We start from the raw sequence: 56102 nt of genomic DNA, 5'->3' as shown, positions 1-56102 counted from the left end.
GCTTGATGCCGTCGGCGGTCAGCCGATCTCCGACGGTCTGGCCCGCGAGTGTCTCGTCGGAGCCGAAATACTCCAGGGCGCCCAGCTTCTTGTAGGCGTCGATGCCGGAGTTGAAGGCGACAACGGGGATTCCTGCCGCGGTGGCAGCCTTCACGGACCCGGCGAGAGGGTCCGGTGTGGCCAGGGTCGTGGCAATGCCGTCCACTTTGGAATCGACGGCAGTCTGAATGAGCTGCGCCTGCTTGTCGGCGGCGGGATCCGCTGAGTAGACCAGCTTGACGCACTCGTTCTTCGCTGCGGTTTCCGCTCCGGCACGGATCTTGTCCCAGAACGTGTCGCCCGGAGCCTCATGCGTGACCATGGAAATGGTGTAAGTGGTGCCCTTGCACGAACTGCCCGAACTGGACGCCGTGCTTTGAGCTCCGCCCGAACTGCAGGCAGAAAGCATCAGGGCCAGCGCGGCCGCAGATGCTCCGACGATCGCGAGTCGACGTGGGGAGGTGAGGTGCATGACTGTTCCTTTACTGAAGGGGGATGCAAACCGGATCCGGTTCGCGTGTATGGCGCCTTCAGTGGATAGTTTTCGGACCGAAATCCGCTAATCCCTCGAGTTGGCGTCATTGCCTGTGTGCGCTTAGGGTGACCGAAATTCATGAACCTGTCAATAGAATGTCCGGACATACTTTGACCATGATCGTGATGCTGGTATCAGGGAGCGGCGGAGCCCTCGTATGCAATGCGCTCGGTCTTGCCGCTGGCCAGCGATGCCGTTGCCGCCTCCGCTATGGCTTGCGCGTTGAGGCCATCGCGAAGGGATGCTGGGGACGGCCCGCCGGCGGCGAGGGCGTCGACAAATGCCGAAAGGGCTGCTGCGTACGTCGGCTGCACGCGTTCGAACCACCCCTTGTGGAGGGGGGAAGTAGTAATGCCCGCGTTCGAATAGAGGGCTACGTTGGCCGCGGGTTGTCGTCGGGATTCGATGAGACCGTCGGCCCCCATCACTTCGATGCGTTCGTCATAACCGTAACCGGTGCGGCGGACGCTGTCGATCTGGACGATGCCGCCTGACGGAAGCCGCAAGACGGCGACGGATGTGTCGACGTCGCCGAACTCGGCGATGGTCGGGTCGACCAGGGCGGAACCGGTCACACTGACAGTGACGGGGTCTTCCCCGGTGATCCACCGGCACAGGTCGAAGAAATGGACCGTCTGGTCACGCAGTTGCCCGCCGGAGACACGCAGGTATTCCACCGGGGGAAGAGTTGGACCGCGGGAGCTCATTTGCACCAGCTCGACCGGCCCGACCCCTCCGGCGTCGACGACGCGTTTCAGCTCCACATGGTCTCGGTCAAAACGGCGATTGAAATCCACCATCGCAAAGACGCCGGAGGCTTCGACGTGCTCGACGACCCTTTCGGCTTCGTGGAGGGTGGGCGCAATCGGTTTCTCGCACACCACGGCAAGGCCGGCATCCGCTGCAGCGCGGAGGTGTTCCGCGTGGGTGTCTGTGGAAGACGCGATGAACACGGCGTCGACGGCGGTGGCATCGAAGACGTCGGCCGGATTCGTGGTGGCCTTACCGCCGAACCGGTCGGCCAGGGCTGCTGCCCGGGTCAGGTCGATGTCATAGACGAAGACGAGATCGACGTCCGGGTGCGCGGCGAGGTTTTCGGCATGGACTGCACCGATGAAGCCGGCGCCGAGGAGAGCGAAACGTTGCATGGTGTCGCGTCCTCTCAGCCGACCAGGGTGGCGAGCAGGGTCCGCATGGCCGTGGCAACTGCGACCGGATCTTGTTCGTTCGCGCGGGTGGAGAACATCTCGGATACCCACCACCCGTCGTAGCCAGTGGATTTGATGGCATCGACCCACTGCTGGAGCGGGATCGCACCCCCACCGATCACGACGTCCCGGTGGACGCTCTGATCCGGTACGTCTGTGTCTCGGTCGAGGTCGAGGCCATCGGATATGTGCACCGCCTTGATCAAATCCTTCGGCAGCGCGCGAACTTCGTCGAGGGTGTCTCCGGTGGTCCAGAAATGCCAGGTGTCGAGGGCGATTCCGACGTTGTCCCGTCCGGCTTCCTCGATGAGTGCAAGAGCGTGCCGGCACCGGTTCAAGCGCGCCCATGCCAGCGGCTCCAGATAGAGGCCTAAGCCGAACCCGGCCGCGATGTCGGCGGCATCACGAACATTCGCCGCGGTGACTCGGATCGCCTCGGCCTCGTCCAGCCCCAAGGTGGCCCGGTAGCGGGAGTCATCAGCGCGAAGCCTTCCGGCCCGGAAATCCTTCACGACGTTCCAGTCGACCGGGCCCGTGCACAGCTGCACGATCGGGGCCCCGACCGCGACGGCGACCTCGCACATGCGCACCACCTCGTCGAGGAATGCTTTCCGGGCGTCGCCTTGCCGATCGATGTCTAACACCGCCCCGAGGCCCGTGACCTCGACCCCGTCGAGGAGCGGGGGAATGGTCTGTACGTCATAACCGGCATCGAGGTAGCGGTACAGCTTGGGGCTCTGCAACTCGATCCCGGCAAACCCGCCCGCCTTCGCGTGCTGGATGTCTGTGACCAGATTGCCGAAAAAGGTCGTGGTGACGTTCATCGAGATTTTGGGTGCACGCGTCGTCATCGGCAGGTATCCACTTCTTCGTGTGATTGACAAGGCCACCTTGGACCGGTCCAGGCCTGCTGTCAAGTGATCGACGCACCCTTAGTGTGATGGGGTGACAGATGACCACACGTCGCCCGTCTCGGGTCGAGCGCCCACGATCCGCGATGTCGCCCGCGCTGCCGGGGTATCGAAATCGTTGGTGTCGCTCGTTCTTCGCAGTGAACCCGGGGTGAGCCCGGTAAACCGCTCGACAGTTCTCCGTGCGATCGAGGATCTCCACTACGAACCGAATCGAGTCGCCGGCGCCCTGGCGGGCAACGGCACGGGCGCCGTCGGCATCCTCCTGAACGATCTTCGCAACCCCTGGTTCGTCGACCTCCTCGACGGCATCAGCAAGCAATTCGAGCCGGCGGGCATCGCACCCCTGCTCGTGGACTCAGAGACCAACCGGCGTGTGGGCCGCTCCTCGGTGCGCATCCTCACCCGGCAGCGAGTCGATGGGATCATCGCCGTCGGTACCTCCGCCGAGAGCGCCGACCTCACCCACCTTCCCCGAAAGACCCCGGTCGTTCTGGCCGGTACCTACAACCCCGACACCATCGGGGCGGACACCGTCACCAACGACGACGTCGCCGGCGCTCGGCAGGCCACACAGCATCTGCTCGACCTCGGACACACCCGAATCGCTTTTCTCGGCGGACCAGAACACGTCGGGGTCCTCCGGCAGCGGGGGTATCGAGACGCCATGACTGACGCCGGCCTCGCCGACAACATCCTGGTCGACCACGCCGGTGCGACCGAGGCAGAGGGCCGGTCGTCGGGGTATCGGGTGCTCCGTGCGAATCAGCGGCCGACTGGCATCGTCGCATTCAACGACCTCGTCGCGGTGGGCACCCTCGCGGCCGCCCACGACCTCGGCCTCTCGACACCCTCAGACATCTCCGTCGTCGGCTACGACGACACGTTCATTGCCGGCATCGGGAGGGTCGGACTGACGTCTGTACAAAACGGGACCTTCGACATCGGCACCCAGGCGGCCACGTTCCTCCTCGAACGAATTCGCGGTTTCTCCGGTCCGGCCCGCAGCCACATCGTCCCGTCCACCCTGGTGATTCGACGAACTACCGGACCCCGTCCGCCCTCGTCTGGACGATGAGATGGAGTTTGGCGCCCCGCTGAACGAGCCCCACTAGGCCGAGGCGCCCCCGGCGCGAGCCGGGCCGCTGCTGCGTCGCACGACCAGCGACGGGGCGTCTCGGTGCGCCACCGTCGGCCGGGTCGGATCCTCGATTCGGGCAGTGATCGAGTCGAGCGCCTCGCTCGCGAGCCTCACCGGATCGTGGCGGACGGTCGTGAGCTGCACAAAGGGCAGCCGGGCCACCGAGCTGTCGTCGAAGCCGACGACGGAGATGTCGGCGGGAACGGCGACACCGCGACTCACCAGCGTCAGGAGCACCCCCGAGGCACATCGGTCGTTCGCCGCAAGAACCGCGGTCGGCAGCTCGGATCGCGTCAGCAGCACCTCGGCGGCGTGCGACCCGGCCTCCTCGGTATAGGCGCTCTCGACGACGTCGGGCAGCAACCCCGACCGCCGCATCGCCGCCTCGTACGCCTCGACGCGCGCGCGGGCGTTCGGCCCGCTGCCTCCGGTGGCGTGGGCGATGGCGGTGTGGCCGAGGCTGACGAGATGGTCGACGAGCAGAGCAATCCCGGCCTCGTCGTCGACTCGAACGTCGTCGACAGGGCCTTTCGATCGGGGTCCGCCGAGCTGAACGATCGGGATGCGCTCGGGGAGGTCGGAGACAGACGAGGATCCGCCATCCGCCGCGAGAACGATGAGTCCTTCGATGCGCTGTCCCATCAGCTGGGGTACGACCAGCCGCTCGGGCCGGGCGGCCGTCAGCGGACCGAGCACGAGCGAGTACCCCCGTTCTGCCGCCTCCGTGAGAAGCGCTTCGACGAGATCGACTTCGAACGGCTCATGCATCGTGAAGACGACGCCGAGCTGAAAACTGCGGCGCCCGCGGAGAGTCCGTGCCGAGGTGTCGGGGTAGTAGCCGAGCTCGGATGCCGCCTCGCGAACCCTCTGCCGGGTCGTCGGGCTTGCTCCGGGGAGGTCGCGGAGAACGAGGGACACGAGCTGTCGCGACACCCCGACCCGGTCTGCGACGTCTTTCATCGTCGCGCGGCCCGCAGCCGTCTCGACCGAGGGTGGGCCGATGGGGTCGAGGGGGGAAGGCACGCTTCATGCTCCCATGCGTCTCGTGCTGGGCGGTCGTCGGCCCGGGAAGGTGGACATATTCGCGCGGGTACTGGCGCGGGTGCTAGCACGTGCTAGTTTGTGTTCGTCTTGCCGCCGTGCGCGGCCCACGAAGAAGTGCAGGAGGCACACTCATGTCTGACACCACCACCGGCCGGCCCGTCGGGCTCGGGCACGTCCGGCTCGGGCCGGTCCGGCTTGGGCTCATCGGCTCCGGCTGGATCGGCGCGTTCCACGCCCAGAGCATCGCTCTCAGGGTGCCCGGAGCCGAGCTCGTCGCCGTTGCCGACCCGGTTCCCGGGGCTGCGGAGCGAGTCGCCGAGCCGCTCGGAGTGACCCAGACCTATCTCGACGCCGCCGACCTGATCGCGAATCCCGACATCGACGGGGTCGTCATCTCGTCGCCGGCCTTCACCCATACGGGCCTCGTTGTAGCTGCCGCCGAAGCGGGCAAGGCCATCTTCGTCGAGAAGCCCATGGCCCTCACCCTCGACGACGCCGACCGGGCGATCGCCGCGGCCGCTGCGGCCGGAGTCCCCTTACAAGTGGGCTTCAACCGGCGATTCTCCACCGATTTCGCCGCCGCCAACCGAGTGGTGGCAGCCGGGAAGGTGGGCACGCCGCAGCTGCTGCGCTCTCTCACCCGTGACCCCGGGCTCGCGAACCCCGGCGCGATCAAGCCGTGGACCATCTTCAACGAGACGCTCATCCACGACTTCGACACGCTCAACTGGTTCAACGCCGGAGCGACCCCCGTCGAGGTCGTCGCACTGGCCGATGCTCTGGTCGCGCCCGACTTCAAAGATGGCGGCCTGCTCGACACGGCCGTGGTCACGATCCGCTACGACAACGGCGCTCTCGCGGTGGCCGAAGCGAACTTCCAGGCCTCCTACGGCTACGACGTGCGTGGTGAAGTCTTCGGATCGGAAGGAATGGTGACCGCGGGTGATGTGCGCGCGACGACCATGCGCTTCTTCGATTCGGAGGGGGAGCAGTCTGAGACCACCCGGCTCAACATCGACCTGTTCCACCAGGCCTACACCGACGAGCTCGTCTCCTTCGTCGAGGCCGTCCGCACCGGCGTCGTCGTCGGAGCGACCGGCGACGATGCCCGCGCAGCGCTCGTGCTGGCACTCGCCGCCCGCGCCTCGATCGAGACCGGTGCAGTCGTGCGTCTCGCAGCCGACGGTGCTGTCGCATGAGCGGCCCTGAGACGCCGACTCTCGCCGCGTGTGCCGAGATGCTCTTTCTCGAGCTCCCCGTCGTCGAGCGCGTTTCCCGTCTCGCCGAGGCCGGGTTTCAGGTCGAGATCTGGGACTGGACCACGAAAGACCTGCCTGCGCTGGCAGCAACGAGTGCGGTCTTCTCCTCCATGACGGGCTACATCACCGGCAACCTCACCGACGAGGCCGGGCAGGGCGAGCTTCTCGCGACGGCGGAGCGCTCGCTCGAGGCCGCCGAGATCATCGACTCGCCCCGTCTCAATCTGCACGGCACCGGGCTCGACCCTCAGGGGCTCCCCGTCGCCCCCCGTTCGTCGGTCACCGGCCGCGACTGGCTGGCCGCGGCTCGCACGCTGGAGTCGGTGGCCCGCCTCGGCGAGCGTCACGGACGGGTCTTCACGCTCGAGAACCTCAACACCGCGGTCGACCATCCGGGCGTCCCGTTCGCCCGCGCGGCCGACACGATCGCCCTCGTCGAAGCCGTCGACAGCCCCCACCTGCGCCTCAACCTCGACCTCCATCACGCGCAGATCGGCGAGGGAAACCTCATCGAGCTCATCGAGCGCGCGCTGCCCTTGGTCGGCGAGATCCAGATCGCCGATGTGCCGGGCCGATACGAGCCCGGCACCGGTGAGGTCAACTACTCCGGCATCGCTCGTGCGCTGCGGCGGCTCGGCTACGGCGGCGTGGTGGCGCTGGAGGGGTGGGCGCGCGCTGACACCGATGCGGCGCTGGCAGCGTTCCGGTCGGCGTTTGCGGTCGAGGCGTCGGGCGTCCGCTAGCGGTGTCTCGGCTCGGGGCTCGGGGCCCAGGCCCTAGGCCCCAGGCCCCGGGTCTGGGGCCTCGGGCCTCGGGCCTCGGGCTTCGGGCGGTGAGTGTCCAGCATCTGCTGGTGTTCGGCCCCGAACATCAGCAGATCGCGGACAGTCACCTCGGGCGGCGGTCACGATCGAGGAGAACCCGCGTGCGGGGCCGAGCCCGGGCCGATCGGCGGGGGTGGCGCCGCAAAACTTCTGGAAAATGACCACGCCGGCGCCGGCGCCGGCGCCGGCGCCGGATCCTGCGCCCCGCCGCCCCGCTTGCCAACTTGAGAGCGATCGGGGTGGCGCGCCGGGCCAATCGGCGCCGGAGAGCGCGTTTCGCTCTCAAATTGACGAGCAAAAGCGCAAACAGAGGCCCGAGCTCAGCCCGCTCAGCCCAGCGACACCACCCGCACGTCGACCACGGCCGGCGGCAACCCGCTCGCGGCGGCGGCGGTGCGAGCGGCAGCAGCCACCGCCCGGGCAACAGCGGGGCCGACCTGCCCGGGCGCGAGGGCGACGTCGAACTCGATGCGGGTGGCCTCGTCGGTCACGTGCACGTCGATGGGCGACACCGAGCCGTCGGAGCCCGAGCCCGAGACGACCGCGACGCCCTCGCGCACGATGCGCGACAGCTGGCCGATGCCGGGTCGGGCGTAGACGCCAGCGACCCCGGGCGTTGCCTTGGCAAGGGCGAGTATCTCGTCGGCGAGACTGCGAGACACGTCGAGGCTCATTGCGAGGCCTCGCTTTCGAGCAGGTGCACGTCGCCGATCACGATGTCGACGGTCTCGACCACCAGCTCTTGCGCGGTGAGCCGATCGGCCACCGCCTGCCGCACCTCGTCGGCCATGGCGGGCACGAACTCGCCGCGGAGAGCGCTGATCGTGACCTCGATGTGGAGTGGCGCGCCCAACTCGGTGACCGAACCATCGATCGAGCACGAGATGACGACGGCTCCGGGCACTGAGTCGCCGGCCTCGCGGATGAGGCCTCGCACTGCGCCCTCGGTCACGTGGAGGGTCTCGAACGCGTCGCTCGCGAGCAAAGGGATGTCTCGCCCGGAGCGGGCCTCGCGGCGCACGCGGTCCATCACCCCGGAGAACCAGCTCGGGTCGGGCTCCGGCTCGGCTGCGGCCTCGTCGGAGATGAGGCGCCCCGAGAGCGAGCGGAGCCGCTGCAGCACGGCCAGTTGCCCGGCGTTCTCGGGGACGTCTTCGATCTCGGGGTCGTAGGGGAACCGGCCCGAATCCAGGTAGTCGGATAGCCGCTCGAGCGTCACGGTCTGCTCGCTCATCGCCACGCCTCCATCTCTCGGGTCAGGGTTTCTCGGGCGCGGGCGAGCTGACCGCGGGCTGCTGTGGTGGTGATGCCGAGGTGCTCGGCGATCTCGCCGTACGACTCACCGCCGACTTCGCGCAGGATCCAGCTCTGCCTCTGCAGACGCGGAAGTCGATCGAGCGCCGCGCGCAGGCCGGCCATGGCGTCGCCGGTGACGGCGAGACGCGCAGGATCCGCGGACTCGCTCACCGGCAACCGGTTCGAGACCGCCTCGTCGTCGATGTCATCCACCGGCTTCCGCGCGCGCATCAGATCGAAGGCCTTGCGCGACACGATGCGCATCATCCAGCCGCGCACCGCGTCGGGGGTGGTCAGCGTCGGCAGCTCGCGCCAGATGGCGATCGACGCCTCTTGGACGGCATCGGAGGCGTCGGCCCGCGAACCGGTGAGGCGGACTGCATAGGCGGTCATAAGCGAGAGATGGCGGCGGAGGAGCACCTCGAAGGCTCGTGAATCGCCATCGGCGGCCCGGCGAGCGAGAAGCCCGTCGGAGGCACCGTCGAGGCCGGCACCGGCCTGGGGGGCGAGCTGCTGCTCGGGCGGGTGCGGGGCCTCAGGAGATGCGGCGACCTTCACCCGTTCAGCAAACACCATGCCGACGACAAACGGGGGCCCCGAAAACTTTTTCAACGAATTCCGTGACGTTTCTGGAGCGGGTACCGTCTCACTTCTGAGCGGCGATTTCGTCGCCCCCTCACGCATCGAAGGAGCATCACATGGCCGACACCAAGCCCACCGTTCCCACCTCGACTTCGACCACCCCGACCTCGACCAGCCGCGTCGACAAGGTCGCGACGCCGGTCACCACCACGTCGAGCGCCGTCACCGCTTCCGCCGCGACCGGTAAGACCGTCATCGCCGACAGCGTGATCTCGAAGGTCGCCGGCATCGCCGCCCGCGAGGTTCCCGGCGTGTACGCCCTCGGTGGCGGTGCCGCTCGTGCGTTCGGCGCGATCCGCGACGTGATCGGCTCGACCGACCTGTCGCAGGGTGTGCGTGTCGAGGTCGGCGAGACCCAAGTCGCCGCCGACGTCACCATCGTCGTCGAGTACCCGGTGCCGATGAACTCCGTCGCCGAGCAGGTCCGTGTCGCGGTCGCCCAGGCGATCACCGAGCTCGTCGGCATGGAGGTCGCCGAGATCAACGTCGCCATCAACGACGTGCACATCCCCGGTGACGACGACGACAACGACGACCAGCCCGCCGAGAGCCGCGTCTCGTGACCGCCACCACCACCGGTATCGCGATCGGCGCCGTGCTCGGCGTCGTCGCGGTGGCGTTCGGCTTCTGGGCCTTCCTTCTCGTCGCCGTGTTCATCGCTGTCGGCGCCCTCGTCGGCCGGATCGCCTCCGGCAAGCTCGACGCCTCGAGTCTTCTCGACGTGTTGCGCGGACGGCGCTCGTCCTGATGGGTCCCCACACCGCCGCGACCGGCGACGCAGCCGGCGCGGCCTCCAGCGAGTGGTCGTCGGATCCTGATTCCCCGACGGCCACTCTCAGCCGTGACGTGCCGGGTGCGAGCCCGGTCATCCCCGGCCACGTGAGCATCGCCCCGCGCGCTCTTCAGCGCGTGGGCAGCGCCATCGTCGCCGAAGCGTTGCGTGTCTCGCACCACGACGTGCGGGTCGACGCGCACGACGACGAGGGCCGGCTGGCCCTCCGCGTCGCGACCCCGCTGACGATCCCACGGCTCGACGCTGCGACCGAGGCTCCCGTCGGCGGAGTGATCGGCACCGTGCGTTCGCTCCAAGAGACCGTCACCCGTCGCATCAACGAGATCGCCGGTCGCGCCGTGTCGCGTGTCGACGTGACAATCACCGGTAGCCAGCTCGAAAAGAAAGAGGAGCTGCGATGACCACCGCACCCACCAAGGATCCCTCGGCGGGCTCCCAGTCGAAGCCGACGTCTGCCGTGGCGCGCGTTCCTTCGGGGGTGACCCGGCGGATCCTGCGTCGCGAGACTCACTCGTCGCGCTCCGGGGCCACCGTCGTGATGCTGATCGTGCTGATCCTCGTGGTCGGGTACGTCGGCGTCGAGGCCGTATACGCGGCGCTCGGCCAACCGCCGCTGCTGTTCTCGCCCGTCGACGCCGTAGCCACTCTGCTGTCGGCCGCGACCGCGCAGCCCGCGCTCGTCATCGCGGCCGGTATCGCCGCGGCCATCCTCGGCCTCGTGCTCGCCGTGATCGGGCTCACCCCGGGTCGTCGCGGTCGCCACACGATCGACGACGACCGCGTCGCCGTCGTCGTCGACGACCAGGTGATTGCCGCTTCTCTCGCCCGCAACGCACGGATCGCCGGCGGTCTCGCTCCCGGCCAGGTCACCGCGTGGGTCGCTCGCTCGAGCGCCCGCATCACGATCACCCCGGCGTCGGGCTCCACCGCCGACACCGATGCCGTGCTGCGCGCCGCCAACGACGAGCTCGGTCGCATCGCGTACCGCCCGCCGGTGACCGCCGAAGCGCGCGTCACTCCGAACGGAAGGCTCGGCGCATGACCACCACGAATCGCTTTGCGAACCGCCTCTTCTTGATCGTGCTCGGCGTCATCTCGCTCGCCGTCGGCCTCTTCGTCGCTGCGACGGCGCTGCCCGCAGCACCGCTCCTGCGCGACTGGCTGACCACCGCCCGCGACGCCCAGTCGACGGCCCTCTCGAACACCCGGGCCGGCGGCAACGAGCCGTTCGACGGCAGCTACCTGCCGTGGCTGCTCGCCGTGCTCTGCCTGCTGATCGTCATCATCGCTCTGGTGGCCGTCGTGACCCGCGGCCGCGGACGCACCGACCGGGTGGTCGACCTCGACGAGAACGCCGGACGCGTGATCGTTTCGTCGAGCTTCGCCGAGACCGCCCTGGTCGACGCGCTGTCCTCTCGCCGTGACGTGGCTTCGGTCTCGGTGGTCGCGTACGAATTGAAGGGTGCGCCCGCGCTCAAGGTCCGTCTGCGACTCACCGCCGGATCAGCTCCGACCGATGCCGTCCAAGCGGCCTCCGGCGCGGTGCGCGGCCTCGACCGCGTGCTCGGCGGAGAAGCGGAGATCCCGGTGCTGGTCGAAGTTGTCGGTGCGTCGCCGGTGCGGCCCGGGGCTGACTCGCGCGTTCGCTGACGCGCCTGCCCTCGGCTAAACGCCCCAGATCGGCACAGACCCGCAAAGTCGGCCTAAACATTCGCCCTGGGGCAGGTGTTTAGGCCGATCTTGCGGGTCTGAGCCGTCTCCGCGGGTCTGCGCCGAGCGGTCGGACGCCAGCTCGGCCCCGCTACACCTTCAGCAGCAGCTTGCCGATGTGCCCGCCGGCGTCCATCCTCCGATGGGCGTCGGCGGCTTCGTCGAGAGGGAACACCTCGTCGATGATCGGCTTCACCATGCTGCGCTCGACCAGCGGCCACACATCGCGGCGCACTCCGGCCACGATCTCGGCCTTCTCCTCGATCGGCCGGGCGCGCAGGGTGGTCGCCCAGATGCGTCCGCGCTTCTGCATGAGCGCCCCCAGCTGGAACGATGACGCCTCGCCGCTCTGGTTGGCGATCACCATGATCCGGCCGTTCATCGCGAGCGCGTCGATGTTGCGCGCCAGGTAGTCGCCGCCGACGAGGTCGAGGATCACGTCGACGCCACGGCCGTCCGTGAGCTGCTTCGCCGCTTCGACGAAGTCGGTCGTGCGGTAGTTGACTCCCGCGGCGCCGAGGTCGTTCATGAAGGTGATCTTGGCGTCGGATCCTGCGGTTGCGATCGTCTTCGACCCCAGCGCCGTCGCGAGCTGGATCGCGAATGTGCCGATGCCGCTGGTTCCGCCGTGCACGAGAAGCGTCTCGCCCGGCTGCAGGCCCGCGTGCCAGAACACGTTCGACCAGACGGTCGCGGCGACCTCGGGGAGGCCGGCGGCTTCGACGAGGTCGACTCCGGCGGGGACGGGAAGCACGAGACGCGCATCGACCGCGACGAGTTCGGCGTAGCCGCCGCCCGCGAGGAGAGCGCAGACCTGGTCGCCGACCTGCCACTCGGGGGTGCCGGTGCCGGTGCCGGTTCCGGTTCCGTCGCCATCGCCGGAGTCGCTGGCGCTGGCCGTCTCGATCGCCGGGCCGATGGCCTCGATCGTGCCCGAGACCTCGAGCCCGGGCCACTCGGGGGCTCCGGGAGGCGGCGGGTAGTTGCCCTGGCGCTGGCCGACGTCGGCACGGTTGATGCCGGCGGCCGCGACGCGGATGAGGAGTTCGCCGGGGCCGGCCACGGGGTCGGGGGCGGTTGCGGGAACGAGGGCCTCGGGCCCTCCCGGCTGAGAAATCAGGACTAAGCGCATCCCCCGATCCTGCACCCTGGGGTTTCCGGTGGGCTGGACGCTTATGGCCTGAGTTGCCGACGCGACGCGACGCGACGCGACGCGGGGTGGGGGCGGGGTCGAGGGGAGAGCGGTGTCGGGGCTGGAGCGGGGTCGGGCCGGATCCTTGTGGCCTGAGTTGTCGACGCAGGCTGCGGCGGGCCCCGGTTCAGTAGGCTGACCGCGTGCTGCTCTCCGACCGCGACATCAAGGCCGAACTCGAACTCGGACGAATCGGGCTCGACCCCCACGACCCCAGCCTCATTCAGCCGTCGAGCATCGATGTGCGCCTCGACCGCTTCTTCCGGCTGTTCGACAACCACAAATACCCATTCATCGACCCCGCCGTCGATCAGCCCGAGCTGACGCACCTCGTCGAGTCGAAGCCCGACGAGCCGTTCATCCTGCACCCGGGCGAGTTCGTGCTCGGCTCGACCTACGAGCGGGTCAGCCTGCCCGACGACATCGCGGCGCGCCTCGAGGGCAAGTCGTCGCTCGGTCGGCTCGGCCTGCTGACGCACTCGACCGCCGGGTTTATCGACCCCGGATTCTCGGGCCACGTCACCCTCGAGCTCTCGAACGTCGCGACGCTGCCGATCAAGCTGTGGCCGGGCATGAAGATCGGGCAGCTCTGCTACTTCCGGCTGTCGTCGCCGGCCGAGAACCCCTACGGCTCATCGGTCTACGGGTCGCGCTACCAGGGGCAGCGGGGCCCGACGGCGTCGCGGTCGTTCCAGAACTTCAGCGCGACCGACACCGGCGCCGAGCCGTCGTCCGCTCGCGGCTAGCTGCTACCTCTGTTTTGCTGCTGCCCTGCCGAATTTGAAGGAGAAACTCGCGATCCGGCAAAAGTGAGGCCGATCGGTGCGGCGTGTCGCGAGGATCTCCTTCAAATTTGCAAAGGCAGCGCCGGGGCCCAGGATCCGGCGCCCCGCCTGCAAATTCGAGAGCGAAACGCGCGACCCGACGCAGATCGGCCCGGCCCGCAGCCGCGATCACTCTCAAATGTGCAAGGGAAGCGGGCTGTGCCCGATTGGCGGCGACAGGCGCGCATTCGTCCAGTCGGAGCGGCGGCGGCGCCCGGATCCTGGACGTTCTGCACTCGACTGGAACGGGAGCGGCCCGGCATTCATACTCGTGTCGTGACCGTCCAGCCCGCACTCGCTCCCAGCCTCGATTCCCGCCGATTCGTGATGGAGTCGTCGACCAACAGCCCTGTCGACCCCGATTCGCCTTCGCGCTTCCGCTACTTCGAGAAAGACGGCGTGATCTGGGGCGACTACGACGGCGACACCGTCACTTTTGGACGTTTTGTCGGCACGCGGGTCGGCGACGACCTATCCGTCTCGTTCGTGCATGTCCTCGTCGAAGACGGCTCTGTCGTCGCGGGCACGGGCGGCAGTGAGGTCGTGACGGGGCCGGACGGCGTACGCCTCGTGGAGCGCTTCGAGATCGACGGCGTCGACCACGTGAGCGTGTGCGTCGAGGAGTCGGCACCGCACGAGAGCTAGAAGAACGGGCGACGCCGACAGCCTCAGCGAACCGAGTCGCGCCCGTTCCCCGCGGTCGTGAACCGTGTCATGCCGAGCCGGTTCGACGAGCCGGAGCGGTCGGGAATGTCGGTCGGCAGTAGGTACGACTTGCTCACCACCTCGTCGAGGATGACCACGCTCACCACCGATTTCACCTCGGGCCGCGCGGCCACGACACCGGTCACGAAGTCGTGAACCCCGCCGATATCCAGGGATCGCACGAGAAGCATGGCGTCGTGCTCGCCGGTCGTGATGCAGCAGTACTCGACGTCGGGCATCTGCAGAATGCCCTCGCGGAACCGGTGCCAGCTCTGCGGGTGCACCGTCACGAACACGAGTGCGCACACGTCGAGGCCGACCATGCCCGGGTCGATCTGGGCGGTGAAGCCGGTGATCACGCCGGTCGCGGTCATCCGCTCGACGCGGTTGTAGACGCTGGCTCTCGACACGTTGACGGTCTCGGCGAGTGAGGCCATCGAGATGCGTCCGTTCTCGCGGAGCACCCCGAGGATCCGAAGATCCACCTCATCGAGACCGGTCGCCCTTTGTCCAGGGGCCGGGCGGTTGTCTTGCTCGGTGTTCGACACTTGGTACTCCCATCGGGGGGTGAGTCGCAATTTATCCACAGATCGGGGCCTGAGGTGAAGACGTGCTCGGAATCGTGCCACAGTTTCTCCACACCGTCCAAGGTGACCCCCCTTTCCCCCCAGGAGGAACACGTGGCTTTTTCCACGCGAAACAGCTCCACTACCACGAAGCACACGGCGAAGCGAGTCGCGATCGGTGCAGCAGCCATCGCCCTCACCCTCGTCGTCGCCGGCTGCTCGTCCGGCAAGGCCTCGAGCACCGACGGCGCGTCGAAGACGCTGACCATCGACAAGGCGTTCGACCTCAAGACCGCCGACCCGGGCCGCATGTACGAGCCGACCGGCCAGCTGGTCGACAAGGCCCTCTACGAGACCCTCCTCACCTTCAAGGGCGGCGACGTCTCGAAGGTCGTCGACGGCGTTGCAAGCCTCGACGAGTCGTCCGATGCGAAGACGTTCACCCTGACCCTGAACGGCACGCACACCTTCTCCGACGGCACCGAGATGACGGCCGACGACGTCGTGTTCTCGCTCCAGCGCGTCATCGGCCTCAAGGGCAACCCGTCGTTCCTCCTGGCCGGCGTCACCGTTACGAAGAAAGACGCGAAGACCGTCGTCTTGACCACGAAGACCGCCACCCCGGCGCTCCCGTCGATCCTCGCCAACCCGGCGCTCGGCATCCTCAACTCCAAGGTCGTCAAGGCCAATGGCGGAGCGACCGACTCGAGCGACACCGCCGAGAAATACCTCAACGCCCACTCCGCCGGCTCCGGCCCGTACGTGCTCGACTCGCTGAACCTGTCGTCGAAGGTCGTTCTGACGGCCAACAAGAAGTACGACGGCGAGCAGCCCGGATACGGCCGCGTCGTGATCCAGAACGTTGAGGGCGCCACCCAGAAGATCAACGTGCAGGGTGGCAGTGCCGACGTGGCCCTCGATCTGTCGGGTACGCAGGCGGCGGGGCTCGGATCCTCGGTCGACGTCACCAGCGACCCGTCGGCCAATGTGATCTTCCTGCTGCTCAACCAGAGCTCCAAGGTGTCGAAGATCACCAGCAACCCCGACTTCGTCAAGGCCGTCAAAGAGGCCATCGACTTCGACGACCTCGTGTCGATCGCCGGCACCGGCACCGCTCAGGCGGCCGGCGTCGTGCCGAGCATGTTCCTCGGTGCTCTCGGTGAGGGCGATGCCCTCAAGCAAGACCTGGCCGCGTCGAAGTCCGACCTCGCCAAGAGCGGGTACAACGGCGAGAAGATCACGCTGAACTTCCCCAGCGACATCACGCTCAACGGCATCGAGTTCCCGACGATCGCTCAGCGCCTGCAATCGCAGCTCAAGACCGCTGGCATCACGGTCGACCTCGCTCCGGCTCCGGTCGCGACCGAGCTCGACGCCTACCGCAACGGCACCGAGACCGTCGGCCTCTGGTACTGGGGCCCCGACTACCCCGACCCCAGCGACTACCTCGTCTTCACCCCGGGCAACGTCGTCGGTCTGCGTGCCGGCTGGGCCGCGGGTGCCGACCCGGCGATCTCGAAGCTCGCCGATGCGGCAGCGGTCGGCGGCTCGAACGACGAGCGTCAGACGCAGTTCGAAGACCTGCAGAAGGCGCTCAACGACGACGGCCCGTTCATCCCGCTGCTGCAGCCGGGCAACAACATCGCGGCCGCGTCCGACGTCACCGGCGTCGTCTACAACGCCGTATGGACCATTGATATCGCGGCCCTCCGCAGCAAGTAGTCGACTGTGACAACCAGCACCGCCACCCGACCCCCGCGCGCACGCTCCGTGTCGCGCGGGGGTCACCCCTTCGCCCGGTACGCCCTGCGTCGCGTGATCACCTCGCTGCTGCTGGTGGTCGGCGTCACTCTGGTGACGTTCATCCTGACGAACCTCGTGCCGGGTGACCCGGTCGCGGCGGCGCTCGGCCAGCGGGCCGCAGAAGACCCCGCGATCGTCGCTCAGTTCCAGTCGGAGTACGGCCTCGACAAGCCGCTCGTGGTGCAGTACTTCACCTACCTCGGCAACCTCCTGCACGGCGACCTCGGCACGTCGACCACCACGCACAACGCGGTGACGTCCGACCTCTCCTCGGCACTTCCCGCGACGCTCGAGATCGCGATCGGCGCCATTGTGCTCAGCGTGATCATCGGCGTCGTGCTCGGCACGGTCGCGGCCTACCGCCGCGGCAAGGCGTCCGACCACGTGCTCCGCGTCGTCTCGCTCGCGGGCCTCAGCGTGCCGACCTTTTGGCTGGCGCTCGTGCTCTATTACGTCTTTTACTTCAAGCTGCACATCGCTCCGGGCTCGGGTCGGCTGAGCAGCGACTTCAACGCTCCGCCGACGATCACCGGCCTCTACACGGTCGACGCTCTGCTCGCCGGTCAGCTCGACACGTTCCTCGACGCGGCCGCGCACCTCTTCTTGCCTGTGCTCGTGCTGACGCTGTACACGGTCGGCCTGCTCACCCGGTTCGTCCGCACGGCCGTGCTCGAGATCCTCGATCAGGATTACGTCCGGGCCGCCCGTGCCAAGGGCCTTCCGACCCGCACAGTGATCTGGAGCTACGTGCTCCGTGGCGCGAGCATCCCCATCCTCACCGTCGTCGGCCTCGCCTTCGGCAGCCTGCTGAGCGGCACCGTGCTGGTGGAGTCGATCTTCGCCTGGCCAGGCATCGGCAGCTACGCGTACCAGGCCGCGTCGCACCTCGACCTTCCCGGCGTCATGGGCGTCGGCCTCCTGATCGGAGTGATGTACCTGCTGGTGAACCTCATCGTCGACCTTCTCTACGGAGTCATCGACCCGCGCGTCAGGCTGGCGTCGTGAGCCGGCCGACGCTCGACCGGGCGTCCTCGAAAGCCGCCGCGTCAGATCCCGCGCTCGACCTTCCCGGCCGCTGGCGTCGCCCGCGACTGCGGCTCGGCCGCTGGTCGGCCCCGCTCGGCATCGCCGGCGCGCTGGTGGCTCTGCTGTGGATCGTCATCGCGATCCTCGCCCCGGTGATCCAGCCGCACGATCCCCTCGCGCAAGACCTGCCGATCCTCCAGGCGCCCGGCCAGGGCACGTTCCTCGGCACCGACGCGCTCGGTCGCGACGTGTTCTCGCGGCTGCTGTCGGGTGCTCGCGTCACGATCCCGCTGGCATTGCTGCTGGTCGTGATGAGCGTGCTGATCGGCGCGATCCTCGGGGCGGTCGCCGGTTTCTTTGGCCGCTGGGTCGACGAGCTGATCATGCGCGTCACCGACCTCGTGATGGCGTTCCCGACGGTGATCCTCGCGATGGTGATCGCGGCAGCCCTCGGCGCCTCGCTGCTCAACGCAGTGCTCGCGGCGCTGATCGTGTCGTGGCCGTCGTACGCGCGGCTGACCCGCGGCCTCGTGCTCGGGCTCCGCACCTCGAACTACGTCGTGTCGGGGCAACTGCTCGGCTTCAGCCCGCTGCGGTCGCTCTGGCGCGACATCGCCCCGAACATCGTCGGGCCGATCCTGGTGCTCGCGAGTCTCGACATCGGCACGGCCATCCTGCTGCTGTCCGGTCTGTCGTTCCTCGGGCTCGGGGCCAAGCCGCCGACTCCCGAGTGGGGCTCGATGGTCTCCGACGCCGTCCAGAACTTCGACTCGTGGTGGCTCGGCGTGTTCCCGGGCCTGGCGATCCTCACGATCGTGGTTGCGTTCAACTTCGTCGGCGACGCCCTTCGTGACGCCCTCGACCCGAAGTCGCGCACGCTGCGCGGGGGAGGCCCGACCCTGTGACCGACTCGCTCACCATCACCGATCTGCGCATCGACCTCCGTACACCCGACGGCCCCCGGCCGATCGTCCGCGGCATCGATCTCGCGCTCGAACGCGGTCGCATCCACGGCCTCGCCGGCGAATCAGGATCCGGCAAGACCATGACGGCCTTGGCCGTCCTCGGCCTGCTCCCCGACACCATGACCGCCACCGGCTCGATCCTCCTGTCGACCCCCGTCTCGGCGGGTGGCGACTCCGTCGAGCTCGTGGGGGCGTCGCGCCAGGTGCTCGGCGCCATTCGCGGCCGTCGCGTGGCGATGGTGTTCCAGGATCCCTCGACCAGCCTCCACCCGCAGCTCACGGTCGGGCGCCAACTCACCGATCACCTGCGGCACCACCTGAAGCTGAGCAAGGCGGCAGCACAGGAGCAGGCGCACGGGCTGCTCGATCGGGTGCGGGTGCCGGATCCTGCGGGCGCTCTCGCGAAGTACCCCCACCAGTTCTCGGGCGGACAGAGGCAGCGGATCGCTATCGCCGTCGCGCTGGCGTGCGGCCCCGACGTGCTGCTGGCCGACGAGCCGACCACCGCGCTCGACGTGACCGTGCAGGCCGGCGTGCTGCACCTGCTGCGCGAGCTCGTCGACGAGGGCGGGCTCAGCGTGCTGCTCGTCACGCACGATCTCGGCGTGATGAGTGCCGTCGCCGACGTGGTGACGGTCATGCGCCAGGGCGTCGTGGTCGAGTCGGCGCCGCGCGAGCAGTTGTTCACCGCGCCGCAGCACGACTACACGAGGTCGTTGCTGGCGGCCCTGCCCGGGTCGACGCTCGAAGAGACCCCCGACGAGCTCGTCGACGATCTGCTCGCAGAAGGCGGACACCATGACTCCTGAGCCACGCACCGGCGGCACTCGCGGCACCGGCGGCACCGGCACCGGCCGCCCTCGCAGCACCGCGGGCCCCGTGCTGACCGCGACCGACGTCGCCGTCGAATACCGCCGACCCGCTCTCCGCGCCGTCGACGGGGTGTCGCTCACCATCGCCCCCGGCGAGGTCGTCGCGCTCGTCGGCGAGAGCGGCTGCGGCAAGTCGAGCCTCGCCCGCGCGGTGGTCGGCATCGAGAAGCGCGCCGGCGGCTCCGTGCTGCTCGGTGGCACCGAGGTGCCCGTGCTCGGGTTGCGACGCCGAAGCACCGAGATGACCGGCGTGCAGATGGTCTTCCAAGATCCGAACTCGTCGCTGAACCCCCGCCGCCCGGTGGGGGAGCAGATCGGCGACGGAGTGCGGGCCGCTGTCGCCCGCGGTGATGAGCCGTCCGATCCCGCGGAGTGGCTCTCGCGCGTCGGCCTCGACCCGGCCATGGTCGGCCGCTATCCGCACGAGTTCTCGGGCGGGCAGAAGCAGCGCATCGCCATCGCCCGGGCGCTCGCCGCGAGGCCGCGCTTGCTGGTCGCCGACGAGCCGATCTCGGCCCTCGACGCCTCGACCCAGACCAGCGTCGCGGCCCTGATGCGCACGCTCAGCGTCGAGGCCGGTGCCGGCATGCTCTTCATCTCGCACGACCTCTCAGTGGTCAGGCGCATCGCCGACCGCACGCTCGTGATGTACCGCGGGCGCATCGTCGAGTCGGGCCACACCGAGACGATCTGGCAGAACCCGGTGCACCCCTACACGCGTGCTCTACTGGCGGCGATCCCGGTGCCCGACGGGTCGGGCCGGCTGCCGCTCGCCCCGGCGGAGGCCGATCGCGTCGACTGGACCGCGGCCCTGCCCGCCGCTCTCGAAAGGACCCCCGCGTGACGACCGTCGACGCTCACCCGTCCGCTCTCTGGCGCATGCCGCGGGCGCAGAATCGCGCTCCGCTCCCCGGTAACGGCGCCTTCATGCTGGCTGGCTGGGGCGATGCCGCTCCGGTGCTCACGGCCGACGACCCGGTCGTCTCGTACACGGCCGAGCGTCGCGCCCGGCTGGCCGAGGCGCTGCCGGCAGAGCTGCTGGTAATCCCCACTGGCGAAATCCGCACCCGGTCGAACGACACCTCGTTCGGATTCCGCCCCGGCACCGACCACCTCTGGCTGACCGGCAACCGCTCGGCCTCGAGTGTGCTCCTCGTCGACACGACCGGTGGCGAGGCCGGCGCCGTGCTGTACCTGCACGCTCCGTCTGGTCGCGAGACCGACGAGTTCTGGCGCAACGACGCCATCGGCGACCTGTGGGTCGGGCCGCGTCCGTCGCTCCGCGAGACGCAGGACGCCCTGGGCATCGAGTGCCGCTCCCTCGACGACTTCGAGGCCGACCTCGCGAGCGCGGCTCGGCGGGCCAAGCGGGTCCGCGTGCTGCCGACCCTCGACGACCGGGTCGACGAGCTCGTCAAGTCGATCTGCGGGCCCGACTTCGAGCCGCACCTGCTGCTCAAGAGCACCCTCGACGAGCTCCGTCTGATCAAGAACGACTGGGAGATCGGGCAGCTCCAGGCCGCGGTCGACGCAACCGTGCTCGGCTTCGACGACTGCGCTCGAGAGTGGTCGGCGGCTCGCGCCTCCGGTCGTGGCGAGCGCTACCTCGAGGGCACCTTCACCCGTCGTGCGCGCCTCGACGGCGAAGGCCCCGCCTACGGATCGATCGTAGGATCCGGGGCGCACGCCACCACGCTGCACTGGACGTCCAATTCGGGGCCCCTCCGCGATGGCGACCTCGTGCTGATGGACATGGGCGTCGAACTCGAGTCGCTCTACTCGGCCGACGTCTCTCGCACCCTTCCGGTCACCGGCGAATTCTCGAGCCTGCAGCGCGACGTTTACTCGATCGTGCTACGCGCCCAGCAGGCCGGTATCGACACGCTCCGGGCCGGAGTCGCGTTCCAGGCCTACCAGGATGCCTGTGCGCGTTCGCTCAGCGAGGGCCTCATCGATCTCGGACTGCTGACGTGCTCGGTCGACGAGGCGATGGATCCTTCTGCCCTGTATCAGCGCCGCTGGAGCATCTCGCGATCCGGCCACATGCTCGGCATGGACATCCACGACTGCAACCACGCGCCGCAGGCCTCGTACCTCACCGGCGTGCTGTCGGCCGGCAATGCGCTCACGGTCGAGCCCGGGCTGTACTTCCAGCAGAACGACCTGACGGTACCGGCCGAGCTGCGGGGCATGGGCATCCGGATCGAAGACGACCTCGTCGTGACCGAGACCTCGTCGATCAACCTGTCGGCGGCGCTGCCCCGCGAGCCCGGTGACGTCGAGGCCTGGATGGCCGAGCGCGCTCGGTAGTTCGACCGCGCCCTTCCGCAAATTTGAGAGCGAAACGCGCGATTCGGCGGAATGCGCGCGGCGAATCGCCCGGATCACTCGCAAATTGGCAAGCGCGGCCTGAGGCAGCAGCCAGCCCGCCCGGCCGCAAGACCGCGGCTAGCTGGGCCAGGCCTCGAGCTGCCAGCCGAGCCACGGGCTCCAGGCGAAGGGTGCGCCCGCCACCGAGGCGCGCAGGTCGGCGGGAGACACCCAGGCCCACTCGGCGACCTCGTCGGGCGACGGCTGAGGTGAACCGACGGCGATGGCCGTGAACACCGGGCAGATCTCGTTCTCGACGACGCCCGACGCATCGACCGCGCGGTAGCGGAAGTCAGGCAGGATCGGCGTGATCTCGGCGACCTCCATGCCCAGCTCCTGGAACGCCCGCCGCTGGACGGCCTCGGCCGGGGTCTCCCCCGGTGCCGGGTGGCCGCAGAACGAGTTGGTCCAGACGCCGGGCCAGGTGGCTTTAGTCAGTGCGCGACGGGTGACGAGAATGTCTCCGGCGTCGTTCGCGACGTGGCAGGAGAAGGCCAGGTGGAGCGGCGTCTCGGTGGTGTGCACGTCGCGCTTGGGGTACACCCCCGAGGGATTTCCCCCCTCATCGAGCAATACCACGAGCTCGTCGTGGAGAACGGTGTCGGCAGCGGTCGACTGCTGGGGAAGTGCCTGGGGTTCGGGATTCATCTCGCGGTAGTCTGCCCTAATGGACGGTGATCACCTGCTCGCAGAGATGCGAGGTAGGCCTATGGACGGTGGGGCGTCCTCTGACACTACGGCGTCAGCCCTCTCGACGACCGAGCGGGTCGACGGCGTGCTCGGCGATTTCTTCGCCGAGGGCAAGCGACGCGCCTCTCTCCTCGGAGCCCGGTACGTCGACCTCTGGAACGTGCTCGAGCGCAATTCGATCGGCGGCAAGCGGTTCCGGCCGCGCATGGTCGTGGCCGCCTACGAAGGTCTCGGCGGCAGAGACGAAGACGCCTGTGCTGCAGTAGGAGCCGCTTTTGAGCTGCTGCACACCGCGCTCATCGTCCACGACGACGTGATCGACCGTGACTTCTCGCGCCGCGGCATCCCCAACGTCTCCGGCAGCTACCGCGACACGGCGACGACGGCCGGTTTCTCCACTCCGGCCGCTGAGCACCGCGGCATGAGCGCCGGGGTCATCGCCGGCGACCTCGCTCTCACCGGTGCGAGCCGCCTCCTCCTCGCCGTCACGTGCGAGGCAGACGTCAGGGCGAGACTCCTCGACGTGCTCGACGACGCCATCTTCGCCAGCGCCGGCGGTGAGCTGCTCGATGTCGAGCTGAGCCTCGCCCCCGAGATGCCGACTGTCGCCGAGATCCTCGAGATGGAGCGCGCCAAGACCGCCGTCTACTCGTTCGAGGCCCCGCTCATGGCCGGGGCGATCCTCGCCGGAGCCGACGACGCCGTCGTCGACGCTCTCGAGGCGTTCGGTCGCGAGGTCGGCATCGCCTACCAGATCGTCGACGACCTTCTCGGGGTCTACGGGGTCGAAGAGGAAACCGGCAAGACCACTCTCGGCGACCTCCGCGAGGGCAAGCGGACCGTGCTGATCGCCCATGCGGCGACCACCGACGAGTGGTTCGCCATCCGCCCGTTCATCGGCAAGGCCGACCTCACCCGCGAGGAGGCCGAGCACGTGCGCGGTCGCCTCGACTCCTGCGGGTCGCGGGCACTGGCCGAGCGTCTCATCGACGAGCACGCCGACCGCGCGCTCGCCGTGCTCGACAGCGAGGTCATCTCGAACGACCTCCGCGACGTGCTCCGCCCCATCGTCGACACCGTGCTCGAACGGACTCGATGACTCGCCTGGCCCTGTACGACCGCGTCGCCCATGAGGCGTCGGCCGACGTCATCCGCAGTTACTCGACCTCGTTCGGGCTGGCGTCGCGTCTGCTCGGTGCCGAGGTGCGCTCGCACGTCGAGAACATCTATGCGCTGGTGCGAGTGGCCGACGAGATCGTCGATGGCCCGGCGGCCGAGGCGGGAAATGATGCCGAGGTGTGCGCCCGGATCCTCGATGCCTTCGAAGCCGAAACCGAGCAGGCGATCCAACTCGGATTCAGCGCCAACCTCGTCGTGCACGCGTTCGCCGCGACCGCCCGCGAGACCGGCTTCGGCGCCGAGCTGACCGCGCCGTTCTTCACGTCGATGCGCAACGACCTCGAGCAGTCCGAGCACGATGCCGAGTCGTTCGACACCTACGTGTACGGGTCGGCCGAGGTGGTCGGCCTGATGTGCCTGCGGGCGTTCGTGCAGGGCCGGTCGTACGACAAAGTCACCAGCGAGCGGCTCGTTCGCGGGGCGCGGGCTCTCGGCGCCGCCTTTCAGAAGGTCAACTTCTTGCGCGACCTCTCCGACGACTTCGAGACCCTCGGCCGCAGCTACTTTCCGGGCGTCGACCCGACGTCGTTCACCGATGCCGAGCGCGACCGCCTTGTGGCTGACATCGACGACGACCTCCGGGTGTCGGGCGAGATCATCCCGCTGCTGCCGAATTCATCGCGTCGCGCCGTGGCCCTCGCCCACGGTCTCTTCGCCGAGCTCAATCGACGCCTGGCAGTGACGCCGGCGTCGGAGCTGATGCACACGCGGATCCGGGTGCCGAACCCGGTCAAACTGCGGATCGCCGCTGCCTCGGCGGCGGGCCGCATCACGACGGTGGGAGCCCGATGAGTACCGAGTCCGGTCTGAGCTCGAAAAACGGTCTGAGCTCGAAAAACAGCCAGAGCCCCAAGAAGGGCCAGAGCGCCAAGAACGGCCAGCGCGTCGTCATCATCGGCGGCGGCATCTCGGGTCTGGCCTCGGCAGGGCTGCTTGCCCGCGACGGCTACGACGTCACGATCCTCGAGAAGTCCGACCAGGTCGGCGGGCGCGCCTCGTCGTGGCAGGCCGACGGATTCCGCTTCGACATGGGCCCGAGCTGGTACCTCATGCCCGAGGTGTTCGACCACTTCTTCCGCCTGATGGGCACGACCGCCGAGGCTGAACTCGACCTCCGCGCCCTCGACCCGGGCTACCGCGTCTACTTCGAGGGCGAGCGCGAGCCGATCGACATCCCGCTCGGCCTCGAGAAGAACGTCGACCTGTTCGACCGCATCGAGCCCGGCGCGGGCGCCCGCATACGCGACTATCTCGCCTCCAGCCGCGACACGTACGACATCGCCAAGCGCCGCTTTCTCTACACGTCGTTCCGCACCCTGCTGCCGCTGCTGCGCCGTGACGTGCTGACGCGGCTGCCCAAGCTCGCGCGGCTGCTGCTGCAGAATCTCGACTCGTTCGTGGGTCGCACCGTCTCCGATCCTCGTCTTCGGCAGATCCTCGGCTACCCGGCCGTCTTCTTGGGCTCCTCGCCCTTCGAGACTCCGAGCATGTACCACCTCATGTCGACGCTGGATCTCGACGACGGCGTGCAGTACCCGATGGGCGGCATCAGTGCCGTCATCGGCAGCATCGAGCGGCTCGCCCGCGACGCCGGCGTGACGATCGTCACCGAGGCGACAGCGACAAGGATCCGAACCAGCGGCGGCCTCCACCCCCGAGCCACCGGTGTCGAGTGGTCTGACGCGAGCGGCACGACGCACCTCCTCCGCGCCGACCTCGTGGTCTCCGCCGCCGATCTCCATCACACCGAGACGAAGCTCCTCCCCGCGAAGCTGCAGACGTACGGCGAGTCGTACTGGGCCGAGAAGAACCCCGGGCCGAGTGCCCTGCTGCTGTATCTGGGTGTCGAGGGCGAGATCCCTGAGCTCGAGCACCACACGCTGCTGTTCTCCCGCGACTGGCATGACAACTTCGGCCGCATCTTCGATGAGCCGAAGAGCATTCCCGAGCCGCCGTCGTTCTACGTCTGCAAGCCGTCGGTCGTCGACCCGGACACCGCGCCGGAGGGGCAGACGAACCTCTTCGTGTTGGTGCCGTTGCCGGCGCAGCCTGAGCTCGGGCTGGGGTCGATGCCGGGTGCCGCTGGCTCTGAAGGCGCTGCCGATGGTGCTGCCGCAGGTGCTGACAATTCAGGCCCGGGGCAGCTCGAGCGTCTCGGCGATGCCGTCATTCAGCAGATCGCTGACTGGGCGGGCGTTCCTGACCTGAATTCTCGAATTGTGCTCCGCCGCAGCCGCGGCCCGCAGGACTTCGTCGACGACTACAACTCGTGGTCGGGCAGCATGCTCGGGCCGGCGCACACGCTGGCGCAGAGCGCGATGTTCCGCGCGGGCAACCAGTCGAAGAAGGTCCGTGGTCTGCACTATGTCGGCGGCTCCGTGCGGCCCGGAATCGGCCTCCCCATGTGCCTGATCAGCGCCGAGGTGCTGCTGAAGAACCTCCGGGGCGACACCAGCACCGAGCCTCTGCCCGAGCCTCACCTGCCCTGATGCCGGTTCTCTACCTCCTCGGCCTGCTCGTCGCCCTCACCGGGATGGTCGTGCTCGACCGACGGTTCACACTGTTCTTCTGGCGAGACGCACGCCGTGCCGCCGTCGTGCTCGTCGCCGGAATCGTCTTCTTCCTGGTCTGGGATCTCTTCGGAATCGGCCTCGGCGTCTTCTTCCGCGGCGAGACCAGCTTCATGACCGGCATTCAAATCGCCCGTGAGCTGCCGGTCGAGGAGCTCTTCTTCTTGACGCTGCTTTGCTACCTGACGATGAACCTGGCCGCCGGCGTGCCGCTGATCACCCGGGCGCTGCGTGCCCGGAGCGACGGGGCCCGAGCTGGCTCTCCCGCTCTCGAGGAGCACCCGTGACCTACTGGGGCCTGAATGTTCCGTTCCTCGTCGTCGCGGCCGTGGCCGGCATCGCCGCTCTCGTCGTGCGGCGTCGTCGTCGTGCTCCGCGAGCCAGCCTCGCCGACGCCGCTCTCGTCGCCGGAATCCTGCTCGTCATGACCGCCGTCTTCGACAACGTCATGATCGGCATCGGCCTCGTCGGGTATGACGAGGCCAAGATCAGCGGAGTCTTCGTCGGCATCGCGCCCCTCGAAGACTTCGCCTACGCGGTGGCGGCGCTGGTGCTGCTGCCGTCACTGTGGGTGCTGCTCGAACGACGCCCGGCCCCGAATCAGAACGAGAGGCCCTCCCGGTGAAAACCCTTCGCGCGCTCTTTGCCGTCTCCCGACCGCTGAGCTGGATCAACACCGCGTTCCCGTTCGCCGCCGCGTACATCTTGGGTTCGGCCGGCACTCCGGGGCTCGCCGCCGGTCGCGGCAGCGACTGGACCATCGGCTTCGCCGACGGTGCGCTGAGCCCGGGCGACCTGCTCAAGGTCACCGACTTCGACTTCGCGAGGGTCGACTGGCTGATCGCGGTCGTCGGGATCCTCTATTTCTTGATCCCCTACAACCTCGCCATGTACGGCATCAACGACGTCTTCGACTACGAGAGCGACCTGCGCAACCCGCGCAAGGGCGGCGTCGAGGGGGCGATGCTCGACCGCAGCTTCCACAGTGCGATCCTGCGGGCCGTCGTGCTCACGAACGTGCCGTTCCTGGTGTTCCTCATCGCGGTCGGCAGCCCGCTGAGCTGGCTGGTGCTCGCCGTGAGCATCTTCGCGGTGATCGCCTATTCGCTGGGCGGCCTCCGCTTCAAGGAGCGGCCGTTCCTCGACTCGCTGACGTCGAGCACCCACTTCACCAGCCCCGCCGTCTACGGGCTGGTGCTCGCCGGAGCGACGTTCACCCCGCAGCTGTACGCCCTGCTCGGCGCGTTCTTCCTGTGGGGTATTGCGAGCCACGCGTTCGGGGCCGTGCAAGATGTCGTCGCCGACCGCGAGGGCGGCATCGCATCGATCGCGACCGTGATCGGCGCGCGCGCGACCGTGCGGTTCTCGTTCGTCGCCTACGCGCTCGGTGGTGTCTTGATGCTCCTGACTCGCTGGCCCGGACCCCTCGCGGCGCTTCTCGTGGTGCCGTACCTCGTGACGGTGGCGCCCTGGTGGTCGGTGCCCGACGACCGCGCCGAGGAGGCGAACCGTGGCTGGCGCCGGTTCTTGGCGATCAACTTCGTCTGCGGGTTCGTCACGACGATGCTGCTGATCTGGTGGGTCGTGCTCGGCGGCTGAGGAACACTGACTGACACTGACGGCGGATCTGGCCCCTCGCCCCCCGCACGTGGCACCGTAGGATCCTACGAACCGAACAACCCCAGAAGGAGAACCCCATGAAAGGCAAGATCCTGTTTGTCGCCGGCCTCGCCGCGGGCTACGTAGTGGGTGCCCGCGCGGGTCGCCAGTCGTACGAGAAGATCAAGAACCGTGCCGACCAGGTCTGGAACGACCCGAACGTTCAGCGTGGCGTGACCAAGGCGGAAGACTTCGTGGCCGAGAAGGCCCCGATCGTCGGCAAGAAGATCCAGGAGACGGCCTCCGATGCCGCTCACGCCGCCACCGAGAAGGTCAAGTCGGCCACCTCGAAGAACGACACCCCGTAAGGCCGCAGATGTCTGACTCCTCTGAGCGTCGTTCGCTCGGCAGCCTGTTTTCGTCGTTGCCCGATCTGATCTCGCGCCTCATCCGTGGCGAGATCCGTCTGGTGCGCGCCGAACTGACGGCGAAACTGAAAGCCGCAGGAGTCGGCATCGGCATCCTCGCCGCCGCGGCCCTCTTCGGGTTCCTCCTTCTGGAGGTCTTGATCGCCGCGGCGGTTCTCGCCACCGCGACCGTTTTCCCGGCCTGGCTCGCCGCACTTCTGATCGCGGCGGGGCTTCTGATCATCACCGCGATCCTCGCACTGGTGGGTATTCGCGCGCTCAAGCGTGGCGTACCTCCCGTGCCGACCGAGACCGTCGCGAGCCTCAAGAGCGACGTGAATGCACTGAAGGGCACGAAATGACCCCCGCAGCGAAGGATCCCTCGGGGCCCGGCACCGAAGACGAGTCGCCGAAGACTGTTCCCGGCATCGCCGACGAGGTCGCCCGAACTCGTGACGAGTTCGCCGCGACCCTCGACGAGATCGAGGATCGCCTCAACCCGAAGGCCAACATCCGGCGGGCCAAGAGCAAGGTGACGAACGACCCCAAGGTATTGGCGGTGGCTGCTGCCGGTGCTGCCGGTCTGGCCGCAGTCGTCACCGGTATTGCCAAGCTCGCCGCGCGCTCGCGCCGCTAACCGCCCCTTTTTCTCGGAGATCACCGTGGCCCAGAGCTCTTCGTCCCTTCAAGACACCCCTCGAGTCGAGGACGACGCCAAACCCGACACCCTTCCCGAGATCACGAAGCGGACGTGGGTCTACACGTTCAAGAAGACGCTTCGCGAGTTCACCCGCGACCAGTGCACTGATCTGGCTGCGGCGCTGACCTACTTCGCCGTGCAGGCGCTCTTCCCCGCTTTGCTCGCGATCGTGTCGATCCTGGGTCTGTTTGGTCAGGGCAAAAGCACCACCACGAAGGTCCTTGATCTCATCACACAGCTCGGTGGGTCGAATGTCGTCGAGACCATTCGCGGACCGGTTGAGGCGCTCGCGGCTTCCGACGCAGCGGGCATCACCTTCGTCGTCGGTCTCGTCGGCGCCATCTGGTCGGCGTCGGGCTATGTCGGGGCTTTCGGACGCGCGCTCAACCGCATCTACAGCCGCGACGAGGGCCGACCGATCTGGAAGCTCCGCCCGACCAACCTGCTCGTGACCATCGTGGCGGTCGTGCTGATCGTCGTCGCCGGGCTGATCCTCGTGCTCTCGGGCGACATCGCCCGCACGGTCGGAGACTTCATCGGACTCGGTGACGCGACCGTCACCGTGTGGCTCATCGTCAAGTGGCCGCTGCTCGCCGTCATAGTCGTGGTCGTCGTAGCCGTGCTCTACTACTTCGCCCCGAACGTCAAGCAGCCGAAGTTTCGGTGGATGAGCATGGGGGCGTTCCTCGCCATCTTCATCTGGGCGCTCGCCTCGGTCGGCTTCGCCTTCTATGTCGCGAATTTCTCGAGCTACAACAAGACGTATGGCGCACTCGGTGGCGTGATCATCTTCTTGCTCTGGCTGTGGATCACCAACATCGCCCTTCTGCTGGGTGCCGAGTTTGACGCCGAGGTGGAGCGAGGGCGCGAGCTGCAGGCGGGCATCAAGGCGGAGGAAGAAATCCAGTTGCCTCCGCGCGACACCCGCCAGATCGAGAAGATGGAAGAGAAGCGCGCCAAAGACGTCGAGGAGGCGGTCGAGGTGCGCGAGGCGGCGGAGGAGTGGCGCGACCAGGAGGAAGCGGCCCGCGACGACGAGGAGCGCAAGCCGAAAAACCCCGTCGACAATCCTGCCGACTTCGTCTGATCTCACGGAGCCTCCCCTCACGCCTCGCCTGGTGACTCGAGCAACCCCAGTTCCATGGCGCGGGTCACCGCGCGGGTGCGGTCTCTCACGTCGAGCTTTTCGAAGATGTGAAGCAGATGCGTCTTGACGGTCGCCTCACTCACGAAGAGGGCATCGGCCGTCTTCCGGTTCGTGGAACCGTTGGCGACGAGTCGCAGCACCTGCCTCTCGCGGTCGGTCAACGTGACGCCCCGGGTGGCGGCCTCCCCGGCCCCGGCTCCGGCGCTTTCACCTGAGCCTCCAGTGCCGGCCGACCCCCTGCCCTGCGCGACCCGCCGCACCAGCGACGCGGCGATCGACGGGGCCAACGCGACCTCACCCCGGGCCACCGACCTCAGGCCGGCCAGGATCTCAGCCTCGGGCGCAGCCTTGAGCAGGTAGCCGCTCGCGCCCTGCTCGATGGCCGGCAGAATGGCCTCGTCGGTGTCATAGGTGGTCAGCACGACGACGCGAATGCCCGGGTCAACCGCCAGGATCCGCCCGGTCGCCTCTCCGCCCTCCATGACGGGCATCCGGAGGTCCATCACCACGAGGTCGGGCCGCAACAGCAGGGCTTGGTCGACCGCTTCGGCGCCATTAGCGGCCTCGCCGACCACGTCGAAGTCGTTGGCCGCTCCGAGGAGCGCCACGATGCCGCTCCGCACGATCGGGTGGTCGTCGGCGACGAGCACCCGGATCATGCCGTGACTCCTGCTCGGAGTGGAGTCGGACGACCGGAGGCAGGCACCTCGCCGACGTCGGGGAGCGTGACGGACACGATGGTGCCGTCGCCGACGAGACTCTCTATCTCGACGTGCCCGCCGACCAGGGAGACCCGCTCGCGCATGCCGTTGAGCCCGAAACCGGAGAGGGGTTGAGCGGCGTCGAAGCCCCTCCCGTCGTCCCGGATCGTGAGGCTCACGTGCCCTGCCGTCTCTGTGAGGCGCATCTCGACAGCCGAGGCAGCGGAGTGTTTGCGCACATTCGCGAGTGCCTCCTGTGCACATCGGAGGAGAACGACATCGGAGTCGCGGGGCGATCGGTGCTCGGCGTGCCCGCTGTCGGGCGGGGCGACGACGCCGACGGCGACACCGGTTTCCCGTTCGAAGCGAGCACCGAATCGCTCGAGGGCTGCGGTGATTCCGGCGCCGAGATCGACGGGCGCTGTGGCGGCGACGAGCGAGCGCGTTTCGGCCAGTGCTTCGCGGGCTGTGTCTTCGAGAAGATGCAGGGTCACGCTCAGCGGGCTCGACGGCCCCGAAGGCCCCGACGGCCGTGGGGCAGCGGCAGCGAGCTCTCTCTGCGCCCGCTGCCCGAGCATCACCAGACCGGTCAGGCTCTGGGCGATGGTGTCGTGAATATCGCGCGCCCAGCGTTCTCGTTCGCTGGTGATGCCCGCCTGCCGCCCGAGCGCTTCGACCTGCGCCTCGGCCGCTCGGAGCTCGTCGAGGAGGCGGGCGCGCTCCTCGCTGAGCTCGGCGATGCGGCTGATCCAGAGACCGAGGGCGAGGCTTCCGGCGAAGCTCAGCGCTTCGGTCAGGATGGACTGGACGACCCCATCGCTCTCCCGGCGAAGCGACCATGACATGGCCGCCCCGATCACGAGTGCGAGCACGGCGTTGCCGATAACGGCGTCGCGGATGCGCGGGAGCAGGATCCACATCAGCGGCATCGCTATGCACTGGATGATCGCCATCGATGCGTCCGCTGAGACGGCGACCCCGGAGCACAGCACCAGGACGACGGCGAACCCTCGGCCCAGGCGTTCGTCAGAGAAGCCGCGTCGACCGAGCGTGACGTAGGCGACGACCAACAGTGCCACCGCGGCCAGGGCTCGGATCTCGTCGCCGCGCCCCTGGATGAGGTTCGACAGGGCGATTGTCGTGAGCACTGCCATGGTCGCCGCGAAGAGCGTGTGCCACCATCTGTTGCTGTTCATGCGCACAGCCTTCCACGGCTCGGAAGAGGCCCGCAGACGTTCTCCACAGGGCTGGTGTGCCGACCGCTTCGGAGACCGTTGGTCATGAGCACCGCGTCATGAGTCTTTGCGGATCCAGCGGAACGTGACCAGAGCCGCGACGGCCCCGACGACCAGCCAGATGCCCAAGACCACGGCGACTCCGGTGAGGTTCCAGACATCGCCCTGCTCCTGCGTCTCGAACGACGCCGGGAGGAAGACCGAGCGAGTGCCCTGGGCGATCCATTTCAGCGGAAACACCGACGCGAAATTCTGAAGCCAGACCGGCAGCATCGAGAACTGCAGGTAGACGCCGCTGATGAACTGGAGCACGAGCACGATCGGGATGATGACGGCGGTCGCGCTCTTGCCCGACCGCGGCACCCTCGACAGTGCGATGCCCAGCACGGCGGAGGTAATCATGCCGAGAGCGTAGATCCAGACGAAGGTGGCCCATTTCGCCGGGTCGGTCGGAAGTTCGACCCCGAAGGCGAAGTGCGCGATGGCGATCAGCAGGACGATCTGCAAGATCGATGTCGCGAAGACCTGGCCGAGCTTGCCGATGAAGTAGGAGACGACTGGCAGGGGTGTTCCGGCCAGCCGCTTGAGCGTGCCGTCTCCGCGCTCGACCGCGATGTCGACGGCCAAGTTCTGCACGCCCGAGAGCAGGATGCCGGCCGCGATCATTCCGGGTAGGTAGAAGGCCGCGGGCGCGATTCCGCCGGAGCCGTCGGGCAGCGTGCCGATGTTGCCGGCTGAGCTGAAGGCGACGGAGAAGATGGTCAGCATGATGATCGGAAAGAGGAACGTGAAGAGGATCGTGTCGCCCTGCCGAAAGTAGACGCGGGTCTCGTAGCGGGCGCGGGCGACGCCCAGGGCCAGGGCGTTCATGCGTGCGCTCCGACCGTCTCGAGTGCGGCAGCCGCGGGGGAGTGCGCGGCCACGAGCTCGAGGTAAATGTCTTCGAGGCTGGGGCGCACGACTTCGAGGTCGCGGAGCTGGTCGCCGAGGGTGGCGTGGAGTCGAGAGACGAGAGCCCCCGGCGTCGTGGAGCGCTCTTCGTGCAGGCCGGAGGAGTCTCGCCAGCGGACCACCGGGATCCTCGCCGCCTGCCCTCCGATCTCGTCGATGCGGCCGATGTCGATGAGTCGCCCGCCGGCGATCACCCCGGCGCGGTCGCCGAGCTGGGCGGCCTCGTCGAGGTAGTGGGTCGTCAGCAGAATCGTGGTGCCCTCGCGCTTGAGCGAGCGGATCAGCTCCCAGAACTCGTGGCGGGCCTCGGGGTCGAAGCCCGTCGTCGGCTCGTCGAGAAAGAGCAGTTCGGGGCGACCGATGACCCCCAGGGCAACGTCGACGCGTCGGCGCTGCCCGCCCGAGAGGGCCTTGATGCGGGTGCCCGCCTTGTCGGTGAGGCCGACCGCGCTGATCGTCTCGTCGACGCCGCGCGGGTTCGGGTAGAGGCGCGCGAAGTGCGCGACCTGCTCGCGGACGGTCACGTTGCCGCTCTCTCCGCTCGACTGCAGCACCATGCCGAGACGTGCGCGCCAGTCGCGGCCCGCGTGCGCTGGGTCTTCACCCAAGACGGTCACCGAGCCGCCCGTGCGCCCTCGATACCCCTCCAGGATCTCGATGGTCGTGCTCTTGCCGGCCCCGTTCGGGCCGAGCAGGGCGAATGTCTCGCCTCGGCGGATCTCGAAGCTGACGCCGTCGACGGCAGCGAAGGATCCGTACGTCTTGCGGAGGTCACGCACGATCACGTGGTCTTGGGTGGTGGGGGTCATGCCCCTAGCCTCTCGCCGCTCGCGCGCTGGCACCACAGTGGATCGGCTACACCTCCATCAACCGATTGGTTGATGCCCGTCGCCGAGTGGCGCGCTGCCGAGTGGCCCGACGCTTAGAAGGCGAATCCGAGTTCGCTCGGGTAGTCGCCCCGAGCCGTCAGCGTCGTGGCTGCGTCGCGGAGGTGCGACAGCGTGAGGCCCATCACGGTCGGGCCGAAGCTGACGCGCGAGACGCCGAGCTCGGCGAGACGCGCGAGCGGCACCTGGGAGGGGTTCGCGATGACCGACACCTTGCCGCGGATGGCGGCGAGGGCGCGCTCGACGGTCTCCTCGGTCGAGAGCCCGAGCACGAAGGCCACGTCGGCCCCGGCGTCGAGGTAGGCGTTGGCGCGGTTCATCGCGTCGTCCCAGAGCGACGGATCGCCGGCGAGGGCGTCGACGCGCGCGTTGATGACGATCGGCACGCCGGCACGGTCGCCGGCCGCTCGCGCCGCCGCGATCTTGGAGACCTGGGTGTCGATGTCGTAGAGCTCGGCCTTGCTGCGGCCGATCGAGTCTTCGAGGTTGAGGCCAGCGGCGCCGGCCTCGATCAGCCGCCAGACGTTGTCGCGAGTGCCGGCGGCGTCTGAGGCGTAGGCCTTCTCGAAGTCGACCGACACCGGCAGATCAACCGATCGGATGATCAACCGCGCGGCAGCGAGCGCCTCGTCGACGTCGAGCCCCTCGCCGTCTTCGACCCCGTGCGCCTCGCTGATGGAGTGGCTCGCCGTGGCGAGTGCCTTGACGCCGTCGGCACCCGCGACGATGCGGGCGGTGATGCTGTCCCACACGTTGGTCACGATGAGCGGGTCGCCGGGGATGTGGAGGGAGCGGAGGAGCTCGGCCTTCTCGGCCGTGGACTGGATCGACATGGCACCAGCCAACCAGTCCTGGCCCGGAGGCGCCAGCGCTAGCTCGATGCGCCTCCCGTTGCCCGGCCTCCCCTGCCGGCCCCTTTGCAACGCCGCCCCTCCGCAACGCCGCCCCTTCTGCAAATTGGAAGGAGATTTCGGCACCGCACCCCGTCGGATCCTTAATTTTGCGTGCGGCCCGGCCGTTTTCTCCTTCGAATTTGCACGTGACCCGCCGCAAACCCCTGCCGAGCCGACGAATTACACTGGGAGCACGGCCTTTGGCCCAGCGATCACGGGGGAGTGCAATGCAGAAGGTTCCCACCGTCTACGACGTCGCCGATCACGCCGGGGTGTCGATCGCCACGGTCTCGCGCGTCCTGCGTCGGCCCGATGCCGTCCGGCCCGAGACGCGAGCGCGAGTGCTGTCGTCCGTGCGCGACCTCGGCTACGTGCCGAGCGGTTCAGCGCGGGGCCTGGCCGGACGCCGCACCGGAGTCCTGGGCCTCTTCCTCCCGGGCCACGACGGCCTCGACGAGACCACGCCGCCCGCCCCCACCGCAGACGGAGCCGGGGTAGACGCCGCCGCCGCGGACGCAGCTACCGCAACTACAGCCGACGCAGCTGCCAGCGACCCCGCGGCAACGCCCCTCATCGACGACCGCGACGACCGCGCGGCCCCGGCCCCGTCCGGCCTCTACTTCGACGAGGTTCTGCGTGGAGCCGAGATCGAGGCGTGGCGCCACGGGTTCGCTCTCATGGTGGCCGCCGGTCGCGGTTCCAGTCGCGAGGTGATGGTGAACGACATCGCGGGCCGCGTCGATGGGCTGGCAGTGCTGTCGCAGACGGTTCCGGCCGATCTGGTGGCGCACGTGGCACGTCGGATCCCTGTCGTCTTAGTCGCCGACTCGCGCCCGGGCGACGACATCGATCACGTCGGTGTCGACAACCTCGGGGGCATGCGTGCTCTAGCCCGGCACGTCATCGCGTCGCACTCCGTCCGCTCCTTGGTCTACGTCTCCGGCCCCGCCGATTCACCCGACGAGGCTGATCGCCGAGCGGGCCTGGACGAGGGCCTCCTTGAGGGCGCTTTCGCGGGTGATCTTCGCGTCGTCCCCGGCACGTTCGGTCGCGACCGGGGCCGCGAGGTGGCGACGGAGCTCCTGGTCGGCGGTCGCCTTCCCGACGCCGTGATGTGCGCCAACGATCAGACGGCGCTAGGTGTCCTCGACGTGTTCGCGGCCAAGGGCATCGACGTGCCGGGGCGCGTGCTGGTCACCGGCTTCGACGGAATCGAGGCGGGCCGGTTCTCCAGGCCCCGCCTCACGACGGTCCGACAGCCCATGGCCGAGCTCGGGCGCGCCGCCGTGCGAGCCATCGTCGATCGGCTGGCCGCCCCCGAGCGGGATCCTCAGCGCGTCACGCTTCCCGTCGAGGTGCTCCTGCGCGAGAGTTGCCCGCCGGCCCCCTAGCTCGCCGTGCCCGATGCAAATGCGAAGGAGATTTGCGCACCGCACCCCGTCGGATCCTTGATTTTGTGCTCGCCCGCGGCAGTTTTTCCTTCAAATTTGCAACCACCCCCGGCAAACGCCCCGCCCCGCCCGCCGCAAACGCCCCGCAAACAGCCCGACGCAACCCCTAGAAGTCGGTCATTCCGTGCACCGGCCGGTCCGCCGCGAACAGTCGCGTCGCAAGCCCTAAAGCGGCTGCGGTGTGCTCGACCACGAGCCCCGCTTCGGCCAGCACCGTCACGGCCACGCCGCCGAGGTACAGCGTCGCGAGCGTCGCGGCGTCGAGCTCGAGGTCGGCCGGTTCGCTTTCGCCGACGCGCACCGCATGCCCGGCGCCGTCGGATGCCTCGAGTCGGAACGTCCCGTCGGCGTGCCCGAGCTTGTCGTGCACCTTCAGGGTGAGCGTTCCGTCGATCGGGTAGGGGCGGGCTGAGAGGGCGGCGGGAGCGTCGAGGATCCGCAACCACACGTGATCGTGTTCGCTCTCGGTCTCGAGGGAGCGGCTCGATGCCAGCGCGTGCAGCAGCGGTCCTTCGACGGGCGCCTTGCGCCAGCGGACGAGGTCAACGAGGTCGACGGATCCGAGGAAGTCCCAGAGTGCGAGGAACGCGGACGAGTCGGCGGCGACGAGGTCGGCGATCGAGAGGACCGACTTGCCGGCCTCCTCTTTCACCGAGTAGACGACGTAGCCGTCGGGTTCTCCACCTGCGGCGGGCACGTGGATCGCAGCGCGGGCGTGTTCGTCGGGCTTGCCGGTGCCGTAGTCGAGCCCGTTGTAGAGGTTGGCGTACTGCCCCTGCCGGTCGACCGAGCCGGGCGTCGTCTCGTGGAAACGCGCGAAGACGCGGGGCCCGACAGCCGCGATGGCACTGGCGGGGGCGAGCTCGACGCGGCCGGTCGGCTGCGAGAGCAGGGCGAACGGCGTCTCACGGTGCAGCACGACCGTGCGCTTGCGGGTCGCGGGCCCGAAGCCGAAGCGGCGGTAGATGGTCGATTCGCTGGCGGTCAGTGCCGCGAGTGCGTGGCCGGCGGCCGCTGCCGCTGCCAGGCGCTCGGTCATCAGGTGACGGAGCATGCCGCGACGCCGGTGGGTAGGCCTGACCGTGACGTCCGAGATCAGGTAGGTGTCGACGAGGCGGCCGCCGCCCACGTTGACGGTCTTCGTGTAGCCGGTGTACGTCGCGACGGGCCAGGTCTCGTCGAGGGTGCCGGGCAGGGGGTGCCTGTTGTAGACGCCGGTGAAGGCGCGGCCGTCGTCGATCGCGCCGATCGCCGACTCACGGATGTTGTCCGCGCTCGAGTTCTCGTGGAATCCGATTCGAGTCGCACCGAGCCAGCCGACGGTGGCCGCGTCGGGCACGCCGTCGTCGAGGGCTGGGGTGAAGGTGCGGACGGTGTAGTCATCGTCGAAGGAGGCCATCGTTCCAGCGTAGTCACCCGAATTCGAAGGAAAAACGCCCAGCCCCGAACGAGAAATCAAGGATCCGCCGCCCCCAGCTCCACGGATCTCCTTCAAATTCGGCAGGCAGCCCTTGCGTGCAATGAATGTATGCGCTTACACTCGGCACAGTTGAACCGACGGAGATGTCGAAGACGACCGCACAGAAAGCACGTGGCAAAGATGCACACGAACACCCCGAAACGCCGGCGCCGCCTCACGGCGGTCATCGCCGCACTCGCGACCTCGGCCCTCGTCCTCACCGGCTGCAGCATCGACATCAAGAGCGCGCCCGACCCGAGCCTCGGCGCCGACACCCTCTTGATCGCGGCCGACACGGGCAGCCCGTCGATGCAGCGGGTCTTCAACCCGTACCTGCCCAACACCCGCATCGGCAGCTGGAACATGTTCGAGCCGCTCGCGATCCTCAACGACCTCACGGGCGAAGACGTGCCGTGGCTCGCGTCGAAGACGACCATCCCCGATCCGCAGACCGTCGTCTTCACGATCCGCCAGGGTGTCAAGTGGTCCGACGGCCAGGCCTTCACGCCCGCCGACGTCGCATTCACCTTCGACCTCCTGAAGAAGAACCCGAGCCTCGACCTCAAGGGCGCGTGGCAGTACATGAAGAGCGTCGAGGTGAAGGGCGACGACGTCGTGGTGCACCTCAATGGCGACGATGTGCCGGCCGCGCAGGTCATCGAGCAGACGCAGATCGTGCCCGAGCACATCTGGTCGAAGGTGAAAGACCCGACGACCTTCACTAACCCCGACCCGGTCGGCACCGGCCCGTACACCCTCGGCAACTTCACGCCGCAGGAGTACGCGATGGACAAAAACAAGCTCTACTGGCAGGCCGACAAGGTCGAGGCGGAGCACCTCGTCTACCCGGCGAGCAACACGCAGCTCGACGTGGTGACGAAGGGCTACGACTGGGGCTTCTCGTTCATCACCGACGTCAAGGGCACGTGGGAGAAGGCGAACCCCTCGAACACCTATTGGTTCCCGCCGGGAGGCACGATCAGCCTGTTCCCGAACCTCACCGAGAAGCCGTTCGACGACGTGAACTTCCGCAAGGGTCTCAGCTACGCCCTCGACCGCAAGGCCGTCGGCGACGCAGCCGCCGAGGGCTACATGGAGCAGGCCGGCCAGACCGGCATGCTGCTTCCCAACCAGGACGCCCTGCTCAACCCCGCGATCCCCGACAAGGGCCTCATCACCCAGAACGACAAGACCGCGGCGAGCTACTTCGCCAAAGCCGGCTACACGACCAAGAACGGCAAACTCGTAGGATCCGACGGAAAGCCGCTCACCATCACGATCACGACGGCAAACGGGTATACCGACTGGCTCCGGGCCGTGCAGTCGATCACCAAGCAGTGGGCCGCGGTCGGCATCACAGTCAAGGTCGCTCAGCCTCAACCGGCGGCGTATCAACTCGCCCTCCGGAACGGTGACTTCCAGCTCGCCATGGGCTCCGTCGGCGGCACCGGATCGGTGTACCAAGACTTCGCCAATAACCTGTCGAGCGAGTTCTACGCACCGATCGGCAAGCAGGCGTCGGGCAACTTCGGCCGTTACAAGAGCTCGGAGGTCGACGCTCTTCTGACCCGGTTCAAGTCGACCACCGACGAGCAGGAGCAGAAGCAGCTGGGGTACCAGCTGCAGCAGATCTACTACGACGAGCTGCCCTCGATCGGGCTGTACTACGGCGGATCCTGGGGTCTTTTCTCCACCCAGAAGTTCACCGGCTGGCCCAGCGCGAAAGACCCGTACACCAGCCCGAAGACGTACGTGTCGACGGCGCTGTTAATCCTCACCCACCTGAAGAAGTCGGAGGCGACCAAGTGAAGTACGCACTCCGCAAGGTCGGCCTGCTGATCCTCACCCTGTGGGCGGCCATCACGCTGAACTTCTTCCTGCCGCGGCTCATGCCGGGCTCCCCGACCGATGCGGCGATCGCCAAGCTGTCGCAGAACGGCCCGGTCACGGCGGCGACGCGCAAGGCGATCGAGATCCAGCTCGGTGTGCCCGACGGCAACGTCCTCGAGCAGTACCTCCAGTACCTCAAGCAGGTCGTGACGCTGCAGTTCGGCATCAGCTACACCTTCTATCCGCAGCCGGTCGCCGAGCTCGTCAGCCAGGCGCTGCCGTACACCCTGATCCTGGTCGGGCTCGTCACGATCGTCGCCTTCGTCTGCGGCACCCTCCTCGGCGTGCTGGCGGCGTGGAAGCGCGGCACCTGGCTCGACGCCCTGCCGACTCTCGGTGGCTCGTTCGCCAGCGCGTTCCCGTACTTCTGGACTGCCCTGCTGCTCCTCTTCTTCCTCGGCTACGTCTTCAAGATCTTCCCGACGTCGGGCGCCTACGGGGTGACGAACACCCCGGGTCTCAACGCGGCGTTCCTGGGCTCGGCCGCCGTCCACGCGGTGCTTCCCGCGGTGACGATCCTGATCACGTCGCTGGGCGGCTGGATCCTGGGCATGCGCAACACGATGATCTCGACCCTCGGCGACGACTACGTCACCTTCGCCGAGGCCAACGGCCTGAAGCCCCGCACGGTGGCGCTCCGCTACGCCGCTCGCAACGCGATCCTGCCGAACCTCACCAGCTTCGGGCTCGCTCTCGGTGGCGTCGTCGGCGGCTCCGTGCTGGTCGAGACCGTCTTCGGCTATCCCGGCATCGGCTACCTGCTGCTCAAGGCCGTGACCAACCAGGACTACCCGCTCATGCAGGCCCTGTTCCTGATGATCACGGTGAGCGTGCTGCTCGCCAACTTCCTCGTCGACATCCTGTACGGCGTCCTCGACCCGCGAACCAGAAAGTAGAGGTGCGACGATGACGACGACACCGCTGAACCCGAGCGCCGAGACCGTTCCGGTCGACGACACGCTGCTCGCAGCCCCCGGCCCCTGGCAGGTGATCACCCGTGTGGCCTCGACCATCTGGTCGAATACCAAGGCCCGCATCGGTGTGATCATCCTGCTGCTCTTCGTGGTGGTGGCGATCTTCGCCCCGCTGCTCGCTCCCTACGACCCGAGTGCGACCACCTTCGCTCGCAGCCAGGACGCGAGTGCCGCCCACTGGCTCGGCACGACCGCGGCCGGCGAAGACGTGCTGAGTCAGCTCATCCAGGGCGCCCGAATCAGCGTCTTCGTGGGATTCGTGGCAGGCCTCCTCTCGACCGCCATCGCCGTGCTCATCGGCCTCAGCTGGGGCTACGTGAAGGGCTGGGGAGCCGACGTCATCAACTTCGTCGTCAACCTGTTCCTGGTCGTGCCCGGGCTGCCCCTCATGATCGTGATCGCCGCCTACCTGCAGAACGGCGGCATCGGCATGATCATCCTGGTGGTCGTGATCACCGGATGGGCCTGGGGTGCGCGCGTGCTGCGCAGCCAGACGCAGTCGCTCCGCGGTCGCGACTTCGTGACGGCGGCCGTGTTCAGCGGCGAACGTCCGGCTCGTATCGTTTTCCGCGAGATCCTCCCCAACATGACCTCGCTGATCGTCGGCAACTTCTTCGGCGCCGCGACGAGCGCGATCCTCGCCGAGGCCGGCCTCGAATTCTTGGGGCTCGGCGACCCGTCGACGGTCAGCTGGGGAACGATGCTCTTCTGGGCGCAGAACTCCAACGCTCTCCTCACCGGTCAGTGGGCGCTCCTGTTCGCCCCGGGTCTCTGCATCGCTCTGCTTGCGACGAGTCTCACCCTCATCAACTTCGGCGTCGACGGCCTCAGCAACCCGCGACTCCGCGAATCGCGAAAGGCCGCGAAATGAGCACCGAAGCCCCCGGTCCCGCCGCCCCCTCAGACGCACTCCTGTCGGTCCGCGACCTCAGCGTCGTCTACGAGCCCGCCGGTGCCGACCCGACGTTCGCTGTCGAGAACGTGTCGTTCGATCTCCGTCGCGGCGAATTCGTCGGGCTGGTCGGTGAATCAGGATCCGGCAAATCGACCCTGGGGTTCGCGCTGACCCGCCTGTCCAAGCCCCCGGCTCGGATCAGCCACGGCCGGATCCTCTTCGACGGGCGCGACATCGCGTCGATCGACTCCGAGGCTCTGCGTGAGCAGCGGCAGGGCGGTTTCGCGATGGTGCTGCAGTCGGGCATGAATGCGCTCAACCCGGTGCGATCGATCCGCAACCACTTTTTCGACGTCTTCAAGGCGCACGGGCACGTGCCGCACGACCGTCGCGAGCAGCGCGCTCGCGACCTGATCGGCAAGGTCGAGCTCCCTGCTGCGACGCTCGACCGCTTTCCGGGCGAGCTCTCGGGAGGCATGCGCCAGCGCGTCTCCATCGCCCTGGCTCTCTCGCTGGAGCCGCAGCTGATGGTCTTCGACGAGCCGACGACAGCGCTCGACGTGCTCGTGCAGCACGCCGTGATGAACACGATCCGCGACCTGCAGAAGTCCGAGGGCTTCACCGCCGTGCTGATCAGCCACGATCTCGGCATCGTGCTGGAGGCCACCGAGCGAGTACTGGTGATGCACGAGGGAGTCATCGTCGAAGACGGTCCGTCGTCTCAGATCCTCAGCAACCCCTCGGCCGACTACACGCGGATGCTGCTCAGCCACTACGCCGACCCGCGCGCCGAGATCGTCTCCCTCCCGGGCTTCGAAGACCGCTCGATTCGCCGAGACCAGGGGGTCAGCCGCAGCGCTCTCGCGTCGCCCGAGCATGCGCCGACCGTCGTGACGAGGTCGATCAGCACCGCGCAGGAGTCGATCGTCGTGAAGGGCGTCTCCAAGACCTACCCTCCGCCCCGCCGCGGCGAGCAGCCGGTCCGGGCGGTGCGCGACGTCTCGTTCACACTGGAGCCCGGCCAATCGCTCGCCCTCGTCGGCCAGTCCGGCTCCGGCAAGTCGACGATCGCCAAGATGATCACCGGTGTCGAGAAGCCCTCCGAGGGCAGCATCTCGTTCGGCGGCCTGGACGTGGCGAAGCTCCGCCGCGGCCAGCTCCGCGACCTTCACAGCAACGTGCAGATGGTCTTCCAAGACCCGTACGCCGCGCTCAACCCGCTGCACACCATCGAGTACACGCTGATGCGCCCCGTGGTGAACTTCACCGGGCTGAAGGGCGACGACGCGCGGCACCGCGTCCGCGAGCTGCTCGACACCGTCGGGCTCACGCCGGTCGAGCAGTTCGCCGCGAAGCTGCCGCACGAGCTCTCGGGCGGTCAGCGCCAACGCGTCGTCATCGCTCGCGCCCTCGCCTCCGACCCCCAGGTGATCATCGCCGACGAGCCGGTCTCGATGCTCGACGTGTCGCTCCGCGCCGGCGTGCTCGCGCTGCTCGAAGACCTCCGCGAGAAGTGGGGCGTCAGCCTGCTCTACATCACGCACGACCTGCTCAGCGCGAGGCTCATCACCGACAACATCATGGTGCTGCACGACGGCGCCGTGGTCGAGCGCGGCGAGACCGCCGAAGTGCTGCAGCGACCGACCGACGCGTACACGGTCGCGCTGCTCGACGCCGTGCCGAACCCGGCGCGAGCGCACGGGGCCACGTGACCCTGTCGGATCCTCGTCTTTTTCCCGTTTCGTCCCCGAAAGGAGCACCCGTGCTCACCTTCCCCAATGGCTTCCTGTGGGGTGCCGCCACCGCGGCGCACCAGATCGAAGGCAACAACGTCAACAGCAACTGGTGGGTGCACGAGCACACACCGGGCACCTCGATCGTCGAGCCCTCGGGAGACGCGGCCGACAGCTACCACCGGTTCCGCGACGACATCCGCACCCTCGCGGAGCTCGGGCTGAACAGCTACCGGTTCAGCATCGAGTGGGCCCGCATCGAGCCCGAGCGCGGGTTCGTCTCGCGAGCCGAGCTCGATCACTACCGCCGCATGGTCGACACCTGCCACGAGTTCGGCATCGAGCCGATCGTCACGCTGATGCACTTCACCGTGCCGCGCTGGTTCGAGCGCGACGGCTTCTGGCGGGCGAGCGACGCGGCCGACCTCTTCGCCCGCTACACCGAGGCCGCCCTGCCGGTCGTGTCGGAGGGCGTGCGCTACGTCTGCACCATCAACGAGCCCAACATCGCGGCCATGCTCGCCGGGGGAGAGGATGCGTCGAACCTCGTCGCTCACGGCCTGCCCGATCCCGACCTGCAGGTGGCCGACGCCCTCCTGGCCTCGCACAAGCGCTCGCGGGAGGTGCTGTCGCAGGTGTCCGGCCTGAAGACCGGCTGGACCGTCGCGACGCAGGCATTCAAGGCCGTCGACGAGCCCGGCGCGGAGGAGAAGCTCCGCGAGTACGCCTACCCCCGCGACGACTGGTACCTCGAGAACGCCGGCGGAGACGACTTCGTCGGGGTGCAGGCCTATACGCAGACGTTCATCGGGCCGGAGGGCCCTCGCCCTGTCGCCGAGGGGCTCGAGACGACGCTGACCGGCTGGGAGTTCTATCCGCCCGCCGCCGCCGAGGGCATCCGCGCCGCCTGGGAGCTCAGTGAGCACGTGCCCGTCATGGTCACCGAGAACGGCATCGCCACGGCCGACGACGACCGCCGAATCGCCTACACGCAGGGAGCGCTCGAGGGCATTCACCAGACGATCGAGGAGGGGGTCGACGTGCTCGGATATCAGCACTGGAGCGCGCTCGACAACTACGAGTGGGCCTCGGGATTCCGGCCGACCTTCGGGCTCATCGCCTGGAACAAGGAGACGTTCGAGCGCACCCCGAAGCCGAGCGCGCACTGGTATGGCGAGGTGGCGAAGGCGAACGCGCTGGGCTGAGACGGAGCGGGGCTGACCTCCCAGCGATTCGGCATGTAATATTTGTATCTTCTTCTCCGACCGTGCCCCAATCGCGAGGAGAACGCAGTGCCGAATCCCGCCCGCCCCACTAAGCTCGAACGCCGCGAAGCCGCGCGCGAGCGTGCCCGGGCCGCCATGGCGGCGCAAAAGAAGCGCGAGGCTCGTAACAAGCTGCTCGTGCGATCGGGCATTCTCGTCGGCATCGTGGCGTTCGTCGCGGTGGTCGCGCTCGTCATCGTGACCGGCATCAAGCCGGCGGGGCCCGGCCCGCGCAACATGGCGAGCGACGGCATCGTCATCGGCAAGGGGCTCGTGGCTGAGCGCACGGCAGCCCTCACCGCCGGCCAGGAGCCCACCCCGACGAAGACGCCATTGACCGACAAGGTCGCTCACATCCGCCTCTACGGCGATTTCCTCTGCCCCAACTGCGGAGCGTTCGAGCGGCAGAACGGCTCGTACATCAAAGGTCTCGTGAAGTCGGGCGGGGCGACCATCGAGTACCACCCGGTCGCGATTCTCGACCGGGCATCGATGGGCACCGACTACTCGACTCGAGCGGCGAACGCTGCCGCCGCGGTCGCCAACTACTCGCCCGACTCGTACTTCGCGTTCAACGAGGCTCTCTTCGCGGCCCAGCCGGCCGAAAACTCCGAGGGTCTCTCCGACGCTCGACTCAAGTCCGTTGCCGGCGACGTCACGGGGATCGACAACCTCAAGAGCATCGAGAAGGCGATCGACAACCGCGAGTTCGCGGGCTGGGTGGCCGATGCCACCTCCCGAGCCGGCGACAATGCGATGCGGGGCAGCGACTTGAAGAAGTTCGTCGGCACCCCCACCGTGATCGTCAACGGCAAAGCCTGGGACGGCACGAAGCTCACCTTCACGGAGTTCGTCACCGCCGCGATCTCCGACACCACGCAGAACTAGCCGCCACCGCGGCACGCCCGCCCGCTTCGATCCGCATCACATTTGATGCCGCGCAAAACGTCTCGACGGGGGTGCCGCCTGCCGCGAGCACGGCAGCGACACCTGGCGCCGACCGACGTATTCCTCGGGTCGCCGAATGCCGCCAAATGCCGTCCGAGGGGAAGTTGGCCCTGCATTTGGCGGCACTCGGCACGCGGCGCCCAACGCAGCCAGGCCGGACAGCCCCGCCCAGCCAGCACCGACCCAGCGGCTCAGTCGATCGCGCGCTGCGTCGCGTGCACCCGAGTCATCAGCACCAGCCCGACAGTGAGCACGATGGCGATGCCGATCGCCCCGAACCGGGTGTCGCCGGTCAGCGTGACGAACAGCGTGAACAGGGCCGGCGCCAGAAAGCTGACGGCGCGGCCGGTCGTCGCGTAGAGCCCGAAGATCTCGCCCTCGCGTCCGGGCGGGGTCACCCGAGCCAAGAACGAGCGGCTCGACGACTGGGCCGGGCCCACGAACAGCGAGAGGAAGAGGCCGCAGGCCCAGAACCCCGCCTTGCCGTCACCGACGAAGAGGATCGCGACGGCAGCCACCACGAGCCCACCGACGCACACGACGATGATCGTCTTCGCGCCGAGGCGGTCGTCGAGGCGCCCGGCTAAAAAGGCCCCGGTGCCGGCGACCACGTTCGCGGCGACGGCGAAGTAGAGCACCTCGGTCGGCGTGAAGCCGAAGACCACCGCCGCGATGATCGCGCCGAACGTGAAGACAGCCGCGATGCCGTCGCGGTAGACGGCGGAGGCCGACAGGAAGAGCAGCACCTGCGGGTTCTTGCGGTAGAGCTCGGCGATCGTTCGGCCGATGCGTCGGTACGAGCCGAGAATGCTCAGGCGTTCGCGGGCCGGGCCGGTCGGCGGCACCTCCGGAACGGCGAGAAACAGCGGCACGGCGAACAGGGCGAACCAGGCCGCCGAGGCGAGGATCGCAAATCGCACCGTCCAGACCCCACCGGCGATCGACGAGTCGAGGCCGAGCAGTCCCGCGTGCCCCTCGACGCCGAAGCTCTGGATGAACAGCACGAGCAGGATCACGAGCAGCACGATGCCGCCGAGGTAGCCGGCGCCCCACCCCCAGCTCGAGACGCGCCCGACGTTCTTCGGGGTCGACACCTGCACGAGCATCGCGTTGTAGTTGACGTTCGCGAACTCGATCACGACGCTACCGAGAGCCAGCAGGCACGCCCCGAGCAGCAGGTACGAGGGGATCGGCGCCACGAACACCATCGCGATCATGACGACGATCACGATGCCGGTGTTCACGCCGAGCCAGAGCTTTCGCTTGCCGGTTCCGTCGGAGCGCTGTCCGAGGAGAGGGGCGAGAACTGCGATGAGCAGCCCCGCGACGGTCAGTGCCGTCGACACGACCGAGGCGTTGTGCGCTTTCGCGGCGACCAGGGCCGCGTTCGAGGCGTTAGAGCCGGCCGCCGCCACGATGTCGGGGGAGACGAACGAGTTGGAGGCGAGGTAGGTCGAGAAGACGAACGTGATGACGATCGTGTTGAATCCCGCCGAGCCGGCGTCCCACAGGGCCCACGAGACGATGCGCCGGCGCGGAATGGGAGTGGTGTCAGCCAGCGTCGCCTGAGTCATGTCGCGACGATATCCCGTCGGGGAGCCAGGGCGCTACCGCGGCCGGATGAACGGTGTCGGCGACATCCCACCGGCGCGGAACACCCCGGCGTCATTCCTCGGGGATGGCGACCCGTGTCGTCGACTCCCCGTCGGAGGCGAGCACGGTGGCGACGGAGTCTCGGCCCTCGGGCAGGAGGCGTGCGACCACCCGGCCCCCGGTTGCCGCGTCGAGGTGCTCGACCACCACCGACTCGACGCGCTCGCGAACGCTCTCCGAGACCTCGGCCCCGTGACGGTCGTCGAGCAGCGACACGTCGATGCCGCGGGCGCGAGCCCGGGTCGCCGCGTCCGTCACGCGAGTCGTCGCCAGGTTGCTGGCCCGGAGCTGATCCCGCAGCCCCGCTTCGACGAGGGCGAATGCCTGCCGATCGTCCTCGGTGATCCGCTCCGCCGAGAGGAGCCGTTCGAGCGCCGGCGTGGCCAGGTGTCGCAGCTGCTCGAGCCGGGTGTTCTGCTCTTCGAGGGCCGCGGTGGCCGCCGCTTCGGAGCGCACGCGGCTGAGCTCGATTCGCTGCAGTCGCCGGATCGCCCTCCTGGTGCGACTGAGCAGGAGCGAGAACAGCCAGACGACGAGCACGAGGGCGGCGGAGCGGATTACGAAACCGATACCGGCGGCCGCCCCTCGGCCGACCTCGACGCTCCAGACGATCGTCAGGCCGGTCATGATGCCGAAGCCGATCCAGGTCCATCCCGGCCGGCCCCTCAGGGTGAGCAGGAACAGCACGAACGACACCGCGCCCCAGTGCCAGGTCGCCCAGCCCGGCCAGCCCCGGTCCGGCAGGTTCCAGGCGTTGAGCGAGCCGAGCGTCGTCAGGCCGACCACGACGAGGGTGAGTCGCAGCGGAAAGGGCTCTTCGGCGGGCAGCGTGACCAGGTAGCCCGCGAGCAGAATGCACGCGAGGGCGACCAGCGTCAGGGCCGGCACGGTGTCCTGCGGCAGACCGTAGAGAGCCACGGCGATGTGGGTCAGCGCGAACAGGCCGAACAAGAGGGTCGTCGCGGCCCCGGTGAGGCGGAGGAACGACGGGGCGCTGGACGTCACGAGGTTATCTCCGACCGCCAGCCGATCGTCACGCGGGTGCCGGTGCCGCGCCCGCTGTCGACGTCGGCATAGCCGCCGGGCAGAGTGGACATGCGGTTCAAGATGCTGACACGCACCCCGAGGCGCTCCGGCGGGATCCTTCGGCTGTTGAATCCGACACCGTTGTCCGTCACGCCGATCTCGATGCCCGAGGTCGCCGTTCGCACGCTGACCCGTCGCGTGACCTCGGCTCGACCCTGCCCCGCATGCCGGAGGGAGTTGCGAAGGGCTTCCGCTGTCGCCTCGAGAAGCGCCTGAGCGATATCGGAGGGAATCCGTGCCTCGTCGACCGACATCTCGAACTCGATTCCACTCGACTGCGACGAGACCGACGATCGAAGTCGCCCCACGAACTCGTCGCCGCTCAGCAGCTCGCTCGGCGGGAGGGCGTCTTCGCTCAGGGTCGCGAGCGTGGTCGCGGCGAGGGTGCGGAGCGCCGGGGTCGGCACGTCGTCGGCGCGGGAGGCGATGAGCAGGGCCGACAGCACATGATCGTGCACGAGAGCATCGATGCGGATCCGCTGCTGCACCCGGGCGGTCGTCTCCGCCTCCCGGGAGGTCTTGAGCTGCGCGGCGGCGGCGGCCTCGTCCAATCGGCGCGCGCTCGATCGGCTGACCAGGGTGATCGCGACGAAGACCGTGTCGAAGAACGTGTTGTAGAGCAGATCGAGCCCCGCGACTGCGAGTCCCTCGTCGGGCGCCGTCAGGGAGCGGATCACGCCGGAGGTGATGCCGGTCACGACGACGTACGGCCAGATCGTCCGCTGGCGCGCCCCGATGGCGAGGGCGATTGCGGGGATCGCCATGAGGTCATTGGTCCAGGGCGAACCGTCGTCGGGCAGGGGTGGCCGGGCGAAGAGGGGGAAGGTGACCATCACGACCAGGAACACGAGCGCGTACGCGCCCGCGATCCGATTCAGGATCCGAAGCGGCAACCAGAGAGACGTCGTCGCGAGCACGACCGGGCCGCCGGCCGCGAGCAGGTACGCGACGAGGCCCCACCCGTGCTCCATGGCTTCGATCTGAGCCGCCGCTTTGCCGAAGCCGACGCCGAGATAGACCAGCCCCCCGATGCCGATGGAGAGGTAGATGATGCGGAGGACGCGGCGTTCCGCTTCGCCCGCGTCGTCCAGGGCCGATCCGCCGCGAGGAGCCGGGGTCGTCACTGTCGGCGCGCGGGCAGGTCGCCGCCGATGAGGCCGTCCTCGGCGGCGCGCCGGTGCAGATCGACTTTGGTGTGGGCGGGGCGCCCGGCGTTGGCATACTTCGCCCGGATCCTCGAGACGTAGTTGGCGACCGTCGACTTCGAGAGGCCGGTCAGATACGCCACCGACTGCGCTTTCTCACCGGAGGCGTAGAGCGCGAGGATCTCTTGCTCGCGGGCGCTGAGCCCGGCGTCGGCGAGCCCCGCGTCGCCGTCGATCGCGGCGGCCCAGTCGAGGCCGGCGACCGTCTCGCCGCTCGCGGCCGCGCGGATCGCCTCGACCAGTTCGTCGACGGGCTGCGACTTGCGAACGATCCCGAGTACTCCCGCCTTCGCGGCGTCGCGGATGGCCTGCGGGTCTTCCGCCGCGGTGAGGATCAGCACGTCGATCCCGGCCGAGGCGAGCTGCCGGATGTTGTCGGTGGCGCTCGAGCCGTCGCCGAGCCGGAGGTCGAGTACGACCAGGTCGACCGGGGCGGCCACGAAATCGAGTTCGCGGACGGTCGCGGCCACGGTCACCACGTCGATGTCGGCGTACTGTCGCAGAAGTTCCGCGAAGCCGACGGCGACGATCTCGTGGTCTTCGACCAGGGCGACGCGCAGCACGGGAAGGCGCAGGCTGTCGTTGATTTCGGTGCGGTCGGCGGGCATCGGGTTGCTCATCGGTCCTCCTGCACGAAGTCTAGGGTTCGTCGATTTCGGAGAAAACCCCCAGCTCGGTGGGCATACCCCCCGTTCGGGTGCCAGCACATGTGATTCTGTCGAACTGAATGGGTTGGTGCGATTCTGATGTCGTCGGAAGAGACGCCGACCTCGATGCCCGAATCATCGAGACGCTCAGAGGGGCTGCCGCGCCAACTGGGGGAAACCGATCGACCGGCCGGGGGGCCACGGTCCGGATCCCTTCGTCGCGGCAGCCCTCACCCGTCTTTCGACAGATCGCCGGTGGGCCGCGTCGGCTAGGTCAGACTCGTCGCCAGCTCGTCCAGGACCGACCCGAGGGGGCGCCCCAACGACTCGACGAAGGATCCGTCGTAGGTCGCCTCGGAATCGTCTGCCCTCGCCCGCTCGCAGGCTTCGACCACTGCTGCGCCGAGGTCGCTCGGGTCGCTCGGCGCCGCGATCAGCCTCGGGCTCAGGTGGCCCCGCGTGCCTCCGAGTTCGTTCGTGACGGCCCTCCCGCCCGAGGCGACTGCGTCGAGTGGGGGGTGGGACGGGTGCGGCGTGAGTTGCAAGCTCAGGAGCACGTCGGTCTCGGCGAGGAAGTCGAACCAGCCTTGCCAGGAGAGCTGACCTCGACTGCGGAGCGGAGTGCCGCCGCCGAGGTCGATGGTGGCGTGGGGCTGGCCGACCGACGTGTAGTCGATCGCACCGGTCTTCTGCTGTCGGTTGGCGACCCGGAGGGCCGCGACCCCCAGGGAGAAGGCGTTGCGGGGCTTGCCGGGTCGCCCGTAGAACGCCACTCGCGCTGTGCCGGTGCGAGAGCGTCTCTCGGCAGCCGCACGCAGGCGGGCCACGTCGAGCTCGGGGCGGAAGACCGCGGCGTCGTCGGCGAGGGAGCCGATCTGCGTCTGGAGGAAGGCGTGGAGCGGGCGCGAGTTGACCACGAGCCGGAATCCCGCTTCGTAGGTCGCCGCCGCCAGGCTTGCCTCGGTCGAGTTGGGGAGGAAGTCGGGTTCGTAGTCCTGCACGAGGTACGCGACTCGGGCGGGGTCGATCGTGCCGACCCGGCAGGCGACGTCGACGGCGTGTGCCGTGCTCCAGTAGGTCGGCACCCAGATGTCGCGGGTGGAGAAGTCGGTGCCGGAGAGGGTCCAGCCGCCGCGGAACGAGACTCGCTCTCGGGCGAGATCCGTCTCGGTATGTACGAGGTTCGTCACGGCCGCGCGCGTGTGGCGCGAGGGATCGGGTGCGAAGGTGATGATCCGGAGGTCGAGCCCGAGGCGGTGTGCGAGGCCGGCACTGGCGACGACGGCCGTTCTCACTCCTGCGAAGACCGAAGCCGACGTGAGCGGCGGCAGAAGGAGGTGAACGGTCGTGGCGGCGCGCTCGACTCCGCGACAGCCGACCAATGCGGTGCTGGTCGGGAGAAGGCCGCGGAAGTCGCTCCAGGCCCCCGGCTCGAGAAGGTCGAGGTGGCGCTCGTGCTGGAGTCGGAGTAGTCGGTTGGAGACCCGATGGGCGAGATCGCCCACGTGTCGGTGGGCCTGGTGCAGGGGGGTCATGTCGTCCTCGGGATCGGGCGCAGAGCATCGAGCATGCTCGCATAGAAATGTAATATTTGCTTTCCTTGATGTCAAGCAGGGGGCTTTCCTTAGAGTTGAGTCTGTGTTGCTCAAGTTTTGACACTTCGACTTGACGCGGAGAAGTCGATGCGTAAACTTGAGCCAGTCGGACTCAACCCCGATCCTCAGATTTGTTCGGCTGCCTTGCGCAGCACCCGCACGACGAAGGAGAACAGCCACATGGCACGTGCAGTAGGAATCGACCTCGGTACCACCAACTCGGTGGTGGCCGTCCTCGAAGGTGGCGAGCCCACCGTTATCGCCAACGCCGAGGGTCTTCGCACGACCCCCTCGGTCGTGGCGTTCACCAAAGACGGCGAGGTGCTGGTCGGCGAGACCGCCAAGCGCCAGAACGTCACCAACGTCGACCGCACCATCGCGTCGGTCAAGCGTCACGTCGGCACCGACTGGAAGGTCGAGATCGACGACAAGAAGTACACCCCGCAAGAGATCTCGGCGCGCATCCTCGGCAAGCTGAAGCGCGACGCCGAGCAGTACCTCGGCGAAGACGTGACCGACGCGGTCATCACCGTCCCCGCCTACTTCAACGACTCCGAGCGTCAGGCGACGAAGGAGGCCGGCGAGATCGCGGGCCTCAACGTGCTCCGCATCATCAACGAGCCGACCGCCGCCGCTCTTGCCTACGGCCTCGACAAGGGCAAAGAAGACGAGCTCATCCTGGTCTTCGATCTCGGTGGCGGAACCTTCGACGTCTCCCTCCTCGAGGTGGGCAAAGACGACGACTTCTCGACCATCCAGGTGCGCTCGACCTCGGGCGACAACCGCCTCGGCGGCGACGACTGGGACAACCGCATCGTCGAGCACCTGATCAAGAAGTTCAAAGACGCGAACGGCGTCGACCTCTCGACCGACAAGATCGCCAAGCAGCGCCTCAAAGAGGCCGCGGAGCAGGCGAAGAAGGAGCTCAGCTCCTCGACCTCGACGAGCATTCAGCTCCCGTACCTCACGCTGACGGCAGAGGGTCCGCTCAACCTCGACGAGACGATCTCGCGCTCGCAGTTCGAGCAGTGGACCTCCGACCTCCTCGACCGCACCAAGAAGCCGTTCAACGACGTCATCAAGGAGGCCGGCGTCAAGGTCTCCGACATCTCGCACGTCGTGCTCGTGGGTGGTTCCACCCGCATGCCCGCCGTGACCGAGGTCGTCAAGCAGCTGACCGGTGGCCAGGAGCCCAACAAGGGCGTCAACCCCGACGAGGTCGTCGCCGTCGGAGCAGCCCTTCAGGCCGGCGTCCTCAAGGGAGAGCGCAAAGACGTCCTCCTCATCGACGTCACGCCCCTGTCGCTCGGTATCGAGACCAAGGGTGGCGCGATGACCAAGCTCATCGAGCGCAACACGGCCATCCCGACCAAGCGCAGCGAGACCTTCACCACGGCCGACGACAACCAGCCGTCCGTCGCGATCCAGGTCTTCCAGGGCGAGCGCGAGTTCACCCGCGACAACAAGAACCTCGGCACCTTCGAGCTCACGGGTATCGCTCCGGCGCCCCGCGGTATCCCGCAGGTCGAGGTCACCTTCGACATCGACGCCAACGGCATCGTGCACGTGTCGGCGAAAGACAAGGGCACCGGCAAAGAGCAGTCGATGGTCATCTCGGGCGGCTCGTCGCTGTCGAAGGACGACATCGACCGCATGGTCCGCGAGGCCGAAGAGCACGCCGCCGAAGACAAGGCTCGCCGCGAGGCGAACGAGGTCCGCAACAACGGCGAGCAGATGGTCTACTCCATCGAGAAGCTCCTCAAGGAGAACGACGAGAAGCTTCCCGCCGATGTGAAGACCGAGGTCCAGGCCGACGTCGACGCGCTCAAGACGGCTCTCGCCGGCGACGACGAGGCGGCCATCAAGCCGGCCGTCGACAAGCTCTCCGAGTCGCAGCAGAAGATCGGTCAGGCGCTCTACGCGTCCGACCAGGCTTCCGCTTCGGCACCGACCGACGAGCAGCCGGCTGACGGCCAGGCTCAGGGCGACGACGAAGACATCGTCGACGCCGAGGTCGTCGACGACGAAGACGACAAGAAGTAGCCGATGGTTGACGAGAAGAACGGCGCTCCCGACGAGGAGCCCACCGTGCCCGCCGCCGACCAGCCGCAGCCCGGTGAGGCGACTCCCTCCGAAGACGGCGGCACCGCCGACGTCGACGGCGCGGAGGAGCTCATCGAGGCCGAGGGCCCTGATGTCGAACTGAGCACCGAAGACGAGGCCATCCTCGATCAGGCGTCGGTCGACCTCGTGGCCGACATGCGCCAAGACATGCTCCGTGCTCAGGCCGAGCTGGTGAACTTCCGCAAGCGCGTCGAGCGTGACCGCGAAGCCAACCGCGACGCCGTGATCGCCGAGGTCGTCCGGGCGGTGCTGCCGGCCCTCGACGACCTTAGTCGTGCCGAGCAGCACGGTGACCTTGCCGACGGGCCCATGGTTGTCATCGCGCAGAAGCTCCGCGGCGGTTTCGACCGCTTCGGGCTGACGCAGATCGGTGCCAAGGGCGACGTGTTCGACCCGAAGATCCACGAGGCGATCGTCCAGCTCCCGACGGCCGACGTCACGGTCAACACCGTGGCCGACGTCATCGAGCCGGGCTACACCCTCGGTGACCGAGTCCTTCGAGCGGCCAAGGTCGCCGTCTCGGTCCCGGCCTAGCACCACCAGCACTACCGGCGGCGGGTCCCCTCGGGGGCCCGCCGCCCATACTTGGAACCAGCAGACTTCTGAAACACACGAAAGGCGGCGCCCCTTGGCCAGCCAGGATTGGTTCGACAAAGACTTCTACGCCGTTCTCGGCGTCTCGAAAGACGTCACCCCGGCCGAGCTCAAGAAGGTCTACCGCAAGCTCGCCCGCAAGTACCACCCCGACTCGAACCCGGGCGACGCGGCGGCCGAAGCGAAGTTCAAAGAGATCTCCGAAGCCCACTCCGTGCTCTCCGACGCGGAGCAGCGCAAAGAATACGACCAGATCCGCGCCATGGGGTCGGGGGCCCGATTCACGGCCGGGTCAGGCGCTCAAGGCGGTGGCGGTGGCGGTTTCGAAGACGTCTTCGGCGGCATGTTCGGCCAGCAGGGCGGCGGCCGACGCACCTCGGGTGGCGGTGGTGGCGGCTTCGAAGACATCTTCAGCGGGATGTTCGGCGGCGGCGGCTTCGGGCAGACCTCGGGCGGCTACCGCGGCTACGGCGGGCCCACCAAGGGTCGCGACATCGTTGCCTCCACGACGCTCGACTTCCGCACCGCCATCGGCGGCGACACGATCACTCTCACGCAGGCGCAGGGCAAGCCGATCAAGGTGCGCATCCCCGCGGGCGTGCACGACGGCCAGAAGATCCGCCTCCGTGGCCGCGGAGAGCCGAGTGCCGATGGCGGCGAATCCGGCGACATCGTTCTGACGGTGGCTGTGCGACCGCACCCGATCTTCGAGCGCGACGGCCTCAACCTCCGTCTCGACGTTCCTGTGACCTTCGCCGAGGCGGCGCTCGGAGCGACGATCGAGGTTCCGACGCTCGGTGGCGAGCCGGTCCGGCTTCGCGTTGCTCCGGGCACCCCGAGCGGGCGCGTCCTGCGAGTGAAGGGTCGCGGCGTCGACGCGAAAGACGGCAAGGGAGACCTGCTGGCAACCGTGCAGGTCGCGGTTCCTTCGCACCTCAGCGACCGGGCTCGCGAGGCCGTCGAGGCTCTGGCCGAGGCGCTTCCCGGCGAGAACCCCCGGAGCGACCTGCTCGATCGAGCGCGTCAGTAGCGACCACTTCTGCAGCAGACGTCCACCGAACCGACGCGGAGGCCCGCCATGGATGAACACTCCCCGATCTTCGCGATCGCGGTCGCGGCCGAGCTCGCCGAGATGCATCCGCAAACTCTGCGGCAGTACGACCGGCTGGGGCTCGTCACCCCGACCCGAACGGCTGGCAAGTCTCGGCGGTACTCGATGCGCGACGTCAATCAGCTGCGGGAGATCTCACGGCTGAGCGGCGAGGGTGTCAGCCTAGAAGGAATCAAAAGGATCCTCGAGCTCGAGAATCAGGTCACCGCACTTCAGTCGCGGGTCCGCGAGCTCGAATCGGCTTTGGCCGATGAACTGCTCAACCGTCCAGGGTCGCGTGTCTTCGCGGCGTCGCAGCACGGCGGCGCCGTGCCTCTTCGGCATGGCGCGCGGCCTCAGCGCCCGACGGCTGTCGTGCTCTGGCGGCCACACAACTGACCCATCTGTACGTCTTCGAAATCTGATATTCTTCATAGAATAATCGTCAGATAATTCGAGGGGGTGTCGAATGGCAACGCAGATTGGCTCTGCCGAGCGCGTGGTCACACGCGCCAACAGCTTCGACGCCCTGAGGCTCTTTGCGGCCCTCGTCGTCGTCTCTCAGCACGGCCACGCGGGTCTCGGCTTCGGAGGGGGCTTCCATATCTCGGGGCTTTTCGACGGGGTCGCGATCTTCTTCGTGCTCTCCGGTCTGCTCGTCTACTCGTCCGCCCAGAGTCTGGCGAGTCGGGGCATCGGCTGGAAGACGTTCTTCGTCAACCGGTATCTCCGCATCGCGCCCGCGCTTCTCGCCTTCGCCGTGTTGGCCCCGGTGCTCTTCCTCCTCGTCGGCGCCGTCTCGGCGAAGC

General features: G+C 68.1%; 59 protein-coding genes (1 of these 59 running past the window's edge). 38 read left to right on the top strand and 21 right to left on the bottom strand.

Annotation, left to right across the window (positions count from 1 at the left end):
* From ASF54_RS09485 to ASF54_RS09475, 3 genes are all read right to left on the bottom strand, one after another.
* Positions 1-361, bottom strand: partial view of a substrate-binding domain-containing protein gene (locus tag ASF54_RS09485; protein ID WP_326934334.1) — the start only. It extends 479 nt beyond the left edge of the window; only the first 361 of its 840 coding nucleotides appear in the window; the start codon lies at positions 359-361; the stop codon falls past the left edge of the window.
* 347 nt (positions 362-708) lie between these two features.
* Complete coding sequence (locus ASF54_RS09480) at positions 709-1836, bottom strand: Gfo/Idh/MocA family oxidoreductase (protein WP_235480991.1); 1128 nt, start codon at positions 1834-1836, stop codon at positions 709-711.
* Positions 1737-2633: a sugar phosphate isomerase/epimerase family protein gene (locus ASF54_RS09475; RefSeq protein ID WP_055961296.1), complete on the bottom strand. Its 897-nt coding sequence runs from the start codon at positions 2631-2633 to the stop codon at positions 1737-1739. Before ASF54_RS09475 ends, ASF54_RS09480 begins: the two co-directional genes overlap by 100 nt.
* A gap of 94 nt (positions 2634-2727) precedes the next feature.
* Between ASF54_RS09475 and ASF54_RS09470 the strand changes: the two genes are divergently transcribed.
* Positions 2728-3771: a LacI family DNA-binding transcriptional regulator gene (locus tag ASF54_RS09470; protein ID WP_055961294.1), complete on the top strand. Its 1044-nt coding sequence runs from the start codon at positions 2728-2730 to the stop codon at positions 3769-3771.
* 33 nt (positions 3772-3804) lie between these two features.
* Here the strand turns inward: ASF54_RS09470 and ASF54_RS09465 are convergent, their stop codons facing one another.
* Positions 3805-4857: a LacI family DNA-binding transcriptional regulator gene (locus tag ASF54_RS09465; RefSeq protein WP_055961291.1), complete on the bottom strand. Its 1053-nt coding sequence runs from the start codon at positions 4855-4857 to the stop codon at positions 3805-3807.
* A 152-nt stretch (positions 4858-5009) separates the two neighbouring features.
* Here ASF54_RS09465 and ASF54_RS09460 point away from each other — a divergent pair, with 152 nt between their 5' ends.
* Both ASF54_RS09460 and ASF54_RS09455 read left to right on the top strand, forming a co-directional pair.
* The gene (locus ASF54_RS09460) at positions 5010-6077 is read left to right on the top strand and encodes a Gfo/Idh/MocA family oxidoreductase (RefSeq protein ID WP_055961288.1); all 1068 of its coding nucleotides are present in this window, start codon (positions 5010-5012) and stop codon (positions 6075-6077) included.
* A complete protein-coding gene (locus tag ASF54_RS09455) occupies positions 6074-6880 on the top strand; it encodes a TIM barrel protein (RefSeq protein ID WP_055961284.1) in 807 nt (268 codons plus the stop codon). The genes ASF54_RS09460 and ASF54_RS09455 overlap by 4 nt, the downstream gene beginning before the upstream one ends.
* A 410-nt stretch (positions 6881-7290) precedes the next feature.
* Here the strand turns inward: ASF54_RS09455 and ASF54_RS09450 are convergent, their stop codons facing one another.
* Genes ASF54_RS09450 through ASF54_RS09440 form a run of 3 tightly spaced genes read right to left on the bottom strand, consistent with a single transcriptional unit; the run spans position 7291 to position 8815 of the window.
* A complete protein-coding gene (locus tag ASF54_RS09450; protein ID WP_055961281.1) occupies positions 7291-7635 on the bottom strand; it encodes a hypothetical protein in 345 nt (114 codons plus the stop codon).
* Positions 7632-8195, bottom strand: a complete 564-nt coding sequence (locus ASF54_RS09445) for a hypothetical protein (protein ID WP_157510098.1) — start codon at positions 8193-8195, stop codon at positions 7632-7634. Before ASF54_RS09445 ends, ASF54_RS09450 begins: the two co-directional genes overlap by 4 nt.
* Positions 8192-8815 (bottom strand): RNA polymerase sigma factor, encoded by a 624-nt coding sequence (locus tag ASF54_RS09440; RefSeq protein WP_235480990.1) that lies wholly within the window; start codon positions 8813-8815, stop codon positions 8192-8194. Before ASF54_RS09440 ends, ASF54_RS09445 begins: the two co-directional genes overlap by 4 nt.
* Before the next feature lie 140 nt (positions 8816-8955).
* On the opposite strand from ASF54_RS09440, the gene ASF54_RS09435 reads away from it, so the two are divergent.
* The 5 genes from ASF54_RS09435 to ASF54_RS09415 are packed head-to-tail and all read left to right on the top strand — an operon-like array spanning position 8956 to position 11342.
* Positions 8956-9462, top strand: a complete 507-nt coding sequence (locus ASF54_RS09435) for an Asp23/Gls24 family envelope stress response protein (RefSeq protein ID WP_055961275.1) — start codon at positions 8956-8958, stop codon at positions 9460-9462.
* The gene (locus ASF54_RS09430) at positions 9459-9647 is read left to right on the top strand and encodes a DUF2273 domain-containing protein (RefSeq protein ID WP_055961273.1); all 189 of its coding nucleotides are present in this window, start codon (positions 9459-9461) and stop codon (positions 9645-9647) included. The genes ASF54_RS09435 and ASF54_RS09430 overlap by 4 nt, the downstream gene beginning before the upstream one ends.
* Positions 9647-10093, top strand: a complete 447-nt coding sequence (locus tag ASF54_RS09425) for a hypothetical protein (RefSeq protein WP_055961270.1) — start codon at positions 9647-9649, stop codon at positions 10091-10093. Before ASF54_RS09430 ends, ASF54_RS09425 begins: the two co-directional genes overlap by 1 nt.
* On the top strand, positions 10090-10734 hold the full coding sequence (locus ASF54_RS09420) for a DUF6286 domain-containing protein (protein WP_055961267.1): 645 nt from the start codon (positions 10090-10092) through the stop codon (positions 10732-10734). Before ASF54_RS09425 ends, ASF54_RS09420 begins: the two co-directional genes overlap by 4 nt.
* Positions 10731-11342, top strand: coding sequence for a hypothetical protein (locus ASF54_RS09415; protein WP_055961265.1), 612 nt, complete (start codon positions 10731-10733; stop codon positions 11340-11342). Before ASF54_RS09420 ends, ASF54_RS09415 begins: the two co-directional genes overlap by 4 nt.
* Before the next feature lie 151 nt (positions 11343-11493).
* Here the strand turns inward: ASF54_RS09415 and ASF54_RS09410 are convergent, their stop codons facing one another.
* Positions 11494-12534 (bottom strand): NAD(P)H-quinone oxidoreductase, encoded by a 1041-nt coding sequence (locus ASF54_RS09410; protein WP_055961262.1) that lies wholly within the window; start codon positions 12532-12534, stop codon positions 11494-11496.
* Between the two features lie 203 nt (positions 12535-12737).
* On the opposite strand from ASF54_RS09410, the gene dcd reads away from it, so the two are divergent.
* Positions 12738-13340 carry a dCTP deaminase gene (gene dcd / locus ASF54_RS09405; RefSeq protein WP_055961259.1) on the top strand — a complete coding sequence of 201 codons (603 nt, stop codon included), beginning with the start codon at positions 12738-12740 and terminating at the stop codon, positions 13338-13340.
* Positions 13341-13694: 354 nt separating this feature from the next.
* Positions 13695-14063 carry a hypothetical protein gene (locus ASF54_RS09400; protein WP_235480989.1) on the top strand — a complete coding sequence of 123 codons (369 nt, stop codon included), beginning with the start codon at positions 13695-13697 and terminating at the stop codon, positions 14061-14063.
* A gap of 23 nt (positions 14064-14086) precedes the next feature.
* Here the strand turns inward: ASF54_RS09400 and ASF54_RS09395 are convergent, their stop codons facing one another.
* Complete coding sequence (locus ASF54_RS09395; protein WP_233572956.1) at positions 14087-14671, bottom strand: Lrp/AsnC family transcriptional regulator; 585 nt, start codon at positions 14669-14671, stop codon at positions 14087-14089.
* A gap of 132 nt (positions 14672-14803) precedes the next feature.
* Between ASF54_RS09395 and ASF54_RS09390 the strand changes: the two genes are divergently transcribed.
* Genes ASF54_RS09390 through ASF54_RS09365 form a run of 6 tightly spaced genes read left to right on the top strand, consistent with a single transcriptional unit; the run spans position 14804 to position 21665 of the window.
* Entirely contained in the window at positions 14804-16411 is a 1608-nt protein-coding gene (locus ASF54_RS09390; RefSeq protein ID WP_235480988.1) for an ABC transporter substrate-binding protein, read from the top strand.
* Between the two features lie 6 nt (positions 16412-16417).
* Entirely contained in the window at positions 16418-17497 is a 1080-nt protein-coding gene (locus ASF54_RS09385) for an ABC transporter permease (protein WP_084816070.1), read from the top strand.
* Entirely contained in the window at positions 17494-18423 is a 930-nt protein-coding gene (locus ASF54_RS09380; protein ID WP_200919586.1) for an ABC transporter permease, read from the top strand. Before ASF54_RS09385 ends, ASF54_RS09380 begins: the two co-directional genes overlap by 4 nt.
* Complete coding sequence (locus tag ASF54_RS09375) at positions 18420-19292, top strand: ABC transporter ATP-binding protein (RefSeq protein ID WP_055961253.1); 873 nt, start codon at positions 18420-18422, stop codon at positions 19290-19292. The genes ASF54_RS09380 and ASF54_RS09375 overlap by 4 nt, the downstream gene beginning before the upstream one ends.
* The gene (locus ASF54_RS09370) at positions 19282-20199 is read left to right on the top strand and encodes an ATP-binding cassette domain-containing protein (protein ID WP_084816069.1); all 918 of its coding nucleotides are present in this window, start codon (positions 19282-19284) and stop codon (positions 20197-20199) included. The genes ASF54_RS09375 and ASF54_RS09370 overlap by 11 nt, the downstream gene beginning before the upstream one ends.
* On the top strand, positions 20196-21665 hold the full coding sequence (locus tag ASF54_RS09365) for an aminopeptidase P family protein (RefSeq protein ID WP_200919585.1): 1470 nt from the start codon (positions 20196-20198) through the stop codon (positions 21663-21665). Before ASF54_RS09370 ends, ASF54_RS09365 begins: the two co-directional genes overlap by 4 nt.
* A gap of 138 nt (positions 21666-21803) precedes the next feature.
* Here the strand turns inward: ASF54_RS09365 and idi are convergent, their stop codons facing one another.
* Positions 21804-22373 (bottom strand): isopentenyl-diphosphate Delta-isomerase, encoded by a 570-nt coding sequence (gene idi, locus ASF54_RS09360; RefSeq protein WP_084816068.1) that lies wholly within the window; start codon positions 22371-22373, stop codon positions 21804-21806.
* Between the two features lie 19 nt (positions 22374-22392).
* Here idi and ASF54_RS09355 point away from each other — a divergent pair, with 19 nt between their 5' ends.
* The 10 genes from ASF54_RS09355 to ASF54_RS09310 all read left to right on the top strand — a co-directional run bounded on the left by ASF54_RS09355 (position 22393) and on the right by ASF54_RS09310 (position 29957).
* Positions 22393-23514, top strand: coding sequence for a polyprenyl synthetase family protein (locus tag ASF54_RS09355; protein ID WP_084816067.1), 1122 nt, complete (start codon positions 22393-22395; stop codon positions 23512-23514).
* Positions 23511-24386, top strand: a complete 876-nt coding sequence (locus tag ASF54_RS09350; RefSeq protein WP_055961249.1) for a phytoene/squalene synthase family protein — start codon at positions 23511-23513, stop codon at positions 24384-24386. The genes ASF54_RS09355 and ASF54_RS09350 overlap by 4 nt, the downstream gene beginning before the upstream one ends.
* A complete protein-coding gene (gene crtI / locus ASF54_RS09345) occupies positions 24383-26083 on the top strand; it encodes a phytoene desaturase family protein (RefSeq protein ID WP_084816066.1) in 1701 nt (566 codons plus the stop codon). The genes ASF54_RS09350 and crtI overlap by 4 nt, the downstream gene beginning before the upstream one ends.
* The gene (locus ASF54_RS09340) at positions 26083-26451 is read left to right on the top strand and encodes a lycopene cyclase domain-containing protein (protein WP_055961246.1); all 369 of its coding nucleotides are present in this window, start codon (positions 26083-26085) and stop codon (positions 26449-26451) included. Before crtI ends, ASF54_RS09340 begins: the two co-directional genes overlap by 1 nt.
* Entirely contained in the window at positions 26448-26789 is a 342-nt protein-coding gene (locus ASF54_RS09335; protein ID WP_055961244.1) for a lycopene cyclase domain-containing protein, read from the top strand. The genes ASF54_RS09340 and ASF54_RS09335 overlap by 4 nt, the downstream gene beginning before the upstream one ends.
* Positions 26786-27763, top strand: a complete 978-nt coding sequence (locus ASF54_RS09330) for a prenyltransferase (RefSeq protein ID WP_442855776.1) — start codon at positions 26786-26788, stop codon at positions 27761-27763. Before ASF54_RS09335 ends, ASF54_RS09330 begins: the two co-directional genes overlap by 4 nt.
* Positions 27764-27861: 98 nt before the next feature.
* Positions 27862-28131 carry a hypothetical protein gene (locus tag ASF54_RS09325; RefSeq protein WP_084816065.1) on the top strand — a complete coding sequence of 90 codons (270 nt, stop codon included), beginning with the start codon at positions 27862-27864 and terminating at the stop codon, positions 28129-28131.
* An 8-nt stretch (positions 28132-28139) separates the two neighbouring features.
* Positions 28140-28532: a phage holin family protein gene (locus ASF54_RS09320; protein ID WP_055961238.1), complete on the top strand. Its 393-nt coding sequence runs from the start codon at positions 28140-28142 to the stop codon at positions 28530-28532.
* Positions 28529-28807, top strand: coding sequence for a DUF3618 domain-containing protein (locus ASF54_RS09315; protein ID WP_055961236.1), 279 nt, complete (start codon positions 28529-28531; stop codon positions 28805-28807). Before ASF54_RS09320 ends, ASF54_RS09315 begins: the two co-directional genes overlap by 4 nt.
* Positions 28808-28832: 25 nt before the next feature.
* Positions 28833-29957: a YihY/virulence factor BrkB family protein gene (locus tag ASF54_RS09310; RefSeq protein WP_200919584.1), complete on the top strand. Its 1125-nt coding sequence runs from the start codon at positions 28833-28835 to the stop codon at positions 29955-29957.
* A gap of 17 nt (positions 29958-29974) precedes the next feature.
* Here the strand turns inward: ASF54_RS09310 and ASF54_RS09305 are convergent, their stop codons facing one another.
* The 5 genes from ASF54_RS09305 to ASF54_RS09285 all read right to left on the bottom strand — a co-directional run bounded on the left by ASF54_RS09305 (position 29975) and on the right by ASF54_RS09285 (position 34624).
* Complete coding sequence (locus ASF54_RS09305; RefSeq protein WP_055961234.1) at positions 29975-30676, bottom strand: response regulator transcription factor; 702 nt, start codon at positions 30674-30676, stop codon at positions 29975-29977.
* The gene (locus ASF54_RS09300; RefSeq protein WP_055961232.1) at positions 30673-31914 is read right to left on the bottom strand and encodes a sensor histidine kinase; all 1242 of its coding nucleotides are present in this window, start codon (positions 31912-31914) and stop codon (positions 30673-30675) included. Before ASF54_RS09300 ends, ASF54_RS09305 begins: the two co-directional genes overlap by 4 nt.
* Before the next feature lie 96 nt (positions 31915-32010).
* Positions 32011-32823 (bottom strand): ABC transporter permease, encoded by an 813-nt coding sequence (locus ASF54_RS09295; protein WP_055961229.1) that lies wholly within the window; start codon positions 32821-32823, stop codon positions 32011-32013.
* A complete protein-coding gene (locus ASF54_RS09290; RefSeq protein ID WP_055961226.1) occupies positions 32820-33713 on the bottom strand; it encodes an ABC transporter ATP-binding protein in 894 nt (297 codons plus the stop codon). Before ASF54_RS09290 ends, ASF54_RS09295 begins: the two co-directional genes overlap by 4 nt.
* A 113-nt stretch (positions 33714-33826) precedes the next feature.
* A complete protein-coding gene (locus tag ASF54_RS09285; protein WP_055961223.1) occupies positions 33827-34624 on the bottom strand; it encodes an isocitrate lyase/PEP mutase family protein in 798 nt (265 codons plus the stop codon).
* Between the two features lie 287 nt (positions 34625-34911).
* Here ASF54_RS09285 and ASF54_RS09280 point away from each other — a divergent pair, with 287 nt between their 5' ends.
* Complete coding sequence (locus tag ASF54_RS09280) at positions 34912-36075, top strand: LacI family DNA-binding transcriptional regulator (protein ID WP_055961220.1); 1164 nt, start codon at positions 34912-34914, stop codon at positions 36073-36075.
* Positions 36076-36241: 166 nt separating this feature from the next.
* Here the strand turns inward: ASF54_RS09280 and ASF54_RS09275 are convergent, their stop codons facing one another.
* Entirely contained in the window at positions 36242-37534 is a 1293-nt protein-coding gene (locus ASF54_RS09275; protein WP_055961216.1) for a GNAT family N-acetyltransferase, read from the bottom strand.
* Positions 37535-37735: 201 nt separating this feature from the next.
* Here ASF54_RS09275 and ASF54_RS09270 point away from each other — a divergent pair, with 201 nt between their 5' ends.
* The 6 genes from ASF54_RS09270 (at position 37736) to ASF54_RS09245 (ending at position 45239) form a co-directional block, all read left to right on the top strand.
* Positions 37736-39403 (top strand): ABC transporter substrate-binding protein, encoded by a 1668-nt coding sequence (locus ASF54_RS09270; protein ID WP_055961214.1) that lies wholly within the window; start codon positions 37736-37738, stop codon positions 39401-39403.
* Complete coding sequence (locus ASF54_RS09265) at positions 39400-40380, top strand: ABC transporter permease (RefSeq protein ID WP_055961211.1); 981 nt, start codon at positions 39400-39402, stop codon at positions 40378-40380. The genes ASF54_RS09270 and ASF54_RS09265 overlap by 4 nt, the downstream gene beginning before the upstream one ends.
* A gap of 10 nt (positions 40381-40390) precedes the next feature.
* On the top strand, positions 40391-41329 hold the full coding sequence (locus ASF54_RS09260) for an ABC transporter permease (protein WP_055961208.1): 939 nt from the start codon (positions 40391-40393) through the stop codon (positions 41327-41329).
* Complete coding sequence (locus ASF54_RS09255) at positions 41326-43065, top strand: ABC transporter ATP-binding protein (RefSeq protein ID WP_055961206.1); 1740 nt, start codon at positions 41326-41328, stop codon at positions 43063-43065. Before ASF54_RS09260 ends, ASF54_RS09255 begins: the two co-directional genes overlap by 4 nt.
* Before the next feature lie 50 nt (positions 43066-43115).
* The gene (locus tag ASF54_RS09250; protein ID WP_055961203.1) at positions 43116-44291 is read left to right on the top strand and encodes a glycoside hydrolase family 1 protein; all 1176 of its coding nucleotides are present in this window, start codon (positions 43116-43118) and stop codon (positions 44289-44291) included.
* Between the two features lie 87 nt (positions 44292-44378).
* Positions 44379-45239 (top strand): DsbA family protein, encoded by an 861-nt coding sequence (locus ASF54_RS09245; RefSeq protein ID WP_157510097.1) that lies wholly within the window; start codon positions 44379-44381, stop codon positions 45237-45239.
* A gap of 251 nt (positions 45240-45490) precedes the next feature.
* Here the strand turns inward: ASF54_RS09245 and ASF54_RS09240 are convergent, their stop codons facing one another.
* From ASF54_RS09240 to ASF54_RS09220, 5 genes are all read right to left on the bottom strand, one after another.
* The gene (locus ASF54_RS09240) at positions 45491-46873 is read right to left on the bottom strand and encodes an MFS transporter (protein WP_055961197.1); all 1383 of its coding nucleotides are present in this window, start codon (positions 46871-46873) and stop codon (positions 45491-45493) included.
* 91 nt (positions 46874-46964) lie between these two features.
* Positions 46965-47957, bottom strand: coding sequence for a hypothetical protein (locus ASF54_RS16665; RefSeq protein ID WP_055961194.1), 993 nt, complete (start codon positions 47955-47957; stop codon positions 46965-46967).
* A complete protein-coding gene (locus ASF54_RS09230) occupies positions 47954-49162 on the bottom strand; it encodes a sensor histidine kinase (RefSeq protein WP_055961192.1) in 1209 nt (402 codons plus the stop codon). The genes ASF54_RS16665 and ASF54_RS09230 overlap by 4 nt, the downstream gene beginning before the upstream one ends.
* Positions 49159-49863 (bottom strand): response regulator transcription factor, encoded by a 705-nt coding sequence (locus ASF54_RS09225; RefSeq protein ID WP_055961189.1) that lies wholly within the window; start codon positions 49861-49863, stop codon positions 49159-49161. The genes ASF54_RS09230 and ASF54_RS09225 overlap by 4 nt, the downstream gene beginning before the upstream one ends.
* Before the next feature lie 296 nt (positions 49864-50159).
* Entirely contained in the window at positions 50160-51425 is a 1266-nt protein-coding gene (locus tag ASF54_RS09220; protein WP_055961186.1) for a rhamnosyltransferase WsaF family glycosyltransferase, read from the bottom strand.
* A gap of 240 nt (positions 51426-51665) precedes the next feature.
* Between ASF54_RS09220 and dnaK the strand changes: the two genes are divergently transcribed.
* The 5 genes from dnaK to ASF54_RS16420 form a co-directional block, all read left to right on the top strand.
* Positions 51666-53528, top strand: a complete 1863-nt coding sequence (gene dnaK, locus ASF54_RS09215) for a molecular chaperone DnaK (protein WP_055961183.1) — start codon at positions 51666-51668, stop codon at positions 53526-53528.
* A 3-nt stretch (positions 53529-53531) separates the two neighbouring features.
* Positions 53532-54143 carry a nucleotide exchange factor GrpE gene (locus ASF54_RS09210; protein WP_228514477.1) on the top strand — a complete coding sequence of 204 codons (612 nt, stop codon included), beginning with the start codon at positions 53532-53534 and terminating at the stop codon, positions 54141-54143.
* 94 nt (positions 54144-54237) lie between these two features.
* Positions 54238-55233, top strand: a complete 996-nt coding sequence (locus ASF54_RS09205; protein WP_055961180.1) for a DnaJ C-terminal domain-containing protein — start codon at positions 54238-54240, stop codon at positions 55231-55233.
* Positions 55234-55281: 48 nt separating this feature from the next.
* A complete protein-coding gene (locus ASF54_RS09200; protein ID WP_055961177.1) occupies positions 55282-55692 on the top strand; it encodes a heat shock protein transcriptional repressor HspR in 411 nt (136 codons plus the stop codon).
* A gap of 70 nt (positions 55693-55762) precedes the next feature.
* Positions 55763-56102, top strand: a 340-nt coding sequence (locus tag ASF54_RS16420) for an acyltransferase family protein (protein ID WP_157510141.1), incomplete at its 3' end; no start/stop codon positions are given.

Origin of the sequence: Frondihabitans sp. Leaf304 (assembly GCF_001423105.1) — a bacterium.
Classification (GTDB): domain Bacteria; phylum Actinomycetota; class Actinomycetes; order Actinomycetales; family Microbacteriaceae; genus Frondihabitans.
Note: the sequence above shows the minus strand (reverse complement) of the source record. Positions and strands in the feature narration are given on the sequence as shown.

What these genes read in the sequence shown, in the direction of transcription:
- ASF54_RS09350 (WP_055961249.1), top strand. Translation starts at nt 23,511, where the DNA reads ATGACTCGCCTGGCCCTGTACGACCGCGTCGCCCATGAGGCGTCGGCC.
- ASF54_RS09255 (WP_055961206.1), top strand. Translation starts at nt 41,326, where the DNA reads ATGAGCACCGAAGCCCCCGGTCCCGCCGCCCCCTCAGACGCACTCCTG.
- ASF54_RS09305 (WP_055961234.1), bottom strand. Translation starts at nt 30,676, where the DNA reads ATGATCCGGGTGCTCGTCGCCGACGACCACCCGATCGTGCGGAGCGGC.
- ASF54_RS09460 (WP_055961288.1), top strand. Translation starts at nt 5,010, where the DNA reads ATGTCTGACACCACCACCGGCCGGCCCGTCGGGCTCGGGCACGTCCGG.
- ASF54_RS09425 (WP_055961270.1), top strand. Translation starts at nt 9,647, where the DNA reads ATGGGTCCCCACACCGCCGCGACCGGCGACGCAGCCGGCGCGGCCTCC.
- ASF54_RS09475 (WP_055961296.1), bottom strand. Translation starts at nt 2,633, where the DNA reads ATGACGACGCGTGCACCCAAAATCTCGATGAACGTCACCACGACCTTT.
- ASF54_RS09415 (WP_055961265.1), top strand. Translation starts at nt 10,731, where the DNA reads ATGACCACCACGAATCGCTTTGCGAACCGCCTCTTCTTGATCGTGCTC.
- ASF54_RS09325 (WP_084816065.1), top strand. Translation starts at nt 27,862, where the DNA reads ATGAAAGGCAAGATCCTGTTTGTCGCCGGCCTCGCCGCGGGCTACGTA.
- ASF54_RS09295 (WP_055961229.1), bottom strand. Translation starts at nt 32,823, where the DNA reads ATGAACGCCCTGGCCCTGGGCGTCGCCCGCGCCCGCTACGAGACCCGC.
- ASF54_RS09315 (WP_055961236.1), top strand. Translation starts at nt 28,529, where the DNA reads ATGACCCCCGCAGCGAAGGATCCCTCGGGGCCCGGCACCGAAGACGAG.
- ASF54_RS09355 (WP_084816067.1), top strand. Translation starts at nt 22,393, where the DNA reads ATGGACGGTGATCACCTGCTCGCAGAGATGCGAGGTAGGCCTATGGAC.
- crtI (WP_084816066.1), top strand. Translation starts at nt 24,383, where the DNA reads ATGAGTACCGAGTCCGGTCTGAGCTCGAAAAACGGTCTGAGCTCGAAA.
- idi (WP_084816068.1), bottom strand. Translation starts at nt 22,373, where the DNA reads ATGAATCCCGAACCCCAGGCACTTCCCCAGCAGTCGACCGCTGCCGAC.
- ASF54_RS09340 (WP_055961246.1), top strand. Translation starts at nt 26,083, where the DNA reads ATGCCGGTTCTCTACCTCCTCGGCCTGCTCGTCGCCCTCACCGGGATG.
- ASF54_RS09290 (WP_055961226.1), bottom strand. Translation starts at nt 33,713, where the DNA reads ATGACCCCCACCACCCAAGACCACGTGATCGTGCGTGACCTCCGCAAG.
- ASF54_RS09420 (WP_055961267.1), top strand. Translation starts at nt 10,090, where the DNA reads ATGACCACCGCACCCACCAAGGATCCCTCGGCGGGCTCCCAGTCGAAG.
- ASF54_RS09240 (WP_055961197.1), bottom strand. Translation starts at nt 46,873, where the DNA reads ATGACTCAGGCGACGCTGGCTGACACCACTCCCATTCCGCGCCGGCGC.
- dnaK (WP_055961183.1), top strand. Translation starts at nt 51,666, where the DNA reads ATGGCACGTGCAGTAGGAATCGACCTCGGTACCACCAACTCGGTGGTG.
- ASF54_RS09450 (WP_055961281.1), bottom strand. Translation starts at nt 7,635, where the DNA reads ATGAGCCTCGACGTGTCTCGCAGTCTCGCCGACGAGATACTCGCCCTT.
- ASF54_RS09285 (WP_055961223.1), bottom strand. Translation starts at nt 34,624, where the DNA reads ATGTCGATCCAGTCCACGGCCGAGAAGGCCGAGCTCCTCCGCTCCCTC.
- ASF54_RS09370 (WP_084816069.1), top strand. Translation starts at nt 19,282, where the DNA reads ATGACTCCTGAGCCACGCACCGGCGGCACTCGCGGCACCGGCGGCACC.
- ASF54_RS09225 (WP_055961189.1), bottom strand. Translation starts at nt 49,863, where the DNA reads ATGAGCAACCCGATGCCCGCCGACCGCACCGAAATCAACGACAGCCTG.
- ASF54_RS09200 (WP_055961177.1), top strand. Translation starts at nt 55,282, where the DNA reads ATGGATGAACACTCCCCGATCTTCGCGATCGCGGTCGCGGCCGAGCTC.
- ASF54_RS09445 (WP_157510098.1), bottom strand. Translation starts at nt 8,195, where the DNA reads ATGAGCGAGCAGACCGTGACGCTCGAGCGGCTATCCGACTACCTGGAT.
- ASF54_RS09270 (WP_055961214.1), top strand. Translation starts at nt 37,736, where the DNA reads ATGCACACGAACACCCCGAAACGCCGGCGCCGCCTCACGGCGGTCATC.
- ASF54_RS09260 (WP_055961208.1), top strand. Translation starts at nt 40,391, where the DNA reads ATGACGACGACACCGCTGAACCCGAGCGCCGAGACCGTTCCGGTCGAC.
- ASF54_RS09300 (WP_055961232.1), bottom strand. Translation starts at nt 31,914, where the DNA reads ATGAACAGCAACAGATGGTGGCACACGCTCTTCGCGGCGACCATGGCA.
- ASF54_RS09275 (WP_055961216.1), bottom strand. Translation starts at nt 37,534, where the DNA reads ATGGCCTCCTTCGACGATGACTACACCGTCCGCACCTTCACCCCAGCC.
- ASF54_RS09435 (WP_055961275.1), top strand. Translation starts at nt 8,956, where the DNA reads ATGGCCGACACCAAGCCCACCGTTCCCACCTCGACTTCGACCACCCCG.
- ASF54_RS09410 (WP_055961262.1), bottom strand. Translation starts at nt 12,534, where the DNA reads ATGCGCTTAGTCCTGATTTCTCAGCCGGGAGGGCCCGAGGCCCTCGTT.
- ASF54_RS09220 (WP_055961186.1), bottom strand. Translation starts at nt 51,425, where the DNA reads ATGACCCCCCTGCACCAGGCCCACCGACACGTGGGCGATCTCGCCCAT.
- ASF54_RS09320 (WP_055961238.1), top strand. Translation starts at nt 28,140, where the DNA reads ATGTCTGACTCCTCTGAGCGTCGTTCGCTCGGCAGCCTGTTTTCGTCG.
- ASF54_RS09455 (WP_055961284.1), top strand. Translation starts at nt 6,074, where the DNA reads ATGAGCGGCCCTGAGACGCCGACTCTCGCCGCGTGTGCCGAGATGCTC.
- ASF54_RS09280 (WP_055961220.1), top strand. Translation starts at nt 34,912, where the DNA reads ATGCAGAAGGTTCCCACCGTCTACGACGTCGCCGATCACGCCGGGGTG.
- ASF54_RS09210 (WP_228514477.1), top strand. Translation starts at nt 53,532, where the DNA reads ATGGTTGACGAGAAGAACGGCGCTCCCGACGAGGAGCCCACCGTGCCC.